The organism is Nocardia sp. CC227C (assembly GCF_030767025.1).
Lineage (GTDB): Bacteria > Actinomycetota > Actinomycetes > Mycobacteriales > Mycobacteriaceae > Nocardia.
The window spans coordinates 1-57671 of sequence record NZ_JASITE010000007.1 but is presented as its reverse complement, the minus strand read 5'-3'; the positions used below and the strand labels follow the sequence as shown (position 1 = coordinate 57671).

The following is a 57671-nucleotide window of genomic DNA, read 5'->3' as shown; positions in this document are numbered from 1 at the left end:
TCACCGGCCTGCACCACATCGGCCTCGTCGTCCACGATCTGGGCGACGCGATCGACACGTTCCGCCGAATCGGGTTTCACATCCCCCCACCGGCCTATCCGGCCTTGCCACCGGCCCCCGGCGCGGCACCGGAGCCGGTCGGTGCGGGCAATACCCACGCCGACTTCCCCCGGAACTTCGTCGAATTGCTCACCGTTACGACCGCGGGCCGAACTCGACTTCCCGCCGATGCCACGCTCGTGCCCCTGCGCATTCCGGCGGATCGGCTCGACGCGACCAGGGCGGCGATCAGCCACACCGTCAGCGGTCTCGCCGAACGGGTGGAGCGCTTCGAGGGTGCCCACATCCTGATCTTCGCCACCGACGACGCCGAGAAGACCGCCGCCAGGATGGCGGCACACGGGGTGCGGCACGGGGGTGTCGTGGCGGCTCAGCGGCCGATCAGCACCGCCGAGGGCACCAGTCCACATCCGATCCAGTACCTCGAAATCCACGACACCGCAACGGATGCCGCCCTACTTCCCGAGGGCAGGTTGGGCGTCGCCGCGGACCTCCCGGCCGCGCTCCTCGACGCCCAGACCGGGCTCGACCATCCCAATGGCGCGGTCGGTCTCGCCGAATGCGTTCTCTGCGTCGAGGATGACGACCTCGAAGCCACCGCCACGCGCTACGAGCACTACCTCGGATTCGCCGCCGACCGCGATAGCTCCGCGCACGCCTTCCTTCTCGGCTCGCATCGCCTGACCATCACCACACCGCGTGGATTCACGGCGCGCCTCCCGGGCGAACAGCCGCGAACGCCGGCGCTGTGCGCCTACACCATCGAGGTGGCCGACCTCCTCGCCGCGGAACGGCTGCTGCGTGCCCGCGGCATTCCGCTGCGCACCGCCGCCACCGGTGAACTCTTCATTCCGGCCGCGGCCGCCTGCGGTGCCGCCATCCTGCTGCGCGAAGCCAAGACGGCCGTCTGATCGAGCACGGGCATCGAACGGATATGCCTGCTCGATCACTTGAACATATGTTCTATCGAACGTATGTTCACTGACATGTCCACTCCATGGCAGGGGTCCCTGCTCGACGGCTTCGACAATGAGGTGTCCCCGGGCTCGTTGTCGGGTCTGCGCCGCACCGTGCTGTCCGACGGGGCGTGGGTCGATGTGCTGCCCGGTTGGCTCACCGGCGCGGACGCGCTGTTCGAGCGGCTGGCCGGCGAGGTGCCGTGGCGTGCGGACCGGCGGCCGATGTACGACCGGGTGGTGGACGTGCCCCGGCTGCAATGCTTCTACGAGGAGGATCGCGCCCTGCCGGATCCGGTACTGGACCAGGCCCGCGACGCCTTGACCGCGTACTACCGCCGGGAACTCGGGGAGCCGTTCCGCACCGCGGGCCTGTGCTACTACCGGCACGGCGGCGACAGTGTCGCCTGGCACGGCGACACCATCGGGCGCGGGGCCGCTCACGACACCATGGTCGCCATCGTGTCGGTCGGCGCGGCGCGGCCCCTGCTGCTGCGGCCGCGCGGCGGTGGCGCGAGCATTCGCTACCCACTCGGGCACGGCGATCTGATCGTCATGGGCGGCTCGTGCCAGCGCACCTGGGAACACGCCGTGCCGAAGACCCGCCGCCCGGTCGGCCCCCGCATCAGCATCCAATTCCGCCCGCGCGGGGTGCGCTGAGCACGCGGCCTCGCACTGGAGCACCCTCCAGCTCTGACGTTCGTCGCAAGAACAGCCGCCCGCCCACCACCGTCGCCACCGCTCGCTTCGAGCGCGCCGCACCTCCCTGTCCGCCGTCCACGGTCACGCGGGGGAACAGGTCCGTGCGTGCGGTTTCGCCGACCGCGATGAGAAGGCCGAGGACGGGCGGGAATGCACCGCCACAGGGCGGGGTTCCACCCCGACGTAACCGCACCATGCGGATGTGGTGGATTACGCGGCCGCACAAGGGATCGCGTTCATTCCGTTCTTCCCGGTCGCCATGGGCGCGCATGCCGCGCCGGATGGCCCGGTGGCGGCCGTGGCCGCGGAGATCGGGGCGACTCCGGCCCAGACTGCGCTGGCCTGGCTGCTGCGCCGCTCCCCCACCATCCTGCCGATTCCGGGCACCACCTCGCCGGCGCATCTCGAGGAGAATATCGCCGCGGCGGGCGTGACGCTGAACGACGAGCAGTTCGAGCGGCTGTCGGCCGTCGCACGTCCCGCGGTAGCGGCGTAATCAGCGGGGCCGCCCGACTTTTCAGGGTCGCCTGGCGAATTCCGGGGCGTGCTCGGGTAATACGCCCCGGCCGACCAGGAAGGGCGGGATGCCGCGGACGATCGGAATGCGGCGGAAGATGCGCAGGGCCAGCGGTACCCGGTCGGCGTTCGACAGATTCACCCGGCCGCGCACGGCCGGTTCGATGACATTGGCGTGGGCGAAGCGCTGCATGGCCTGGGTGACCGCGGTCGGCACGATGCGTCTGCGCTGCACCCGGCGCAGATCCGCGGTCGTCACGCCGCGGGTGCGCAGTCTCGGCGTCAGGATGCGCGCCGCCGCAACCGCATCCTGTACGGCGAGGTTGATCCCGACACCGCCGACCGGGGACATGGCGTGCGCGGCGTCGCCGATGCAGAGCAGGCCGTCGGTGTACCACCGGTCCAGGCGGTCGAGCTGCACATCGAGCAGTTTCACCTCGTCCCAGTCGGTGAGGGCGTCGCGGCGGTCGGCCAGCCAGGGCACCACGTCGGCCATGCTGTTCGTGATCTCGCCGACCGGACCCGCGCGCAGGGCGGGATCGGTGCCCTTGCCGATCAGCGTCGCCGTCTGCCAGTAGTCGCCGCGATCGAGCATGACGGCCACCCGGTCGGCGGCGAGCACCGGCACCGCGCCCGCCGGATCGGTGTCGTTGCGCGGCAACCGGAACCACCACACGTCGAACGGCGTGGCCCAGCGTCGCGACCCGAGACCGACCGACCGCCGCAGCGTCGAGTCGCGGCCGTCGCAGGCGATCGTGAGATCGGCCCGGATCTCGCCTTCCGCACCGTCTTTCGTGCGGTAGCGCACTCCCGCCACCCGGCCGTCCGCGCGCAGCACATCGATCGCCTCGGTGCGCATACGCAACCGGAAGGTGGGTTCGGCGTCCCCCGCGCGCGCCAGCAGATCCAGAAGATCCCACTGCGGCACCATGGCGATGTACTGGTATCGCCCCGGAATGCGGTCGAATGTGGCGACGGTCCGCATCGTCCCGCCGATCGGCAGCTGCACCGAATGCAGCCGCCGCTGCGGCAATTTCGCGAACTCGTCCATGAGCCCGAGTTCGTCGAGCAGTTCCAGGGTGGTGGGATGCACGGTGTCCCCGCGGAAGTCGCGCAGGAAGTCACCGTGTTTCTCCAGCACCGTGACCTCGACCCCGCCACGAGCCAGCAACAGCCCCAACACCATTCCCGCCGGGCCACCGCCGACGACGAGACAGGTCGTGTGTTCCATCGGGTACCCCTCCCGAGTCGGAAATTCCACCGTCCCCGCCGATGGTAGTGACGCTATCGGGTGCGCGAGTCCCGGAACAGCAGGAAGAAGTACGGCTGCGCCGGTCCGCGCATATCCATGACCCCGAGCAGCGTGTCGGCGTCGACGCGCCGGAAGATATCGATGATCGGCAGGTGATCGTAGATCATCGCGGCGCTGGACTTTCCACGGAATTCCAGGTCACGCAGGCGGGCGCGCGGCGTACCGACACGCAGCAGCGGCCGCAGCACACCGAGCGACCGCCGCACCGGCCGCAGTGACACGGCCGGCACCTTCCCCGCCAGGAACAACGGCACCCGCCGCGGATCCACCGGGAACAGCTCCCCGCCAGGGGTGCTGAACACCAGCGGCTGCACCGCGTCCGCGCTGTCGAACCGCTTGCCGTACCACCCGGATTCGACCAGCACGCCCCGCCACGGATGCCCGGTATCCAGCTCGTCCCCACGCCACAGCCCGTCGGTGATCTCCTCCACCCGCACGGTGGGCAAGGTGTCGAACAGCTGCCACGCCTGCTCCGGCGTACACCCACCCCGCAGCTCCCGCAGCCGCTCCGCTCCATCGACTCCCGATCGCCGAATCACCATCAGCCTCCACACCGAGTGAATGAAACAATTCAACACACAATATCTCAGCGACGCCAGACCCCCACCCCATACGCCGACCGCCGACGGAGCGCGCTCTGCTCGAGCAGCGGTTCCGGGGTGATCTCGGGGCGCTGCTCGAGCGTCGACGGGGCGGGTCGGTGTGAGGATCGACTCAGGCGGATGCGTTGACCTCGAGTGCGGTTGAGGAAGTTGACTCGGGTGCATGAACGGGACGGAGAGCGCGATCGCGCCGGTTGTCGAGGATGCCGGTGTGGATCACGACGGGGATCGGGCGGCTATCGAGGCGATCATCAAGCGGGTGGAAACCGCGTACAACACCAATGACGCCGAACTGATGGTGGCCGACCTGGCGCGCAATGCGGTGGTGGGCAATGCCGTCGGGGTGTTGCAGTACGGGCGGGACGACGTGCTGGCGGCGAGCCGGGCCGGGCTGGCCGGATTCCTGAAGGACCAGTACGTGCGCTACGACGTGCTCGACGTCCGCTTCCCGCGCCCGGATGTCGCCATCGCGCACAAGGGGGCGCGGGCGACCGATGCGAGCGGCGCGCTCATCGACGTCGATCACGCCATGGTCGCGATCTACGTACTGGTCAAGGAGAGTGGCCGCTGGTGGGTGGTGGCGCGGCAGAACACCCTGATCCCCCGGGCCGAGTAGCACGGCTCCGGTGAGCCCCGGCCGGTCCTCGTACACCCCCGGCCGGGGCTCAATTTTGTCCAAGCGACGAAAACTTGACCGATCCGCTGGCGGACTTCGTTTTAGTCATCTAGCCTAAAACACATGGCGGCGGTGCGAGTCGCATTCTCGAAAGGACAGTGATCATCATGGGTTACGGCCACTGGGACGACAGCGCGTACGCCGCCGCCCGCACCTTCCGCGCCGCGCGCGGACTCGACGACTTCGGCTACACCGCGGCCATGCGGTCCACGCCCTGGGACCAGTGGACGGCGCACCCGGACCTGGACCCCGTGGGCGTCACGGTCCGGGAATCGCGCGACTCCGAGGAGCACGGGCGGTCGCTGCCCATCGCGGTGCTGTTCGATGTCACCGGGTCGATGCGCGTGGTACCGCGCATCATGCAGGAGAAGCTCGGCAGGCTGCACGGCCTGTTGCAGCGCAAGGGATATGCCGAGGACCCGCAGATCCTGTTCGGCGCGATCGGCGACGCCGACTGCGACCGCGTGCCCCTCCAGGTGGGGCAGTTCGAATCCGACAATCGGATGGACGAGCAGTTGCGCCTCATCCTGCTGGAGGGTGGCGGTGGCGGGCAGAAGTCCGAAAGCTATGAACTGGCCGCGTATTTCATCGCCCGCCACACCGCCACCGACGCCTGGGAGAAGCGCGGCGAGAAGGGCTATCTGTTCATCGTCGGTGACGAGCTGAACAAGCCTCGCCTGGCCGCGCGGCACATTCGCGCTGTCATCGGCGACGATGTGCGGCAGGACATTTCGGTGCAGTCGGTGTATCGGGAGCTGGCCGACCGCTGGCATGTGTACTACATCCTGCCGAATCGGTCCAGCTACTACCGTGACCCGGAGATCGCCGAACACTGGCGGGGTGTGCTGGGTGAACGGTTCCTGCGCCTCGACGATCCCGCGGCGGTGTGCGAACTCATCGCGCTGACCATCGGCATCGGCGAGGACCGCGTGGAGCTGGGCGCGGGGCTGGCGGATCTGCGCGATATCGGCTCCGGCACCGAGGCCGCCGCCGTCCGGAAGGCGCTCGCCCCCATGGGCACACACCCGCGTGGACGCGGCGCCGGAGCCCGGCCCGCCGGCACCGAAGACGACGTCCCGTTCGGAAGCTGAAGGGCGACAGCATGTTCGGTGACAGTCACCTCATCGTGGTCGATCTCGGCTTCGGTGACGCCGGGAAGGGCGCCACCGTGGACTGGCTGTGCGCACCCGAGACGGGATTGGACGTGGCGGCCGTGGTGCGTTTCAACGGTGGTGCGCAGGCCGCGCACACCGTGGTCGCGGGCGGCCGCCGGCACACCTTCCGGCAGTTCGGGTCCGGGACGTTGTCCGGCGTCCCGACCCTGCTGTCGCGGCACATGCTGGTGGAGCCGATCGCCCTCGCCACCGAGGCCCGCGCGCTGGCGGCGCTCGGCGTCGCCGATCCGCTGTCGCTGCTGTCCGTGGACGGGCGGGCGCTGCTGACCACACCCGTCCACGGTGCCGCCAACCGCTGCCGGGAGGATGCGAGGGGTGCCGCCCGGCACGGTTCCTGCGGTATCGGCATCGGGGAGACGGCGCACTACGCACTCACCCACGACGCGCCGCGCGTTGCCGACTGCCTGCGACCGGATGTGTTGCGCCGCAAGCTCGTCGCGCTGGCCGAGCACTACCGTCCGCTGCTGGACGGTGGGGCGCACCGCCACGAACCGGTGGACGCGCTGGTCGAGGTCTACACCGAATTCGCCCGCAGCGTCGCCATCGTGCCGGATGCTCGGCTCGCCGATGCGGCGGCCGCGGGTCGTCTGGTCTTCGAGGGTGCGCAGGGCGTGCTGCTGGACGAATGGCGTGGCCTGCACCCGTACACCACGTGGTCGACGGTGGAGCCGCGCCATGCCCGCGCCATGCTCGCCCGCCTCGGCGCGCCCGGCTATGTGCTCGGCGTGACCCGCGCCTATCAGACCCGCCACGGTGCGGGACCGTTCCCCACCGAGGATCCGGCGCTGACGTTGCCCGAGCCGCACAACGGGTTCGGGCGGTATCAGGGCGCGTTCCGGCGCGGGCATCTCGACCCGATCCTGCTGCGCTACGCCGTGGACGCGTGCGGCGGGATCGACGGGCTCGCCGTGAACCATCTCGACACCGTGGGCGATATCCGCACGGCCACCGGATATCTCACCGCCGACGGCTTCGTCGACCGCATCGAATGTGGCCCCTGGCGGGATCTCGACCATCAGCGGCGGCTCACCGACGCGCTCACCGCCGCCGTGCCGGTGCTGGCGGAGCTGCCCGGATCGATCCCCGACCACCTCGAACACCGCCTCGGCGTGCCCGTGGTGCTCACCGCCGACGGGCCCGACCGCACCGCGCGCACGATCCGGTCGCGGACTGCGGCATGATGGATCGCCGTGGAGCAGCAATCGGCCGTATCACTCGACGTCGTCGCGCTGCGCTACGGGCGCGACGACAGCACCGTCACGATCGGCATCGCGGCCCGGCAATGGGATCCGTTCGCCGGTGCGCTCGCGCTGCCCGGGGTGCTGCTGCACCGCGGTGAACGACTGGCCACCGCCGCCCGCCGCGCCGTCCACACCAAACTCGGTGTCCCCGAGGCCGCCATCGCCGCGGTCGGCCAACTCGCCACCTTCGACGAACCCAACCGCGACCCGCGCGGACCGACCCTGTCCATCGCCATGTGGGCGGTGGTCACCGAGCGCGGCGACCCCGGCACCGAATGGGTGCCGTTCGACCGGGTGCCACCGCTGGCCTTCGACCACAACCGCATCGTCGACACCGCCCGCACCCTCCTCGCCGCCCTGCTCTGGAAGGACCTCACCTTCACCAGGGCACTGGTGGGCGATCACTTCCCGGCCACCCGCGCCGTCGACCTCACCACCGCCCTCGACGGCACCCGCCCCGACCCCGGCAACCTCAACCGCACCCTGGCGGCCCTCCCCGGCCTGACCCGCACCGGAGAACGCGTGCGGGTCAAAGCGACCGGCCGCCCGGCCGCGGTCTGGGCGTTCGAGCCGTCGACGTAGCGTCGTCACCCCGCCTGTACGGCACGCTCCTACGGCGCGCGATTCACGGCTCACGCAGCACGGCCGTGACCATGTCACGCACGGCCGCGCGCAGCCGATCGGTCTCGCCTCCGCGGGCCATCGCACGGGCCACGTCGCTGCCCACCGCGCTGAACAGCAGGCGGGCAACGGAATCCGCGTCGATATCGGGCCGCACCTCGCGCAGCAGTGCGGTGATGTGGCGATCCCAGGTGCCGTGGAACTCCGCCACGCGCGGGTGCGGGGGCATGCTCGCGGAGGCCGCGGTCAGTTCGACATTCTCGGCCATGATGACGGTCATGGCGTCGAAGAAGGCGAGCAGGCGCGCACCGGCGGGCGCGCCGGGGCGGGCCTTCGGCGATGGCGACCAGCGGAACTCAGCCGGTGATCTCCCACTCGTAGACGGTGAGTTCCGAAGCACCGGTGGTGTGGATTGGGTCGGTGTGGACGAGTTCGCGTGCGGCGTCCAGGTTTTCGGCGGTGATCACGTATGCGCCGCCGGAGCCGTCGGTGAACGCGCCGGTCTCGACGAGCTGTCCACGCGAGCGAACCGCATCGAGCCAGGCTCGATGCGGTTCGACGACGGACCGGTCGAAGCGCGGGGTGCGCATGGCCAGTACGAGATACTTGCGCACTTACGCCTCGTCGGGCGGGTCGGCGGGGGCGCTGGCACGGGTGGCCGCGGCGGCGGCGCGCACCTGCGGGGCCACCTCCACCACGCGGCCGAGCACGCCGTTGACGAAGGACGGGGAATCGTCGGTGGACAGCTCCTTGGCCAGTTCCACCGCCTCGTCCACCGCCACCACCGGCGGAACGTCGTTGGCGTGGAACAACTCCCACACCGCCACCCGCAGGATGGCGCGGTCCACGGCGGGCAGCCGCGACAGCGCCCAGTCCTGCAGATAGGACTCGATGGTGGCGTCCACCCGGTCCAGATCGTCGGCCACGCCTTCGACCAGCACCCGGGTGTAGGGGTTCACGGGCGCGACCGCGTCATCGCGCAGGGCCAGCGCCACTCGCTCGGCGGTCAGTTCCGCCGGATCGATATCGCGAGCCTCGGCCTCGAACAGCAGGTCCACCGCGCGGCGGCGCGCCTTGTGCCGCGCACCCAGCTTCTTGTAGTTCGACTTCTTGTCCACGGGCTGATCGGCCACGGTCACCATTATCCGCGCGTCAGGAGTTGACGCGGCTGATGTAGCTGCCGTCGCGGGTGTCGACCTTGAGCTTGTCGCCGACATTGATGAACAGCGGCACCTGCACCTCGGCCCCGGTCTCGATGGTGGCGGGCTTGGTGCCCGCGCTGGAGCGGTCGCCCTGCAGGCCCGGTTCGGTGTGGGTGACCTCGACCTCGATGGAGACCGGGAGCTCGATGAACAGCGCCTCACCCTCGTACATGGCGATCTGCACGCCCATGTTCTCCAGCAGGAAGCCACCCGCCTTGCCGACGATGTTCTCGCCCAGGTGGATCTGGTCGAAGGTCTCGCCGTCCATGAAGATGTAGTCCGAGCCGTCGTGGTAGAGGTAGGTCATATCGCGACGGTCGACGGTCGCGGTCTCGACCTTGACGCCCGCGTTGAAGGTCTTGTCGACGACCTTGCCGGAGATGACGTTCTTCAGCTTGGTGCGCACGAAGGCGGGACCCTTACCCGGCTTGACGTGCTGAAACTCGACGATCTGCTGGAGCTGATTGTCGATCTTCAGCACGAGGCCGTTCTTGAAGTCGCTGGTGTCCGCCACTGTCTTCGGATCTCCTCATAGTCGGGCAACCGCGTCAGTCGACGACGGTCAGGTCCTTGCTGGTGTGGGTGAGCAGTTCGGGGCCCCCCTTGCGAACCACGAGCGTATCCTCGATCCGGACACCGCCGCGGCCGGGGAAATACACACCTGGCTCGACGGTCACCGCCACGCCATCCAGCAGTGTACCTGTGCCCGTTTTGGCGATTCCGGGTGCTTCATGGATCTGGAGGCCGACGCCGTGTCCGAGGCCGTGCACGAACAGATCGCCATGGCCCGCGGCCTCGATGACCGCGCGGGAGGCGGCATCCACCGCCTTGGTCGCCACCCCGGGTGCGAGTGCTTCACGGCCCGCCCGCTGGGCGCGCAGCACCAGGTCGTAGATCTCGCGCTGCCAGTCCGAGGCCCGGCCGAGGACGAAGGTCCGGGTCATGTCGGAGTGGTAGCCGCCGACCACGGCCCCGAAATCGATCTTCACGAAGTCGCCGGTGGCCAATTCCGCCCCGGTCGGCCGGTGATGCGGGACAGCCGAGTTCGCACCGGTGGCCACGATGGTCTCGAAGGCGACGGCCTCCGCGCCGTGTTCGAACATGAGCCATTCCAGTTCACGGGCCACCTGGCGTTCGGTGCGGCCGGGGCGCAGGCCGCCGCGTTCCAGCAGGGCGGCCAGCGCGGTGTCGGCGGCGGTGCAGGCGGCCGCCAGCCGCTGCACCTCGAAGGCGTCCTTGACCATGCGCAGCTGCTCGACCAGGCCCGAGACCGGGACCAGATCCAGGCCGGTGGCCTGTGCCAGGAAGGCGCGGTGCTGTTCGACGGTGACGATATGGCTCTCGAAGCCGACCCTGCCGGTCTGCCACTCCCCCGCGAGCTCGACGACGCGGCGCGCACTGGCCCGGTTGATCTCCGCCCGCAGGTCCGGCGACTGCTCGGCCACCTGGGTGCGGTAGCGGCCGTCGGTGCAGATGACGGTGCGGTCCTCGGTGGTATCCCAGGCGTACACCAGCAGCGCGGCATTGGATCCGGTGAATCCGGTCAGGTAGCGGATATTGATCAGGTCGGTCACCAGCAGCGCGTCGACCCGGTTCTCCACCAGCAGGTCCCGCAGCGCGGACCGCCGCAGTGCGTAGTCGGGACGCGGGCCCGGATCGTGATCAGCCATGCGTCCAAGTTACAGCCGACGCGCGGCGACACCGACCCGCAACACGTGGATTCGCCAGGTCGCAGCAGGGGTTGTTCACATCTGAACTGGTTATCCACATTTCGCGTTCGCGCCGCCCACACCGGGCCACGGCGCGGGATGCTCGGGGGCATGGACACGATCCCGCTGCTCGGACTGCTCCTCTGGTGCGCTGCGCTCAGTGCCGCCGACCTGCGCCACCGACGGCTTCCGAACGCGTTGACGCTGCCGGGCGCGGCACTGGTGCTCGGCTACGCGTGGCTCGACGGGCGATGGCCGATCGCGCTGGCGGGTGCACTGCTACTCGCACTTCCCTACGCGCTCGTTCATCTCGCGATGCCGACCGCGCTCGGGGCCGGTGACGTGAAACTCGCGCTCGGCCTGGGCGCTGCGTGCGCACTCGCGGGGGCATCGGCGTGGACGTGGGCGGCGGTGGGCGCACCACTGCTCACGGCCCTGGCGGGCACGGGAGCGCTGCTCGCCCGGCGACCGCTGTCCCGCGGTCCACACACTCACGAACCACGTCCCCACGCTCACGAACGACTGGGCCCCGCCGGGCGGGTGGTTTCGGTAGGCCACACCGGGCGGGCGGGACCGGACCGCCTCGCGCGCAGGAGCCGACCGAGCGGCACCCGTGCGGGCGACGCGGCCCCGCTCGCGCCCCTCGCGCACGGTGCCGCCATGTGCGCGGCGAGTGTGGCGGCGATCATGCTGACACGCTGACGTCGCCGTATGCCGGACCGCGTGTCGGGGCAGCGGCATTCTCATGGAAAGATGGTGCCCGTGTTGCGCTGGATAACTGCCGGAGAATCCCATGGCCCTGCTCTCGTCACAATCCTCGAGGGGATGGTGGCCGGTGTCGAGGTGACCTCCGCCGATGTAGCCGCGCAGCTGGCCCGGCGCCGCCTCGGCTACGGCCGCGGTGCACGCATGAAATTCGAGGCCGACGCGGTCACCATGGTCGGCGGTGTGCGCCACGGCAAGACCATGGGCGGCCCGGTCGCCATCGAGGTGGCCAACTCCGAGTGGCCCAAGTGGACCCAGGTCATGTCCGCCGACCCGGTGGACGAGGCCGAACTGGCCGAGCTGGCACGCAACGCCCCGCTCACCCGGCCGCGGCCCGGGCACGCCGACTACTCGGGCATGCTCAAGTACGGCTTCGACGACGCCCGCAATGTGCTCGAGCGCGCCAGCGCCCGCGAGACCGCCGCGCGCGTCGCCGCGGGCACCGTGGCCAAGAACTTCCTGCGCCAGGCCCTCGGGGTCGAGGTGATCTCGCATGTGGTCTCCATCGGCACCGCGGCCGACACCACCGGCGTGGTGCCGACCGCCGCCGATCTCGACGCCATCGACGCCAGCCCGGTGCGCGCGTTCGACGCCGACGCCGAGGCCGCCATGATCGCCGAGATCGAGGCCGCCAAGAAGGACGGCGACACCCTCGGCGGTGTGGTGGAGGTCGTGGTCGAGGGCCTGCCCATCGGCCTGGGTTCGTTCATCAGCGGCCAGGACCGTCTCGACGCGCGACTCGCGGCCGCCCTCATGGGTATTCAGGCCATCAAGGGTGTCGAGGTGGGTGACGGTTTCGAGACCGCGCGCCGCCGCGGCAGCCAGGCGCACGACGAGATGAAGCCCGGCCCCGACGGCGTGCTGCGCTCCTCCAACCGCGCGGGCGGACTCGAGGGCGGGATGACCAATGGCGAGGCGCTGCGGGTGCGCGCGGCCATGAAGCCCATCTCCACGGTGCCGCGGGCGCTGTCCACCGTCGATATGTCCACCGGCGGCGAGGCGGTGGCCATTCACCAGCGCTCCGATGTGTGCGCCGTGCCCGCCGCGGGTGTGGTGGCCGAGGCCATGGTGGCCCTGGTGGTCGCGCAGGCCGCGCTGGAGAAGTTCGGGGGCGACTCGCTGGCCGAGACCGTCGACAACCTCAACAGCTACCTGAAGCGCATCAACGCCCGGCCGCATATTCCGGGCAATACACCGCAGTGACCGATGCGACCGATCCGTCGGAGGCCGCCGCGGCGGCCCCGACGGAGACGGAATCGACGACCGGGAATGCGGCGCACGCGCTCTCGGTGGTGCTGGTCGGTCCGCCCGGTGCCGGCAAGTCGACCATCGGCCGCAAGCTGGCCCGCGAACTGGGCCTGGAGCTCTACGACACCGATGCCGGTATCGAGGAGCGCACCGGGCGCACCATCCCGGAGATCTTCGCCGCCGACGGTGAACCCGAGTTTCGTCGGATCGAGGAAGAGGTGGTCCGCGACGCCGTGCTCGCCCGGCACGGGGTCATCTCCCTCGGCGGTGGGTCGGTGCTGTCCGCCGCCACCCGCGAGGTGCTGCGCGGCCGCACCGTCATCTACCTGGAAATCAGTGTGGGCGAAGGGCTCCGGCGCACCGGGGCCAGCACCAACCGCCCCCTGCTCACCGGCGACGATCCGGCCGCGAAGTACCGCGAACTCATGAAGATCCGCCGCCCCCTCTACCGCGAGGTGGCGACCATCCGCGTCCGCACCGACGGCCGCAGCCCCGGCCGCGTCGTCCGGATGATCCTGGCCAAGCTAGGCATCGAACCCACCGAGAAGCCGGCCCCCACCGAACCCACCGGCCCCGCCCCGAGCGGCCGCTCCCGAGCCCGCCGCCGACGCCGACGCGGCCGCCGCCGCGGCGACGCGCAGACCACCGCGGCGGCCGCCGACGCCGCCACCTCGTCCCCGGCCACCGCTGATCCGGCCGACTCCGGCCCGGCCACATCGACCTCGGCCACGTCGGACTCGTCCAGCGCAGCTGCGCCCACCGCCGCACTCGGCACGACTCCACCTGCCGCCGTAGCGGATTCGGATTCCGCCCGCTCATCCGCCCGGGCCGCCCACCACAGCGATCAAGCGTCCGGCCCGAGCACCGAAGGCGCCCCCGACGCCGCTCCGAAGCGCAAACGCCGCAACCGCCGCTCACGTCGCCGCCGCAACCACGAGGCAACCACGAGCGGCAGCGCCGCGACCACGAGCGGCAGCGCCGGGGCCACGAGCGGCAGCGCCGGGGCCACGACCGCAGCGCCCACCGCGACATCCGCGCCCGGCACGATCACCGCCACGGCCTCCACAACTGCCACGCCAGTCCCGACCGACGCACCAACCGCGGCCGACGCACCCACCGCCGCCGACGCGCGAACCACCTCCAATGCACCGACCGACACGAGCGCGGGCGGCTCCGGCGACGGCATAACGAATCCCGCCCGTCCCACCGGCCGCCGCCGATCGCGACGCGCGACGCGCCCCACCGGCCCGGCCGCCACCGTCGCACCGGCCGAGACAACGTCGGCGGAAACCGGAATACCCGCCGCCGCAACGACATCCGGATCAGCCACAGGATCACGGGTTCATTCGGCACACCAAGACACCGCGACGCGGACACAGCCGACACCGACCGAGCCACGGCAGGCACCGTCGGAAGAGTTCGGCACCCCCGGCCGGGCCACCGCCACCGCGCCCGGCGGCAACGATGAATCAGCCCACGGCCGTGAACATCACCGTGACAGCACGACGCGAGCCGACCACGCATCCGATTCCCCCCAGGCCCACGCCCACACACCCGGCGATTCCCGCCGGGCCACCGTGAATACACCCGGCGGCGACCGGGATTCGGCCGACCGCCGACGGTCGGACAGTGCGGGCGGACCGATAGTCGCGCACACGGCGGCGGGCTTCCCGGCAGACACCGCCGGTGCCACCGTTGGGCCGCGTGGCCCGCATGACGCAGACACACCGAGCGGCACCGCTACCCCGAACATCGCTGAAACGCCGGGTGCGCCCAGCGGGCCGGGTACGCCCGACGGACACGGTGCGGCCGACGGACACGGTACGCCCGACGCACCCGGTACGCCCAACGCACCCGGTACGCCCGACGGACACGGTGCGGCCGACGGACCCGGTGCGCCCAACGCACCCGGTACGCCCAACGCACCCGGTACGCCCAACGCACCCGGTACGCCCAACGCACCCGGCGGGGCCGATGGGCCGGGTGCGGCCGACTCCCCTCCGCCGAGCCGTTCCCGGCGGGCGCGGGCTCGACGGGCGCGGGCGCGGCGGGCCCGGGAGACGCGGGCCGAGCAGCGGGACCCGGGTGAGAGCCCAGCACAATTCGCACGAGAAGAATCGGAGCACTGATGAGCGAGCCGACCCGTATCGACGTCCGCACGGCCGACCCGTATCCGGTGATCATCGGGCGCGGACTGCTGGGCGATCTGGTCGAGCAGGTGACCGGGAGGTCCGGCGTGCGGACCGTGGCCATCTTCTATCAGCCGCCGCTGGCCGAGACCGCCGAGGTGGTGCGGCAGGCCCTGGCCGACAAGGGGGTCGACGCGCACCGGGTCGAGATTCCGGACGCCGAGGCCGGTAAGGATCTGGCGGTGGCCGGGTTCTGCTGGGAGGTGCTGGGCCGGATCGGGTTGACCCGCAAGGACGTCGTGATCAGCCTGGGCGGCGGCGCGGCCACCGATCTGGCCGGTTTCGTGGCCGCCACCTGGATGCGCGGCGTGAGCATCGTCCACGTTCCCACCACCCTGTTGGCCATGGTGGACGCGGCGGTCGGCGGCAAGACCGGCATCAACACCGAGGCGGGCAAGAATCTGGTCGGCTCCTTCCACGAGCCGTCGGCCGTCATGGTCGACCTGGCCACGCTGGAAACCGTGCCGCGCAACGAGATCATCGCGGGCATGGCCGAGATCATCAAGGCCGGATTCATCGCCGATCCGGTCATTCTCGACCTGGTGGAGCGTGATCCGCAGGCCGCGCTCGACCCGACCGGCGAGGTGCTGCCCGAACTGATCCGCCGCGCCATCCAGGTCAAGGCCGATGTGGTGGCCGCCGACCTGAAGGAATCCGATCTCCGCGAAATCCTGAACTACGGCCACACGCTGGGCCACGCCATCGAGCGCCGGGAGCGCTACCGCTGGCGGCACGGTGCGGCGGTCTCCGTCGGCCTGGTGTTCGCCGCCGAACTGGGCCGGCTGGCGGGCCGCCTCGACGATGCCACCGCCGACCGCCACGCGGCCATCCTGTCCAGCATCGGCCTGCCGATCAGCTACGACGCCGAAGCGCTGCCGGAACTGCTGAAGTCCATGCAGACCGATAAGAAGACCCGTTCCGGCGTCATCCGCTTCGTGATCCTGGACGGCCTCGCCAAGCCGGGCCGCCTGGAGGGCCCGGACCCCTCGCTCATGGCCGCCGCCTACTCCGCGGTCGCCCGCAACGAGAACCCCGCCGGCGGAGCGATTCTGCTCTGAGAAGGTTCCGCGGCCCCTTCCACGTCCGCGGAACCGCCGATGGCCGAACACCGCAAACGACACGGCCGCCCGCGCGCGAGCGTGGGGCGGCCGGCAAGCGTTCGTCGCTCAGGCGTTGGCGGAGTCCTTGGTCAGTGCGATGGTGTCGGCCTCGGAACCGGTGTCGGCGTCCGAACCGCCGCCGTTCTCCTTGCGGCGCACCAGGTAGCGGCCGAGGGCCACGCCGAGCACACCGGGGATGAAGATCAGCAGGATGATGAACGACGCCCCGAAGGTGAGCTCGAACAGCAGCCCTTGATCGCCGAGGTCGAACTCGGGCAGGAAGTCGAGCAGCCAGGCCACCGCGCCACCGCCGATGCCGCCCGCCAGCCCCGCCTTCAGCCAGCGCATGGTGAGGTCGTCGCCGGTCCCGGAGGTGGCGTCGGCGCGGCCGTCGAGGTAGCCCCAGGCGATGACGGCGGCGATGAGGACGAGCAGGCCCAGGGGGCGCATCCAGGAGCCGTTGGTCGGCCAATACACCATGGCGAAGCCGAGCACGGTACGCAGCACCACGGTCAGCGCTCCGAGACCCACGGCGCGCAACACCCACGCATTCATGTCGATCACCCTAGCCTGTCCGGCCCCGGCACTGAACTGGAACCCGTTACAGAATTTCGCTCATTCGCGCAGCGCGGCGACGGTGAGGACGGCGCTCACGATTCCAGCGCGGCCGCCATCGCCGCCCGCGGAGCCGGCTTCCCGGTGAACTGCTCCACCTGGCCGTATGCCTGGTTCAGCAGCATCTCCAGTCCGCTCACCACGGTGTGCCCGGCGTGCGCCACGGCCTCGGCGAGCGGGGTGGGCCACGGGTCGTAGATGGCGTCGAGCACCACCGGCGCCTGCGCCACCGCGTCCGCCACGGTCGCCGCCGCGGCCGCGGGCACCGTGCTGACCACGGCATCGACGTCGGAGCACACGAAACCCAGTGCCTCCGGGTCGAAGCCGATGACCTCGGCCGACATGCCGAGCCGCGCCGCCAGATCCAGGGTGTCGGCCGCCCGCCCCCGGTCCCGGGCGACAATGGTGACGGTGTGCGCGCCCAGGTCGGCCAGCGCCAGCAAGGCGGGTCGCGCGGTGCCGCCCGCGCCGAGCACCACCGCCCGCGCCACCTCCGCGACACCGCCGCCCTCGAGCGCCCCGCGCACCCCGTCCACATCGGTGCAGTCCGCGCGCCACCCGGTGTCGGTGCGCACCAGGGTGTTGGCGGAGCCGACGAGTTCGGCCCGGTCGGTGCGCTCGGTGGCGTAGTCGAGGGCCGCGACCTTGCCGGGCATGGTCACCGACAGGCCCACCCATTCGGGTCCGAGCCCGTCGACGAATCCGGGCAGCTGCTCCGCGGTGCACTCGACGCGCTCATAGGTCCAGTCCAGACCGAGCGCACGGTATGCCGCCAGGTGCAGCTGCGGCGAGCGGGAATGCGATATCGGGCTGCCCAGCACGGCCGCCCGGCGAACCTCACCGTCCACTGTCGAGAATTCCACTTTCTTGGGCCTTGGTGATATTGCGCAGGTGCTCACCGTAGCTCTCGGTGAACAGGGTGGTCCCCTGCTTGTCGATGGTCACGAAGTACAGCCACGGCCCCGGTTCGGGGTTCTCCATGGCGCGCAACGCATCCAGCGACGGCGCGGAGATCGGCGTGGCGGGCAGGCCGGACATGGCGTAGGTGTTCCACGGTGTCTCGCGGGCCCGGTCGGCGTCGGTGGTGGCGACCTCGGTCTTGTCGAGGGTGTAGTTGACCGTGGAGTCGAATTGCAGCGGCTGCCCCACCTCCAGGCGGTTCACGATGACCCGCGCCACCTTCGACATATCGTTCGGCAGGGCTTCGCGCTCCACCAGCGAGGCGGCGACCAGGGTCTCGTACGGGGTGAGTCCGTTGGCGTCACCGGATTGCAGCAGGCCGGTCTCCTCGTAGCGCGCGGCGCTCTCCGACACCAGCTGCTTCAGGATCTGTTCCGGGGTGCCGCTGGGATCGAAGTCCAGGGTGCCCGCGGCGATCAGGCCCTCCAGCTGACGGGTGCGGTCGGGTACGGTGCGCACCCGTTCCAGCGCCCATTCCGGCACCCCGAGCGCGACCGGATCGCCCGCGCCCGCCGCCTCCAGCTGCTCATAGCTGACGCACTTGTCCGATATGCAGCTGGCGTCGGCGATCTTGCGGTAGATGCCGTCCTTGCGCGCGCCGGTGTGCACATCGGTGGAGTCGTGCAGTTGTCGTCCCTCGGACAGCACCACATTGCCGACCCGCGAGGAGTTGCCGACCAGGGCCGCCACCGCGTCGGCGGCCGGGCTGTGGGTCGGGATGGCGTAGAAGCCGGGTTGCAGCGAGTTCATGCCGTCGCTCTTGACCGCGGCCTCGTAGAAGGCGGCCGTACTGGCGACGATGCCCTTGTCGTACATGGTTTCGGCGATATCGCTTGCGGTTTCGCCGGGATGCACGCGGACCACCGCGGCCGGACCGGTCGGTCCGGCGAAATCCTCCGGCGGGGTGTACCGGTTCATCACCTTCAGCAGCGCGAATCCGGCAGCGCCGGCGAACAGTACGGCGAAGACGAAGCTGAAGATCCAGATATTGCGCCGCCGCCGCTTGCGCTCGGCCGCCTTGCGCGAGGCCACCCGTGAGGAGCGGCGGCCGCGCTGCGCCCCCGAGCGGGAGCCGGGGCGTCCGCCCGCGGCACCGCCACGCGCACCCGCGCGCCGTCCGGACGCACCTGTCTCCGAGCCGGATTCGGCACGCCGGGACCGGTCCCCGGCGCGCCGCATGGTGTTCGGGCGCGGCGGCTCGTCGGCGTCCGTGTAGCGCGGGATGACGGTGGTGTCGTCCTCGTAGTCGTCGGCCACGTCGTCCCAGTCGAGATCGTCGCGACGGTATCGACGCTCGGCGTCCTGCCGGTAGCGTTCCTCGGCTCGAGTCCAGCGGTCCGTCATGCATCATCCCCGCGGTCGACCGACTTCACAAGCGCACTCCGTTCGTCCAACCAGCCTTGCAGGATCGATACGGCGGCCGCCTGATCGATGACCCGCCGCTGCCCACGCGCGCGAACTCCACTGTCCCGCAACGCGCGTGCAGCTGACACCGTAGTCAAACGTTCGTCGGAAAGCCGCACCGGCACGGGAGCTATCAGTCGCCGCAAACGCTCAGCGAATACGGTGGCGAGCTTGGCCGACGATCCGTTCTCGCCGCGCAGCGTGCGCGGCAGACCGACGATCACCTCGACGGCCTCGTACTCCCGCACAATATCCGCAATGCGGATGAGTTCGGGGGCAATCGCACCCTTGGGTATCTGTTTCGCCCTGTGCACGGTTTCCACGGGCGTGGCGAGGATGCCGTCGGGATCCGAGGCCGCGACGCCGATGCGCACGGTGCCGACATCGATGCCGATCCGCCGCCCTCGGCCCGGATCCCGGGCGAGGTCGGGACGTGACGGTGCTGTCGCCGACGCCGATCCGGCGGCCGGTTCACGACGCGGCGCGTCCGGTGTGTCCCGGCCCGGAGCCGCGCCGGATTCGGCCCGCGGCGCATGCGCGCCCGGTGCGGGTCGGGCGTCGCCGTGGACGCCCGGCCGGGGTGAATCGGATTCGGCCATCAGCCCGCGAGCTCGGCCACCCGCGCGCGCACCGCGGCCAGCCCGGCCGCGATTCCCGACGGGTCGGAGCCCGCGCCCTGCGCCATCTCCGGCTTGCCGCCACCGCGTCCGGCGATGCTGGGTCCGAAGGAGCCGACCAGGTCACCGGCCTTGATACCGAGTTCCTGGGCGGCCTTGGTCACCGCGACCACGAACGGCACCTTGCCGTCGGCATTACCGAGCAGCACCACCACGGCGGGCTGGGTGCCGAAACGGCCCTTGATATCGGAGACCAGAGTGCGCAGATCACCCGCGCCCACGCCCTCGGGCGCGGCCTCGGCGACCAGCAGCACCTCACCGATACGCTGCGCGGCGTCCACGAACGTCCCCGCCGAGGACAGCACCGCGGCCATCTTGGTGCGCTCGAGTTCCTTCTCGGCGACCTTGAGCCGCTCCACCAACTGCTCCACCCGCGCGGGCACCTCTTCCGAGGGCACCTTCAACGAAGAGGCGACACCGGCCAGCAGCGCCCGCTCCTTGGCCAGATACTGGTACGAGTCGAGCCCGACGAAGGCTTCCACGCGGCGGATACCGGACCCGACCGAGGACTCACCGAGCACGGTGATCGGACCGATCTGCGAGGAATGCGCCACGTGCGTACCACCGCACAACTCCATGGAGAACGGCCCGCCGATCTCCACCACGCGCACCTCGTCGCCGTAGTTCTCCCCGAACAGCGCCAGCGCGCCCATCTGCTTGGCCTTGGGCAGATCGGTGACAAAGGTGTTCACCGCGTAATCCGCGCCCACCGCGTCATTGGACACGGCCTCGATATCGGCTTTCTGCTGCTCGGACAGCTGGCCCTGCCAGTTGAAGTCGAACCGCAGGTAGCCGGGCTTGTTGAGCGAACCGGCCTGCACCGCGTTGGGGCCGAGCACCTGCCGCAGCGCGGCGTGCACCATATGCGTGCCCGAATGGCCCTGGGTCGCGCCGCGCCGCCACGCCGGATCGGCCTGGGCCAGCACGGTATCGCCCTCGGTGAGCTGCCCGGCCTCGACGGTGGCCTTGTGCACCCACAGCTTCTTGGCGATCTTCTGCACATCATTGACACGCACCTTCACCCCGTGCGAGGAGGTGATGGTGCCGCGATCGGCGATCTGACCACCGGCCTCGGCATACAGCGGGCTGCGGTCCAGGATCACCTCGACCTCGGACCCGGCCTCGGCCACCGGCACCCGCACCCCATCGGCGATCAACGCCAACACCGTGGCCTCCGAGGTCAACTCGTCGAACCCGGTGAACTCGGTCGCGCCCCGATCGACCAGTTCCTTGTAGATCGACAGATCCGCGTGCGCGTGCTTGCGCGCGGCCGCGTCCTCCTTGGCGCGCTGACGCTGCTCGGCCATCAGCGAGCGGAAACCCGCCTCGTCCACCTCGAGCCCGGCCTCCGACGCCATCTCCAGGGTCAGATCGATCGGGAAACCATAGGTGTCGTGCAATGTGAAGGCGTCCGAACCGGCGATCTTCCTGCCGCCCTTGGCCTTCACCTGCTCGACGGTCTCGTCGAACAGCTTGGAGCCGGTGTTCAGCGTCTTGAGGAAGGCGGTCTCCTCGCCGACGGCCACCGTCTCGATGCGCTTGTAGTCGGTGGACAGCTCCGGATACGACGGCGCCATGAGATCGCTGACGACCTTCATGAATTCGGCCATCACCGGCTTCTCCGCGCCGAGCAGGCGGGCCGAGCGCACGATGCGGCGCAGCAGGCGGCGCAGCACGTAGCCGCGGCCGTCGTTGCCCGGGTTCACGCCGTCGGCAATGAGCATGGCGGAGCTGCGCACATGGTCGGCGATCACGCGGAAACGCACGTCGTCGGCGTGTTCCACGCCGTAGGAGCGGCCGGTCAGCTCTTCGGCCTTGTCGATGATGGGGCGCAGCAGATCGGTCTCGTAGACGTTCTCCACGCCCTGCAACAGCATGGCGACGCGCTCGACGCCCATACCGGTGTCGATGTTCTTCTTGGGCAGCGATCCGACCGGCTTGAACCCCTGCTTGGGGCTCTGCTCACCGCGGATGTCCTGCATGAACACCAGATTCCAGATCTCGAGGTAGCGGTCCTCGTCGGCGACCGGGCCGCCCTCCTCGCCGTATTCCGGACCGCGGTCGTAGTAGATCTCCGAGCAGGGGCCGCCGGGACCGGGCACACCCATATCCCAGTAGTTGTCCTTGCCGTCGCGGAACTGGATGCGCTCGGTCGGAATGCCGGCGACGCGGTGCCAGATCTCGGCCGCCTCCGGATCGGATTCGTAGGCGGTGACCCAGATGCGCTCGGGATCGAAGCCGAAGCCGCCCTCCTCCTGGGACTTGGTGATCAGCTCCCAGGCGAGGGTGATGGCCCCCTCCTTGAAGTAGTCGCCGAAGGAGAAGTTGCCCGCCATCTGGAAGAACGTGTTGTGCCGGGTGGTGACGCCCACCTCTTCGATATCACCGGTGCGCACGCACTTCTGCACGCTGGTCGCCCGGGTGTACGGCGGTGCCTCCTGGCCCAGGAAATACGGCTTGAACTGGACCATGCCCGCGTTGACGAACAGCAGGTTGGGGTCGGGCAGGACCAGCGAGGCACTGGGTACCTCGGTGTGTCCGGCACGAACGAAATGCTCCAGGAAGCGCCGTCGAATCTCGTGGGTCTGCACAACTATCCAGCCTACCGTTGCCGGTCCAGCGGGTTTTCGGCGACCACCGCCGGATGGCTACCATCGCCCGGTGACTGTGATTCCGGACCCATCAACGCCCTTCCCGCTGCCACACACCGACCGGACCGTCTTCCTGAAGCCGCATGTCGAGTCCGACAAGATCGAGGTCGGCGACTACACCTACTTCGACGATCCGGACGCGGCCACCGACTTCGAGAACCGCAATGTGCTCTACGCCTTCGGCCCGGAGAAACTGGTGATCGGCAAATTCTGCGCGATCGCCACCGGCACCCGTTTCATCATGGCCGGGGCCAACCACCCCACCCTGGGCGTGTCCACCTTCCCCTTCACCATCTTCGGCGGCACCTGGGCCGAGGAGACCATGGACATCCTCACGTCCATCCCCAGCAAGGGCGACACCGTCGTCGGCAATGACGTCTGGTTCGGCTACAACACCCTGATCATGCCCGGCGTCCGCATCGGCGACGGTGCCATCATCGCCACCGGCGCGGTCGTCACCGCCGACGTCCCGCCCTACACCGTCGTCGGCGGCAACCCGGCCCAGCCGGTCAAACAGCGCTACCCCGACGAGGACGTCGCCCGGCTGCTCCGCGCGGCCTGGTGGAACTGGCCGGTCGAACTCATCACCGCGCACGTGCGCGACATCATGGCGGGCACCCCGCGGGACATCGAGAAGATCGCACTCGGGAACGGGCTCGTTGGCGCGTAGTCCGCGCGGGGCCGAACCGGCGGACGGCCAGGACGTGCACTCGACGCGGCTCCGCGTCAGCCGCCGCGGACGATGCGGCGCAGTTTGGTGACACGGGAACCGATCTCGCGTTCGTAGCCGTGGTCGGTGGGCTCGTAGTAGTCGACGCCGATCAGTTCGTCGGGTGGGTACTGCTGGGTGAGGACGCCGTCGGGGTGGTCGTGGGGGTACTTGTAGCCCTGGGCGTTTCCCAGGACCTTGGCTCCGGAGTAGTGGCCGTCGCGCAGATGCGGGGGCACCGCGCCCGCCTTGCCCGCGGAGATATCGGACATGGCCTTGCCGATGGCCTTGACCACGCCGCCGGATTTGGGGGCGGTGGCGATGTGGATGGTGGCCTGGGTGAGCGCGAGTTGCGCCTCGGGCATGCCGACGAGCTGGACGACCTGTGCCGCGGCCACGGCGGTCTGCAGCGCGGTGGGGTCGGCCATGCCGACCTCCTCACTGGCCTGGATCATCAAGCGGCGGGCGATGAATCGCGGATCCTCGCCCGCGGTGATCATGCGGGCCAGGTAGTGCAGGGCGGCGTCCACATCAGAGCCGCGCAGGGATTTGATGAAGGCGCTGATGACGTCGTAATGCTGGTCACCGGCGCGGTCGTAGCGGACGGCGGCCTTGTCGACGCTGGCCTCCACCAGATCCACGTCGACCGTGCCGTCCAGCGAGGATTCGGCGGAGGCCTCCAGGGCGGTGAGCGCGCGCCGGGCGTCGCCGCCCGCGATGCGGACGATGTGGTCGAGCGCCGCGTCGGTGACGGTGTACTCCCCCGCCAGACCGCGCGGATCCGCGGCCGCCCGGCGCAGCACCTCGCGCACCTCGTCGGCGGTGAGCGATTGCAGTTGCAGCACCAGCGAACGCGACAGCAACGGCGACACCACGGAGAACGACGGATTCTCGGTGGTCGCGCCCACCAGCAGCACGATGCGGTTCTCGACGGCGGCGAGCAGGGCGTCCTGCTGGGTCTTGGAGAACCGGTGCACCTCGTCGATGAACAGCACGGTCTGCTCGCCGTGCAGCAGCCGCCGCCGCGCCACGTCGATGACCGCGCGCACCTCCTTCACCCCCGCCGACAATGCGGACAGCGCCTCGAAGCGCCGCCCGGTGGCCTGCGAGATGAGCGAGGCGAGGGTGGTCTTGCCGGTGCCGGGCGGGCCGAACAGCAGCACCGAGGCCGCGCCGGAGCCCTCGATGAGCCGGCGCAGCGGCGATCCCGCGCCGAGCAGGTGCCGCTGCCCGACGACTTCGTCCAGACTCCGCGGCCGCATGCGCACGGCCAGGGGTGCGAAGCGATCGGCGGTGGGCGAGGACGAGGTGAACTCGTCGGACACCGGCTCGGCCCCTGGTGCGTCGAACAGCCCTTCACTCACAGGCGAAACCCTACCGAGGCGCCCCGACACATCCGGACGCGCAGGTCCGCACCCCGTCACCAATAATTCACGCGTCCAAGTTTGCCTCCGGCATACCGATCGGGTGAGATCGTTGCCGTGCCTCTCCCCGAGATCAACTCCGCCCGGCTCGACCGACGCACCGTACTCAAGGGCAGCACCGCGGCCGTCGCGGCCACCCTGCTCACCACGGCCCCCGCCCACGCCGCGCATCCGGTGTTCCAGCACGGTCTGGCCTCCGGCGATCCGCTGCCGGACGGGGTGATCCTGTGGACCCGCGTCACCCCGTCGGCCGAGGCCACCCCCGGCTCCGGCCTGGGCGACCCGGTGCGGGTCCGCTGGGAGGTGGCCGACGATGAGGGGTTCGGCACGATCGTCGCCTCCGGCACCCACACGGCCACCGCCGATTCCGATCACACCGTGAAGGTGGACGTCTCGGGCCTGGCCGCGGGCCGCGACTACCACTACCGCTTCACCGCCCTGGACCAGAGTTCGCCGGTCGGCCGCACCCGCACCGCCCCCGACCCCGGTCACACCCCCGACCGGTTGCGCTTCGGCGTCGCCTCCTGCGCCAACTGGGAGGCCGGATTCTTCAGCGCCTACCGGCACCTGGCCACCCGCACCGATCTCGACGCCGTCATCCATCTAGGGGACTACCTCTACGAGTACGCGGCGGGCGAATACGGCGGCCGACTCGGCTCCGCGCGGCTGCACCAGCCCGCGAACGAGATCGTCTCGCTGGCCGACTACCGCATTCGCCACGCCCAGTACAAGACCGACCCCGATCTGGCGAGCCTGCACGCCGCCTTGCCGTTCATCTGCATCTGGGACGACCACGAGACCGCCAACGACGCGTGGGCGGGCGGTGCGGAGAACCACACGCCGGGCGCGGAGGGCGATTGGCAGGAGCGCCGGGCGGCGGCACTGCGGGCGTACCTGGAGTGGATGCCGGTGCGCTCGGGCGGCGACGGCCGCCTCTACCGGCGACTGCGGTTCGGCACCCTGGCGGAGTTGTCCATGCTGGATCTGCGCAGCTACCGCAGCGAGCAGGTGCAGGCCGGGCCCGGCTGGCGTCAGGTGGACGCTCCCGATCGCAGCATCACCGGTCCGGCCCAAATGGACTGGGTCACCAATGGTTTGGTGTCCGCACCGGTGACCTGGAAGCTGGTCGGCAATCCGGTCATGATCGCGCCGCTGGTCTTCCCGCCGCTGGATCCCGCCACCACCGCCGCGCTCACCCAGCTCATCGGCCTTCCGGAGGGCGGCATTCCCGCCAACCTGGATCAGTGGGACGGCTACACCGCCGACCGCGCGCGCCTGCTCACCGCGATCACCGACAATCAGGTCGGCGATGTGGTGTTCCTGACCGGCGATATCCATTCCTCCTGGGCCGCCGACCTGCCGCTGGACGCCGCCACCTACCCGGCGAGCCCCACGGCGGGCGCGGAGTTCATCGTGCCGTCGGTGACCTCGCAGAGTGTCGGCGACATCATGCGTACCCCGCCGCGCACCGTCTCGGTGGCCGCCGAGGGCGCACTCCAGTCGGTGAACCGCCACCTGCGCTACGTCGAAGTGGATTCACACGGTTACGGCGTGCTGCACGTGGACGCCGAGCAGGCACAGATGGACTGGTTCTACGTCGGCGATGTGGCCGACCCGAATACCGGTGTGCGCCACGGCGCTTCCTTCGCCGTGCGCCGGGGCGGGCGGATCGAGCCGCGCACCGCGCCGCTGCTCGACTGACGCGGATACGCGCCGCACGGTCACCCGCCGGCCAGCACCGCGCCGGGCACGCTATTCCTCCCAGTGCTCCTCGAGGGTCGCCGAGACATGCTCGGCGAAATCGCCGAGGGCGTCGTCGCCGATGCAGCGGGCGTCCTCGGCCAGGGCGGCCCAGCGGTTGATGAGGGCGGCGGAGCGCGGCACCGAGAGTCCGTGTTCGCGCGCGGCCGCGATGCGGGTGTGGTCGGCGGGCAGGAACCAGTAGGTCGACAGCCACACCCAGATGAGCCGGGCCTCGAGAATCCGCTCGGCCAGCACCTCGTCGTCGGCGAGCGACGGCCAGACCGCCACCACTTCGGAGCGCCACGCCTCCACCATCTGCCGCGCGCGTTCGCGGGACAGCTCGACATCGCAGAGGCAGCCGGGGAAGGAGACCAGGGCGTAGGCGATATCGAGGGTGGCGTCGCGGAATCCGCCCCACTCGTAGTCGAGGAACCGTGCGCCCTCCTCGTTGAGGATCACATTGTCCGGGCACAGGTCGGAGGGGCTGAACGCGCGATAGCGGCCCGCGGAGAACAGCCGGTTACCGCGCACGATGCGTTCGGCGATCTCGCCCGGTACGTCGATGCCGAGTTCACGCTGCAACATGAGCGGCACCTCGGCGACGGCGGACTCGGCCTGCTGGGCGATGCCGTCCACACGGTGCACCACGTCGACGCGGCGCAGCAGGGCGACGAAATCGGCCTCGCGGCCCACGGTCGCGGCGTGCATGCGGCCCAGTGCCTGCGCGAATGCCATGAGGGCATTGCGCCCGGCGGGCTCCTGCCCGGCCTGGAGCACCGCGGTGAGCGGCGAGTTCTCCCCGAGGTCGCTCAGGATGAGCAATCGGTCGGGCAGGCTGTAGCCGAGTAGGTACGCCCCGGGTCGGTGGTCCCGTCCGAGTGCGGTGGTGAACTGGTACGACACCGCCTCCCGGAGGAATGCCGAGTCGATACTGGCGACGCCGGGGGCCATGCCTCCGGTGCGTCGCTCCTGCGCGGCACCACGAACCTGCTTGATGATCAGGGTTCGCGGAAGTGAAAATGCGTTCTCCGCAACACGCACGCGTAGGACTGTCGTCCTACCACTGCCGCTGAGTTCCATAGGATCACTCAGCTTTACCGGAGCACCCATTCGCTTTGTGAGCAACTGTTGTGCCGCGGACACGACTTCGGCGGCGCGTTCGGCCAATAGTGCGGTCATCGCGTCCCAAGTTACTCGCTCCAGGTCACTTTCAGCGAGCGGTTGCGCAACCTTTCGCGCGTCGTTCGGCGTGTCCGTGTCAAGGGTTTGCCCACACGGCGCTGGTTGCTTGACACAACCATTACGGTCCGGTTGTCTCATCTTCAACTGCTGTGCGCCACACCGTAAACCGGTAAATGTGAAAGGTCCGTGACGATGACCGGCACACCGCCCGACACTCCGAAAGAATCGGACGAAACACCCTCACAGAAGGGCGATGAGCGGCAACCCGCCCGTTCCGGCCACCATCAAAACCCCGAGCCGAGACCGTATTCGGCGAGCGAGGGGCACGGCCCCGAGCACGGCCGACACGAAATGCCGGGACCGCGCGGCTACCCCCAGTTCGAGGGTCCGGGCGCGGCGCAGTACGGCAGCGAGCCCGTGGAGCCGCCGCCACCCATGCCGTCCCAGGGCACCCCGGGTGGCCCCGGCATGCCGCCGCCTCCGGGCTACGGCCAACCCCCGCAGTCGGGCGCGTCGCAGGGACAGCCACCGCAGCCGGGTACCGGACAGACCTACGGCACGCCGCCGACCCCCGGTACGGGACAACCGTACGGCGCGGGGCAGCAGTACGGCGCGGGGCAGCAGTACGGCGCGGGGCAGGCTCCGGGGCAGCAGTACGGGGCGGGCCAGGCTCCGGGCCAGCAGTACGGGGCGGGCCAACCGTACGGTGCCCCGACTCAACCGGGCGGCATGCCGGGGCAGCCGGGCGCGATGCCGCCCGGCGCGCCCCCGTCGGGTCCGCCGGGCGCACCGGGCACCGTCGGCTCCGCCCAGCCGGGCGGACCGCACCACGCCTCCGGCGAGAAGCTCGACGTCGGCCGCGCCATCGCCTACGGCTGGGACCGCTTCCGCCGCAATCCCGTTCCGTGGCTCGGCATCGTCATGGTCGGCCTGATCGCCTACCTGGTGGTGGTGCTGCTGGTGAACATCGCCGACGTGCAATCGCTGTCGGTGGTGCTGCTGGTCTTCGCCATCGTCTCCCTCATGGTCTGGCTGCTCCAGGCCGCCATGATCCGCGGCGCCCTCTACGAGACCGACGGCACCCCAACCGATTTCCCTTCCTTCTTCGGCTTCGTCAACGCGGGCAACGTCCTGCTCACCGCCCTGATCGTCTTCGTCGGCTGCTTCATCGCCTCCCTGGCCTGCGTCTTCCCGGCCGTCATCGTCGGCGTGCTGTGCATGTTCGCCCTGAACTTCGTCATCGACCAGGACATGAGCCCCATCGAGGCCATCAAGTCCAGCGCCCAACTCGTCATCCGCAACCCGGTCCCCACCATCCTGCTGGCCCTGGTCATCGCGGTCATGACCACCCTCGGCGCCCTGCTCTGCGGCCTGGGCCTACTGGTGGCCGGTCCGGTGTCGGCCATCGCCGTCACCTACGCCTACCGCACCCTGACCGGCGGCCTGGTCGCCCCGCTGTAAGAGCCGAACACACGGATAAGCGGAAACGCGCGGCGGGTGTGGACACCCGCCGCGCGTTTCATGCTCAGAGGAGCGGCTACTTCTTGCCCTCGACGATCGGCACGCCGTTCTCGTCGACCTTCACGTCCAGGCCCGCTTCCTTGCGCTGCTGCGGGGTGATCGGGGTGGGGGCGTCGGTGAGGGGGTCGACGCCGCCGCCGGACTTGGGGAAGGCGATGACCTCGCGGATGGAGTCGACACCGGCCAGCAGGGCGGTGATGCGGTCCCAGCCGAAGGCGATGCCGCCGTGCGGCGGGGCGCCGTACTGGAAGGCGTCGAGCAGGAAGCCGAACTTCTCCTGCGCCTCCTCGTGGCTGATGCCCATCACCTTGAACACCCGCTCCTGCACGTCGCCGCGGTGGATGCGGATGGAGCCGCCGCCGATCTCGTTGCCGTTGCAGACGATGTCGTAGGCGTAGGCCAGCGCCGCACCCGGATCGGTGTCGAAGGTGTCCAGGAATTCCGGCTTGGGCGAGGTGAACGCGTGATGCACCGCGGTCCAGGCCGAATGGCCCAACGCCACATCGCCGCTGGCGGTGGCGTCGGCGGCGGGCTCGAACATGGGCGCGTCCACCACCCAGACGAAGGCCCACTCGTTCTCGTCGATGAGACCGCACTTGCGGGCGATCTCCCCGCGCGCCGCACCCAGCAGGGCACGGCTGGACTTGGCCTCACCGGCGGCGAAGAACACGCAGTCGCCCGGGTTCGCGCCCACGAACTTGGCCAGGCCCTCACGCTCGGCCTCGCTCAGGTTCTTGGCGACCGGACCGCTGAGCTCGCCGTCCTCACCGATGAGCACGTAGGCCAGCCCCTTCGCGCCGCGCTGCTTGGCCCACTCCTGCCAGGCGTCGAGCTGGCGGCGCGGCTGGCTCGCCCCGCCGGGCATGACCACCGCGCCGACGTACGGCGACTGGAACACCCGGAACGGCGTGTCCTTGAAGTACTCCGCCATCTCGGTGATCTCGACGCCGAAGCGCAGGTCCGGCTTGTCGGTGCCGAAGCGGCGCATGGCCTCGGCGTAGGTCATGTGCGGGATCGGCGTCTCGATCTCGTGGCCGATGAGCTTCCACAGCGCCACCAGGATGTCCTCGGCCAGCAGGATCACATCCTCCTGGGTGACGAAGCTCATCTCGATGTCGAGCTGGGTGAACTCCGGCTGACGGTCGGCGCGGAAGTCCTCGTCGCGGTAGCAGCGCGCGATCTGGTAGTACCGCTCGACACCGGCGACCATCAGCAGCTGCTTGAACAGCTGCGGGCTCTGTGGCAGCGCGTAGAACTTGCCCGGCTGCAAGCGCGCGGGCACCAGGAAGTCGCGCGCGCCCTCCGGGGTGGACCGGGTCATGGTCGGCGTCTCGACCTCGACGAAGGCATGCTTGGCCAGCACGTCGCGGGCGGCGGCATTGACCTTGGACCGCAGCCGGATGGCATGTCCGGGCCCCTCGCGGCGCAGATCCAGGTAGCGGTATTTGAGCCGGGCCTCCTCGCCGGGGGTCTCGTCCAGCTGGAACGGCAGCGGCGCGGCCTCGTTGAGCACCTCGAGCTCGCAGACGTTCACCTCGATCTGACCGGTCGGCAGGTTCGGGTTGCCGCTGCCCTCGGGCCGGTCCTCGACCACGCCGGTGATCCGCACGCAGTACTCGTTGCGCAGCCTGTGCGCCTGCTCGGCGGGCTCGCCCTCCCGGAACACCGCCTGCGAGACACCCGACGCGTCGCGCAGATCGATGAAGATCACGCCACCGTGGTCTCGCCGCCGGGCCACCCAACCGGTGAGGGTGACGGTCTGACCGGCGTGCTCGCTTCGCAGCGAACCAGCCAAGTGGGTGCGCAGCACGGGAGTCCTTTCGACGGATTCGAGGCGCCGGAGAGTGACAGGCGCCGGGTCCATCGTAGAGAGACACGTCGCCCGAGTGGAAACCGATATCCACCTCCCCGTGCCAAGCTGTAAGACGGCGGATTTCCGATCCGTCCAATCCTCATGTCCTGCCGCAGTATCGAGGCGACCCGCAGACGGGAGCTAGCACGATGACCTTCAACGAAGGTATGCAGATCGATCCGGATCGGGTCTCCTCCGGCGGCGGGCCCGGCATGGGCGGCGGGCTGGTGCTCGGCGGCGGTGCGCTGGGTCTCATCGCGCTGGTGGTGTCGCTGCTGCTCGGCGGTGATCCGGGTTCGGTGCTCGGCCAGTTCACCGGCGCGGAGAACGGGCAGACCGAGCAGGGCGTGGCTGGGACGCCCGAGCACTGCCGGACCGGCGCGGACGCCAACAAGTACGTCGACTGCCGGGTGGTGCTGACCGTGCAGAGCCTGGACGCGGTGTGGGGCGACGAACTGGGCCAGCAGACCGGCCGCCGCTACACCGAACCGGCGGTGCGGCTGTTCTCCGGCGTGGTGAGCACCGGTTGCGGGCAGGCGTCCTCCGCGGTCGGCCCGTTCTACTGCCCCGCCGACCGGACCGCCTACTTCGACACCGCGTTCTTCCAGGAACTCAGCACCCGCTTCGGCGCGAGCACCGGCCCGCTCGCCCAGGAGTACGTGGTCGCCCACGAGTTCGGCCACCACATCCAGAATCTGCTCGGCGATCTCGGCCGCGCCCAGCGCGACCCCCGCGGCCCCGAGTCGGGCGCCGTGCGCACCGAACTCCAGGCCGACTGCTACGCCGGTGTCTGGGCCTACTACGCCGACAAGCAGAACGCGCCCGGCAGCACCCAACCGTTCCTGAAACCGCTGACCGACCAGGACATCGACGACGCCCTCTCCGCCGCGGCCGCCGTCGGCGACGACCGCATCCAGGAACAGACGACCGGCCGCGTGAATCCCGAGGCATGGACACACGGTTCGGCCGAGGAACGCCAGAAGTGGTTCCTCGCCGGATACAAGACCGGCCAGGTCGCGGCCTGCGACACCTACTCCGCTCGCGACCTGCGCAACCCACCCGCCCTGCGCTGACACATCGGCGGCCGCCAGGCTGATGGAACCCGATCACTCGTCGGGCGTGCGCAGGCGTGTCGGCGGCCCCGATCCCGGAACCGGAGTATCCCGTCCGGGAGGGGAATTCGTGCCGGAGTTCACGGCGATGACACCGCGCTCCAGGTCGAGCATGAACGGCGAGCCGTCGGCGCTGTGCGTGAGTCGTGTCGTCCGCAGCCGGTGCCGCTCCTCGACCATATGCCGGATCGATGGCGTAATCAGCTCTTGCGCCGCATTGAACAATCCGGCCCCGCCGCCTCCGCCCCTGTGACGCCAGTGAATCCAGCCGCGCTGCTCGGCCCACACAGCCACCTGATCGAGCACGACGAGAAAGGCGACGATCCCGACCGTACCCGCGAGAATGCCCATGGCACCTTCCTACACGCGCACCCACCCATGCGGCCATCGTGGTGAGGACGACTTGCGCCCACTTGCTGTCAACAGGCAGTGGCCAGGCGCGATTCGTGATCAGGCTGGCGGCGATTCGTCCTCATCGGCCACCCATCCGAGCACGATCCACCCGCTGCCCATCAGATCTCACTGTCCCGCACCGAGATCGGCTCGATATCGACAACGTCGATGGATGTCGCGGCGATTGCCGAGCGCGAATCGGCGTGCAGTTCCGCGTACTCGTCGAGACTGACCGGCCAGCCATCCGGGCCGACCATCGACCAGGTGCCGTCCGTGTGCTGGAGATAGCACGGCCCATCGACATCCGATGCCAGCCGCAGCTTCCGAGCGTCTTCGTCGCACACTGTGTGGAGTTCCATCACCCGCCCCTTCCCGCCGTCCGGTTGGAACGCACCCGCCGCCCGAGGACCAAGGGCACCGTGTCCACCCGGCGGCGGGGCTGGCAAAAGCGTGTCAGCACCTGAGCCGCTCGCTGTCCCGGAGCGGGACAGCGCACGTAGAGTGACGGTGTCAATGCCAATCGAGGGAGCGGCCATGACCGACGAGCACGACACCGACCGGTACATCGGCCAGCGAGTTCGCGCAATCCGGGCCCGACGCGGCATCACGCAACAGGTTCTCGCCGACCGCACCGGAATACTCAGCCGGGGAGCCATCGCGAAGTACGAGAACGGTGAACGCCCCGTGGATTCACGCCGTACCCTGCTGGCCCTGGCGCAAGCGCTCGGCGTGACCACGGGTGATCTGACCGGGCATGAACAAGACAAACTGGACCCGGCCACCGCCGGATTCCACGCTGTCGTACCTGATCTGGAGACGGTGCTGTGGGCGCGGGGCAACGTCACCGACACCCGTCCGCCGCGCACTCTGGACCAATTGGCCGCCGACACACAGCGGGCCACCACGCTGCGCAACGACTGTGATTACGCGACGCTCGGGCCGATGCTTGTCCCGATGCTGACCGACGCCTATCGGCACGTCCACGAGGCCGACGCCGAACACACCCAGCGCGCCTGGGACGTACTGGGCAGCGTGGCCTACGGCGTCGCGTCGGCGCTGCGGGCGCGCGGCTATTACGCGCTTGCCTGGACGGCGGCGGCCGAGGCCGAGCGGGCGGCGAACCATGTGGGTTCGGCCGCGCCGAACGCCGCAGCCGCATTCAGCCGGGCACAGATCATGTTGTCCCGTCCCGGCGCGCTGCCCGCAGCCCTGGCCACCACGATGCAGACCGCCGAGTAGATCGCGGCCGAGGTGCGCACGGTCGGCGAGATCGAGACGTACGGGATGCTTCACCTGCAAGCTTCCATGGTCGCGGCCACCCGGGGCAGCGACCCGGAACCGCACTTGGCCGAGGCGGCGGAGACGGCGACCCGACTGGCCGACGCCCCGCCAAACACCTCTGTCGCACGCAACGAATCGTTCGGCCCGGCGAATGTCGCCCTGTGGCGAATGTCGGCCGCGATGGAACGGCGCGAGCCGGGCCGGGTGCTCGCGCTCGCGCCAACGCTGCGGCCCGCCGACCTGCCCAACGAAGGGCGACGCGCGCAGTACTTCGTCGAAGTGGGCAGAGCGCACGCCATGCGCAAGAACTATCGGGAATCGCTGTACGCCCTGCTGCGTGCCGAACACGCCGCACCCCAACACGTCCGCACCATGCCACCCGTGCGCGAACTGGTCGGCCACATGATGCGCACGGCGAGACGGGATCTCACCACGGGAGACCTGGGCAGGCTCGCGCAGCGAATCGGTGTCGTGCCCGTCTGATCGGATCGGATGGGCACACCCGCTGTGGAATCGGCCCCGAAGTGCACTCCCCGTGATCACTGGCCCGCAAATGCACTCCCCGCGATCACTGGCCCCGCAAATGCGCTCCGTGATCGCTGGTGACCGTCACCGCGCTCATTGTGCGCGATGGAGTGTCGATACGGCATTGCGCACGCGGTTCGATCGCCCGTGCCGGTTGGCGTCACCGGACAGCGCCGATACTCGCCGCTCACCCATGCCAGGTCACGCCTAGCGAGCTTGGGCGCGTCATACGCGGGTCCGCGGCTGACACCATGGGAGCCATGAACGACAACGGCGCGCCTGTCCTGTACGCGATCGTCACCGGATCTCCCGCAGCACGGGATATCGGCAAGCTGGTAGATCTGGCCCAGGCCGACGGGTGGGACGTGTGCGTTATCGCGTCCCCCGATGGCCGACGCTTCATCGACACCGAGGCACTGACGGCCAAGACCGGACATGTGGTGCGCAGTCAGTACAAGGAACCGGACGCACCCGACGTGCTACCGCCAGCGGACGCGATGATCGTCGCGCCGACGACCTGCAACTCCCTGGCCAAGTGGGCAGCAGGCATCTCCGACACGCTCCCGCTCGGACTGCTGGTCGAAGCGGTCGGCAAGGGCCTGCCCGTGGTGGCCGTGCCGTTCTCCAACCGGGCTCAACTCGGCTTTCCCGCCATCCAGGACGCGATGCGCGATCTCTCGGAATGGGGTGTCACCGTGCTCGTCGGAGACGACGTCTACGAACAGCACGAACCGGGAACCGGTGCGAACCACATCCACCGGTTCCCCTGGGCGCTGGCTTGGCGCTCCCTGCTCGACCACCCGCGACTGGCGCGACCGGAGTAGCCCCTGGAACTCTCTCACCACCTCCAATCGCGCGCTGCTGCACGTCTGTCCGTGCTCAGGCAGTTCGGGCGAGTCAGACGTGCCCGGGTCGCGCGATACCGCCGCTACAGTGGACAATCAGCGTCGGCGGGCGGGAGGTTCGCCGGTACGGAGGGATGGTTCATGCGAACACGCGGTGGTACAAGACTTTTCGGGCGGCGGGGCGTATTGCGGTCCGGGGCGGCGGCGCTGGTGACCGCTACCGCGCTCGCGTTGAGCGGTGGGGTCGGCGGTGCGCAGGAACCGGCGCCGGCCTCGCCCGTGGCTCCGGCGGCCCCCGCGCCCGTCACCGGCCCGATGCTGTTCACGCTCACGTCCATCCCGAACGGGTGGCTCATCGGGCGGACCGATCTGCGCCCGCTGCTCGAGGTGCAGGCCGACGGGCGGGCCATTCGGCGTCCGGATGCCGCCGACCCGAACCGCAGTGCGAACACCCCGCCACGGGAGATCACCGGCACCATCCCGCAGGAGGTGGTCACCGCCGCGATCACCGAGACGCGGGCGCTGACCACCCTGGACATGGGCAATGCGGCCGTCTCCGATCAGGGCAGCATGATTCTCGACTACACCCCGCAGCAGCCCGATCAGGACGCGCACGTCATCGTCTACGCCCCGAACATCACCGAAGGTCTCAGCGAGGAGCAGCGGGCGAACCGCGCCCGGTTCGCTACGCTGTCGGAGAAACTCCTCGACGCTTTCGTCGCCGACCGCTGAAAAACTATCCGACGGTCCAGGTTTCGCGGCCGGTCAGCAGACCCTGCAAGGCGTCGTCGTGCACCGGTTTGCGTTCCCGGGCCGTCTCGGCCTGGGCGCGCACGCCGTCGTCGTAGGTGGGGCGGGAGACGCTGCGGAAGATACCGGTGACCACGTGCGAGAGGTCCTGGTCGGACAGCCGGGAAAGGGCGTAGGCGTACTCGGGGCTGTCGCTGTAGGCGTCGTGGACGACGATATCGGCCTCGGCGACACTGTCGGCACGGGCGACGCGCAGCCCGAAACCGTTGCGCACCACCGCCATCTCACCGTCGGCGCCGAAACGGATCGGTTCGCCGTGGCGCAGCGGAACGAGGTGGGCGGCGGCGTTCTCCTTGCGGAGATCGTCGAAGGAGCCGTCGTTGAAGATCGGGCAGTCCTGGAGGATCTCCACGAAGGAGGTCCCCCGGTGCTCGGCCGCCGCGCGCAGCACCTCGGTGAGTCCGGCGCGGTCGGAGTCCAGCGCCCGGGCGGCGAAGGTGGCCTCGGCCCCCAGCGCCACCGACAGCGTGTTGAAGGGGTGGTCCACCGAACCCATGGGGGTGGACTTGGTGACCTTGCCGGTTTCCGAGGTCGGTGAGTACTGCCCCTTGGTGAGCCCGTAGATCCGGTTGTTGAACAGCAGGATCGTCATGTTCACATTGCGCCGCAGGGCGTGGATGAGATGGTTGCCGCCGATGGAGAGCGCGTCGCCGTCACCGGTCACCACCCAGACCGACAGGTCGGGCCGGGTCACCGCCAGCCCGGTGGCGATGGCCGGGGCGCGGCCGTGGATCGAGTGCAGCCCATAGGCTTCCAGGTAGTAGGGGAAGCGACTGGAGCAGCCGATCCCCGAGACGAACATGAGATTCTCGCGCCGCAGCCCGAGTTCGGCCAGGAAGCCGCGCACGGTCGCCAGGATCACGTAGTCACCGCAGCCGGGGCACCAGCGCACCTCCTGATCGGAGGTGAATTCCTTGACCTTCTGCGGTCGGTCGGCGGCGGGGACGCCGGACAGGCCGGTGAGCCCCAGATCGGTTCCGACAAACGGATTCTCGACAATGGTCATCACTTACCCCCTGGGGTGCGGTAGGTGGCCCGCGCCCGTGCGGCGAAAGCCTTGTCCTGTTCCATATCCGCGATGGATCCGTCCAGCGCCGCGTCGATCACACCGACCAGCTCCTGCGCCGAGAACGCGGTTCCGGCGATCTTGGTCCAGGGCTGCACGTCCACCAGGTATTTCGCCCGCAGCAGCAGGGCCAGCTGACCACCGTTCATCTCCGGCGCGACCACCGTGCGGTACCGGCGCAGTACCGCGCCGAGATTGGCGGGGAACGGATTCAGATACCGCAGATGCGCCTGCGCCACCGGCACTCCGCGCCGCCGGGCCCGACGGCACGCCTCGCCGATCGGCCCGTAGGAACTGCCCCACCCGATCAGCAGCAGTTCGGCGCGCCCGTCCGGATCGTCGACCTCGAGATCGGGCACCGCGATGCCGTCGATCTTGGCCTGCCGCAACCGGACCATGAGCTCGTGATTGGCCGGATCGTAGGAGATGTTGCCGCTGCCGTCGGCCTTCTCCAGACCGCCGATGCGGTGCGCCCGGCCACTGGTGCCGGGGACGGCGAACGGGCGCGCGAGGGTTTCGGGATCGCGGGCGTAGGGCTGGAAGTCACCCTCGTCCTCGGCGGCGGGTTCGAAACCGGGATCGATGCGGGGCAGCTCCGACACCCGTGGGATCGCCCACGGCTCCGACCCGTTGGCGATGGCCCCGTCGGACAGCAGCAGCACCGGGGTGCGATAGGTCAGCGCGATGCGCGCCGCCTGCACGGCGATGTCGAAACAGTCGGCGGGCGAGCGCGGGGCGAGCACCGCCACCGGCGATTCACCGTTGCGCCCGTAGAGCGCCTGGAGCAGATCGGCCTGTTCGGTCTTGGTCGGCAGGCCGGTCGACGGTCCGCCGCGCTGCACGTCCACGATGAGCAGCGGCACCTCGGTCATGACGGCCAATCCGACGGTTTCGCTCTTGAGCGCCAAGCCGGGGCCGGAGGTGCTGGTCACCCCGAGCGCGCCGCCGATCGAAGCGCCCAGCGCCGCACCGATTCCGGCGATCTCGTCCTCGGCCTGGAAGGTGGTGACGCCGAAGTTCTTGTGTTTGCTCAGCTCGTGCAGGATGTCCGAGGCCGGGGTGATGGGGTACGTGCCCAGGAAGACCGGTAAACCGGCCAGTTGCCCCGCCGCCACGATGCCGTAGGCCAGGGCGGTGTTGCCGGTGATCTGGCGGTAGGTGCCGGGCGGCAGCGTCGCCGGGGCAACCTCGTAGGTGCTCGCGAATGCCTCGGTGGTTTCGCCGTAATTCCAGCCCGCCCGAATTGCGAGGATATTTGCTTCCGCCACCTCGGGTTTGGCGGCGAATTTCTCCCGGACGAACTGTTCGGTCCCACTGATCGGCCGTCCGTACATCCAGGACAGCAAACCGAGCGCGAACATATTCTTCGCGCGCTGTCCGTCCTTTTTGCCCACGCCGGTCGGTTCGGTGGCCGCGAGGGTCAACGAGGTCATGGGCACCCGGTGCACCACGAAATCCGACAGCGTGTCATCGGCGAGCGGATCACCGCTATAGCCGACCTTGGCCAGATTCCGCTTGGTGAACTCGTCGGTATTGACGATGACGGTGGCTCCGCGCGCCAACTCCTCCAGATTCGCCTTCAGTGCCGCGGGATTCATCGCCACCAGCACGTCGGGCTGGTCACCGGCGGTGAGGATGTCGTAGTCGGCGATCTGGATCTGGAAGGACGAGACACCCGGCAGCGTGCCCTGCGGCGCTCGGATCTCGGCGGGAAAGTTGGGCTGGGTCGCGAGATCGTTGCCGAAGGCGGCGGCCTCGTGGGTGAATCGATCACCGGTCAACTGCATGCCGTCACCGGAGTCACCCGCGAAGCGAATTACCACCCTTTCCAATTTCTCGGTGACGCCGCCGTTTCCGGACGCGGACACCGGAGATCCGGGGTGTGCCAGGGGTTCATCGTCGTGCTGCGAAACCATGCGCCTGCATCACTTCCTCGTCGCTGTGAGGTATCAACGCCAAACTACTCCGCTGTATTCGCGACACACCCGCGAAATCGAGCGGTTGTTCTGGTGAATCTCAGCCGGATCAGGCGAACAGCGCCAGTTGCCGGTCGGGCGCCCGCTCCGCGGCGGGCCGCGATGCGGATTCGGCGACGGCCCGTAGCTCGGGCTCGGCCGGACGTGCACGGTTCAAGCGGTGTTTCTCCAGCAGCGGCTCGATACGGCCGCGCAGCCAAGCAGAATACTCGGGTGTCACCGAACTCCCGCGACCGTACAGCTGTCGGTAGCGTCGGATGAGCGCGGGATGTTCGGCGGCCAGCCATTCCAGGAACCAGTCGCGAGTGGAGCCGCGCAGGTGCATGGGGAAGGCGGTGACCCCGGCCGCCCCCGCGTCGGCGATGGCCTCGAACAGCGCGTCCAGATGCGCTTTGCCGTCGGTGAGGCACGGAATCACCGGTGCCACCATGACATTCACGGCGAATCCGGAGTCGGCGAGCGCGCGGATGAGATCGAGCCGGGCACGGGGGGCGGGCGTGCCGGGTTCCAGGCTGCGATGCAGATCCTCGTCGAGGATGGCGAGCGAGACCGCCAGATCGATCGGAACCTGCTGCGCCGCCTGGGTGAGCAGCGGCAGGTCCCGCCGCATCAGCGTGCCCTTGGTGAGAATCGAGAAGGGCGTGCCCGATTCGGTGAGCGCGGAGATGATGCCGGGCATCAGCCGGTAGCGCCCCTCGGCACGCTGGTAGGGATCCGTATTCGAGCCCAGCGCAACGGTTTCCCGCCGCCAGGAGCGTTTGCGCACCTCCCGGCGCAGGACGGGCACCACATTCGTCTTGACGACGATCTGGCTGTCGAAATCCCGCCCCGCATCCAGGTCCAGGTACTCGTGCGAGCCGCGGGCGAAGCAGTAGCGGCATGCGTGCGAACAGCCGCGCATCGGATTGATGGTCCAGTTGAACGGCATGCTGCCGCCCTCCGGGAGCTTGTTCAGCGCGCTCTTGCAGAGCACCTCGTGGAAAGTAATGCCCTCGAACTCGGGAGTCTGTACGCTGCGCACGAGACCAGCCCGCTCGAGTCCCGGCAGCGCGCCGTCATCGGCGTCCAGGGTCTGGTTCTGCCACCGCACGCCCCCAGTCGAACATGTGTTCTAGGTACTGTCAAGCGATCTGCCGCGTGTCGACCTTGCCGAGTTCGTTGCCGGCGAAGGCGATGAGGTCGCGCACCGTCTCCTCGGTCGGGCGCGGCTGGTAGCCGAGTTCGGTCCGGGCCTTGGACCCGTCCACGACGGGCGCGGAGATGAGTGCGCCCATGGCGGCCTTGGACAGGATGTCGCTGCCGAAGAGTTTGCCCATGGGTTCCAGCACCGGCATGACGGCCGAGACGGCCTGCGCCGGAATCAGGAGGCGCGGCCCCTTCTTCCCGTTGATGGACGCGGCCAGGCGGGTGACGTCCCACATGGTCTGCATATGACCGGTGATCAGGTAGTTCTCCCCGGTCCGGCCGCGTTCTCCGGCCAGCACCAGACCGAGGGCCACATCGCGCACGTCGACCAGGTCGAAGCTGCCGCCGATCATGACCGGGATCCGCCCCTTGGAGGCGTCGAGCAGGGTGCCGTTGATGCGCGAGCGGGTGTAGTCGACCGGGCCGTACACGCCGGTCGGATTGCACAGCACGCCGTCGAGCCCCTTGTCGACGACCTTGCGCAACTCGACCTCACCCTGCCATTTGGACCGGTCGTAGACCGGCAGATCCGGGCTGACGGACCGCGCGGTGCGCTCGTCGATGCGGCCACCGCACTGATACTGGTTGAACGCGTGGATGGAGCTGGCGTGCACGAACCGGCGCGCGCCGACCGCGAGGGCCGCCTCGGCGACCACGCGCACACCCTCGGTGTTGATGCGCCAGGCGAGATCGTTCTTCTGCGCCAGGGTGATGACCGCGACCAGGTGGTAGACCACCTCGGCCCCCTCGAGCGCGGTGCGCATGGAGGCGGGGTCGAGCACGTCACCGGTCACCCAGGTGACACCCGGTTCCGCGACGCCGGTGGGCCGAACACGATCGATGGCGGTCACCTCGTGTCCGCGATCGGTAAGCAGGCGAAGCAAATTGGTGCCAAGGAACCCGGCGGCGCCGGTGACTGCGACCTTCATGAACAATGAATATAGAACCTGTTCTAAATTGCAACAAGTTCTAGTCACAGTGCCTGTGGATGGGCCACGCGCGCTCGTCGGCTCGGTCGGATATATTCAGTACCGCTATTTGTCCACGACGATCGGGGGGCGAGTCATGACCGAACTCTCGGTGGACCCGGAAGCGGTCCGCGCCTTCGCCGCGACCCAGCACGGTGTCGCGGCCGATATCGCTGCTGCGGGCAACCTGGACACTGTAGCCAATGTCGCCGCCATGACGCCCGCCTTCGGACTCATCGGGGCGGACTATCTGGCCCTGTTCGCGGTGGCGGAACTGCTGCACGGCAAGGACGTCAACGCGCTCTCCGCGCGATACGCGCACCTGGGGCAGGTGGCCGCCGGGACCGCGACCGCCATCCAGACCACCGACGGCGAGTTCGCGGGTGGCCTGGACCGGATGGACACGGCGATCGGGGGGCAGGGATGAGCCCCGTCGATCCGGCGGGCGTGATCGGCCCCGACCCGACCGCCGGGGCGGCGGTGGCGACGATGCCCACCGCCGGAGCCGACCCGCGCGGGCCGCTTCCCGATGTGCCGCTGTTCCAGCTGCCCGCCGATGTCGCGCCATTCGAACCGCCCGCATATCTGGTGTCGCGCAAGGAGTTCGAGCAGGGCGCGGCACCGGTTCCGGGCGGGGTTCCGGCCGGGATGTCGGACACGGCCGCCGCTGATTCGACAGCGGCGCCCGGCGGGAACCCCGGCCCCGACGCCGCCTCCGGGATCCTCGGCGGGGATATCGGACTCGACACCGCTCAGGGTATGTTCGGCGACCGGTCCGCGTTGGATTCCGCGCAGGGCGTGCTGGACGGTGGACGATCCGCACTCGACGCCGCGCAGGGCGTGCTGGACGGCGGACGATCCGCACTGGATTCCGCCCACGGAGTGCTCGACGGCGCGCGCGGCGCGCTCGACGGTGCCCGGTCGGCCCCGCACACCGGACCCGGCACCCTGCCCGACGCGCAAGCCGCGCTCGCGCCGGGCGCGCTGCCGCCGCTGCCCGCCGACCCGGTCCAAGCGCTGCTGAGCGGGATGGCACTGCCCGCGATTCCCGGTCTCGACGCGCTCTTCAAACCGTTTATCGACCTGCTGAACGGCTTCGGCACCGGGGTGCTGGGCGCGGTGAACCCGACCACGCTGCTGAGCCGGTCCGCCGAGTTCATCGAGGGGGCCGTGCAGATCGGCACCGGCGCGCTGAAGACGGTCGAGACGCTGTGGCAGGGCAAGTCCGCCACCGCCGCCCAGGCCGCCGGACAGGAGGCGCGGGGCCACGGCGAGGAGACCGCCCGGCGCGGTTTCGATATCTCCGCGCTCACCGAGCAGGCCGCAGCGGTGGTCCAGCGCGGCAATCTGCAACTCACCGCCATCGCGCAATCCTTCGCCGCCCAGGCGACCGCCATGGCTCCGGTGGCGCTCACCCCGCCCGGTCAGGCCGCGCTGATCGCCTCGGCCACCGAACATCTCGGCGCGGCGGTGGCCGTCGTCAATGCCACCCGCGGCGAATTGGGTTCCTACACCGCCCAATTGGGCGGTGTACTGGGACCGCTACTCGGCCAGGGTGGCGGCCCCAACCCCGCCGAGGTGGCACAGTCGCTGGCGCAGAATGTCGGCCAGCCGATCCTCTCGCAGGCCCAGGAACTGCTGAAGTCCGGCATCGACCAGACCACCCGCCCCGCCGGCGCCGGCCCGGTCCCGATCAACCCGGGCGATCTCGACACCAAGGCCGCCGGTCTCGGTGGCGGGGGCGCCGGTGCCGGAGCTGGCGGGGGCGCGGGCGGTATCGGTGGCGTCGGCGGACTCGCCGCCAAGCCCGGCGGCCCCGGTTCCTCCATCCCGGGCGGCAACCTCGCACCCGCCGGGGGCTCCCCCTTCGGCTCCGGTTCCTCCGGCGCGCCCGGCGTGGGCGGCCTGCCCCCGGGCGGTTACATGGGCGCGCCCTACGGTGGCGGGGCGGGCCAGCGCGGCGCCGACGAGGGTCACACCCGCACCGTCCAACCCCACCACAACCATTCCGGCGAAACCGAACTCACCGGCAACCTCGGCCCGGCCAGCCCCGAAGTCATCGGCGACACCGCCATCGACGATCCCCCCGGCGACCGCGACGCCAAGTCCTGACGCCGACCACGACGCCGGTCCCGACGCGCCGACGGCGATCCCACCGCACCGACGGCGACTCGCGGGACGGTACTCGCGGCGGAGGCTCCCCCTCAGACGGCTTCGGGCCTGGTCTGGGCGTCGGTGCCGCCGTCGATGACGAACTGTGCGCCGTGGATGAATCCGGCCCGGGGGCTCAGCAGGTAGGCGATCAGGTCGGCGATCTCCTCGGGTCGTCCGCGACGGCCGATCGGGGAGGTGAAGTCGCGGATGGCCGCGCCGTAGCGGGGGTCGTCCAAACCCGCTTGCAGCAGCGGGGTTTCGACGCTGCCGGGAGCCACGGCATTGAGCCGCACGCCCGCCGTGCCCCACTCGGCGGCGCGGCGGCGCACCGCGACGGTGACGGCGTTCTTGGAGGCGGCGTAGGCGTAGCTGCCCGCGTAGTCCCCGGCGGAGGCGAACGCCTCGGCCTCGGTTCCGGTGGCGACGGGGTTCTGCGCCCAGGCCAGATGGGTCGACGCCACCGACGAAACGACCACGGCCGCGGGTGAATCCCCCTTGCGCAATGCGGGCAGCAGGGCGTCGAGCAGGTCGACGGTGCTGCGGTAGTTGATCTCGAGGATGCGCATCGGGTCGGGGACCTGCGGCCCGACGCCCGCGCACAGCACCAGCCCGTCCAGCGCTCCCCCGCCGCGCTCCAGCACCCGGTCGACGATGCCCGCGCGCACGTCCGCATCGGTGAGGTCGCCGGTGAGGTCGGCGTCGGTCAGGTCGATCCCGATGATGTCGTGCCCGGCGGTCCGCAGCGCGGCGGCGGTGGCCGCGCCGATGCCGGAGGCGGAGCCGGTGATGGCGATGGTCATGGCTGCGATTAGAACAGGATGCAGATTCCCGGGCAATGCACGACGGCTCCGATCTCGGACACCGGGACCGCGGTCGCCGCGCGCCGCCGGCACGCACTACGACTGACTGTGCACCCCCGGGCCTGTGCGTCGTCCGGATTCGGATCGCCGGTTCGGTCGCGGTCCACCGCGGTGCGGGACTAGCATCAGCGCAAGAACTAGAATCTGTTCTAGTTTTCGCCCGCCCACTGTCGAGAGGACGACCCGATGCGCTTCACCTATGCGGAGGCGATGACCAATCCGGACTACTACGTCCCGCTGGCCCAGGCCGCGGAGGCCGCCGGATTCCACAGCATGACCGTCGCCGACAGCATCGCCTACCCCGCGGAGTCGGACTCGAAGTACCCCTACACCAAGGACGGCAATCGGGAATTCCTCGACGGCAAACCGTTCATCGAGACCTTCGTACTGTCGGCGGCCATCGCGGCGGCCACCACCACACTGCGGCTGACGCCGTTCGTGCTGAAGCTGCCCATCCGCCCGCCGGTGCTGGTGGCCAAGCAGGCGAGCTCCCTCGCCCGCCTGAGCAACAACCGCTTCGCCCTGGGGGTGGGCATCAGCCCGTGGCCGGAGGATTTCCAGATCATGGGCGTGCCGTTCGAGAAGCGCGGCAAGCGGCTCGACGAGTGCATCGAGATCGTGCGCGGCCTCTCGACCGGCGAGTACTTCGAATACCACGGCGAGTTCTACGACATTCCGCGGATCAAGCTCACCCCCGCTCCCACCGAGCCGCTGCCCATTCTGATCGGCGGCCACTCCGACGCGGCGCTCAAGCGCGCGGTGCGCCTGTCCGACGGCTGGATGCATGCGGGCGGCAGCGCGGAGGATCTGGACAAGTACCTGGCGCGCATCGGGGAACTGCGGGCCGAGCGCGAGCTGACCACTCCGTTCGAGATCCACGCCGTCTCCCGCGACGGCTACACCCCCGACGGGGTGAAGCGTCTGGAGGAGAAGGGCATCACCGATCTGATCGTCGGCTTCCGCAACTCCTACGCCATGGAGCACGACACCGAGTCGCTGGCGGACAAGATCACCAAGCTGAAGTGGTACGGCGACAATGTGATCGCCAAGCTGAGCTGACCGGTCGCACCCGGCTCAGGACCGCTTGGCGAAACCGAGCTCGATGACGGCGTCCCGCTCGCTCGCGAGCTCGGCCACACTGAGATCGATACGCGCCCGGGAGAATTCGTCGATCGCGAGATCGCCGACGATGGTGTGCGAACCGTCCGCGCAGGTCACCGGGAACGAGCTGATCAGCCCTTCCGGCACCCCGTAGGAGCCGTCCGAGGGCACCGCCATGGACACCCAGTCCCCGGCCGCGCTGCCCAGCACCCAGTCGTGGACGTGGTCGATGGCGGCGCTGGCCGCGCTCGCCGCCGAGGACGCGCCGCGCGCCTGGATGATGGCCGTACCCCGTTGCTGCACCGTGGGAATGAAGTCCCGCTCGATCCAGGCGCGGTCGTCGATCATCTCCAGTGCGGGCCGTCCGGCCACGGTGGCGTGGCTGATATCCGGGTACTGGGTGGCGGAGTGGTTGCCCCACACCGCGATGCGGTGGATATCGGCGGCGGGCACACCGGTCTTCTTCGCGATCTGGGCGATGGCGCGATTGTGGTCCAGCCGGGTCAGCGCGGTGAACCGCTCGGCGGGCACGTCGGGTGCATTGCTCGCGGCGATGAAGGCGTTGGTATTGGCCGGGTTTCCGATCACCAGCACCTTGACGTCGTCGGCCGCACTGGCATTGATGGCCGCGCCCTGATCGGTGAAGATCGGGCCGTTGGCGGCGAGCAGGTCACCGCGCTCCATTCCGGCGGTGCGGGGACGCGCGCCGACGAGCAGCGCGATATTCGCCCCGTCGAAGCCGATCCACGGGTCGTCGGAGATGTCGATCGACGACAGCAGTGGGAACGCGCCGTCCTCGAGTTCCATGGCGACACCCTCGAGCGAGCCCACCGCGGCCGGGATTTCGAGCAGCCGCAGCCGCACCGGAGTGTCCGGTCCGAGCATGGCCCCGGAGGCGATCCGGAACAGCAGGCCGTAGGCGATCTGTCCGGCGGCACCGGTCACGGTGACGGTCACGGGACGGGCGGCACTGCTCACGACGAACTCCTAGCGCTGGTCGGACACTCCGCTGTTCACCCTAGCCACGCTCACCGTGCCGGGTCCCGGTTCGTGAGCCGGACGTGAGCGAGTAGACAGTGGCGGCGTCGGCCAGTTCGGCGAGCATCGAACCAAGATCGGCGACGGCCGCGTGCCGGGGTTCGCCGTGCGCGTCGAGGTACAGGTCGCGACGGATCTCGATCATGACGGCGGCGACCCGGAGGTCGCGCCGATAGTGGACCAGCGGGACATAGCAACCCGCGTACGGGGTGTCGAAGTCGACCGGGCCCGCCGTCGCGAACACGCGCCGTGCGGCGGCCGCGAGCCAAGGCGGGGTGTGGGTCGCGTCGGTGCCGACGCAGATCGCCGGGCGCGGCCGGGCGGCGTCCTCGAATGCCGATGGGCGCGCGGGATAGGAGTGCACGTCGATCACCACCGCCGCGCCGGTGGCCGCCAGTCGCTCCCGCACCAGGGCGGCGACGGCGGCGGCGTACGGATGGAAGTACCGCGCCAGCAGCTCGTCGGCCGTCGGCCCCGCGCCCGTGCGCAAAGGCGCACCGCCGCAAGTGCGTTCGTATACCGCGCCGCGCCCGTACCGCAGCATCGGTTCGCTCGCGTCGGGGAAGCGTTCCGGATCCACCACCATCCGCGAGTACCGGTGCACCGCCCGCCACGGCCGCCGCGCCGTCCGCTCGGCGGCCGTCGCGGCGATCGAATCGGTTGCCGTATCGGTGGATTCGGCGAGTTCGGCCGCGAGAGCCCGCTCGGACAGCGCGATTCCGGCGCGCACCTCGGGCGGTATCTCGCGTCCCGCGTGCGGCACGTGCAACACCACCGGACTGCTCGAATCTCCCGGATGGATCACACACGGCTGCGACATCGGTGGTCTCCCTTCGCTATCCGAACGACCCGTTGATGATACGTCCATACCATCGTCGTGATATGTTCGTACCATCAAGATGGTTAGGGGAGATCATGGCCAAGCTCGGACGGTTCACCAGCGAGGCCGCGCGGGACACCTACCTGCGCGCCTACGATGCCGCGGCGGCCGCTTGGCCGATTCCGTCGACCGATATCGACGTCGAAACATCCTTCGGCACAACGCGAGTCCGCAAATCGGGCGCCGGGGCCGGGACGCCGCTGTTCCTGCTCCCCGGCATGCAGGGCAACGGGCTGTTCTGGTCCCAGTGCATCGAGGAGCTGGCGCGCGACCGCACCGTGTACGCGGTCGATGTCATGGGCTGGGCCGGGCGCTGCGAGCAGACCGCCCCGCTGCGCGACGAGGCCGCCATCGCGGACTGGGCGGCCGAGACGATCGCCGGGCTCGGGGTTGATCGCGTCCACGTGGCGGGATACTCCCTGGGCGCGTGGGTGGCGGCGGTGACGGCGGCGTACCGCGGTGATCGGGTGGCGAGTCTGAGCCTGCTGGAACCGGCTCCGGCCACTTTCGCCCGGCCGAGCCGGCGGCTGCTGTGGCGGTTCATCGTCGCGGGCTTCCGGCCCACCCGGGCGAAGATGGAGAAGTTCAACGCGTGGATCGCCCCGCGTACCCGGCTCACCGAAGCGGACTGGGCCATGGTGCTGGCGAGTTTCGCCTTCCGGCCGGGCATGCCGATGGCCCGCCCGCTGCCCGATGAGCGGCTGGCCGCGATATCCGCGCCGCTGCTGGTCCTTTTCGGCGGCGACACCGTCGTGCACGATCCCGCGCGGGCGGCCGACCAGGTCCGTCGACTGCTGCCGGACGCCGATATCGAGACCTACCCCGGCGTCGGACACGACATGCTCTGGGCGATCCCCGACCGGGTGCTCCCCCGCCTCCTGGAATTCGCGCGCACCCACGAGCCGGCCCGAGCGTGACGCCCGAAATTCATCCGACGTCACCACGGATTCTGGTAGGCATGGAGGATGACGAGCCTCGGCGTGGTGTTCCGTCCCCGGCAACCGCCCGAGCGACTGCGGGATGTCGTTCGGGCAGCGGATGATTCGGGTCTCGAGGAATTGTGGCTGTGGGAGGACTGCTTCCTCGAGGGCGGTATCTCGACCGCCGCGGCGGCGCTGGCCTGGTCCGAGCGGGTGCGGGTCGGCGTCGGGGTGCTGCCGGTGCCGCTGCGCAATGTCGCCGTGACGGCCATGGAGATCGCCACGCTGGAACGGCTGTTCCCCGGGCGCGGGATCTGGGGTGTCGGGCACGGGGTGCAGGACTGGATGGGGCAGGTGGGCGCGCGGGCCGCCTCCCCGGTGACCTTGTTGCGCGAATACCTCGACGCCCTGCGCGGACTGCTGCGCGGTGACCGGCTGACGGTCAAGGGCCGCTACGTCACGCTCGACGATGTCGGTCTGGACTGGCCGCCCCGCGCGACACCGCCGGTGCTGGCCGCCGCCACCGGCCCCCGCACCCTCCGGCTGGTCGGTGAGGCGGCCGACGGTGTCATCCTCACCAGCTCCACTCCCGCCGACGGTATTCGCGAGGCCGCCCGGATCGTCACCGCCGCTCGTCCCGAAGCCGTTACCGGCCAACCGTTCCCGATCGTCGTATACCTCCTGGCCGCGACCGGCCCGGACGCGGCCGACCGGGTGGCCGCCGAACTCCGCGCCGACCGGCGCGACGCCATCGCGGGCATCGGCGTGGCCGGGGACGCCCACGCCGTGGCCGACGCCGTTGCCCGCTGGTCCGAGGCCGGTGCCACCAGCGTCATCCTCGAACCCACCGCCGACGAACCCGATCCGGAGGGTTTCATCCGCTTCGTCGCCGACCGGGTCCGGCCGTTGGTCCCCCGAGGGTAGTGCGGCGGCCAGGCCGCGCCGATCGGATGCCGGTACGGCCGATCCGTCCGGAACGCAGCGATGCTAGCGCTCGCCCAGCCCTAGCGAGTGGGCCAGTTGCTTTGTCCACCAGTCGAGCTGGACGTCAGCAGAATCGGCCGCCCGCCCGGTGAGACCGGCGCTGCGACGGAAAGCCGATCCGTAGAGCGGTTCGGTGGCGAGCGCCTGATGCAGTGCCGCGACGGCCAGCCGGGTGTCGTCGACCGGAATGTCGGCGGCACCGGGCCGCAGGGCGTGCAGGGCGTCGACGACGGGGGTGAGCATGCCCGATTCGGTATCGCGCCAGCCCGCGGCGTGCAGGGCGACGGCCAGTTCCCCGTAACCCTGCCGGTAGAAGCCCGCCAGGGCCTCGACCAGTTCACCGAGGTCTGCGTCGCGGTCGAGCCACGAGTCCAGCACCTGCCGCAGTCCGGCCCGGATCTTGCGGCCGCCGTGGCGCAGCAGCGCCTCCAGCAGCCGGTCCCGATTGCCGAAGTGGTGGTTGACCCCCGCATCGGTCATGCCGACCGTGGTCGCGACGGCACGAACCTGGACCGCCGCCACCCCGCCTTCGGCGAGCAGCCGTTCGGCGGCGTCCAGGATCAGCCGACGTGCTTCGTCGGGGGCGCGGCGGATACGCGATGCGGTCACACCCGCCACCTTACCTTGACGCACCAAGGCACCCCGCCTACGGTTCTACCTTGACACCACAAGGTAGGAGGACCGGCCATGACCGACCCAGCCACTTCTCGACCCAGACACCTCACCCGCCCCGACGCGGTGGTCCTGCGCGGCGAGGAGATCGGTACCGGACCGTCCGTCCTGCTGCTGCACGCCGGTGGTGAACAGCGGCAGGTCTGGGCTCCGGTCATGAGCCTGCTCTCGGCCGCCGGGTTCCGGTGCGTGGCCTACGACCAGCGCGGCCATGGCGAATCCGGCGGCGAGCGCACGACCTTCGCGCCCTGCGCGGCCGATGCCGGCGCGATGGTGCTCGCCGAACCGCCGGGCTGCCTGGTGGTCGGCGCTTCCCTGGGCGGGCTCGCCGCCCTCGCCGCCCTGGCGGATCCGGCGGTGCGCGACCGGGTGGCGCGGCTGGTCCTGGTGGATGTCGTTGCCGATGTCGACCCCGCCCGCGCTCGGCGCTTCCTCGCCGACGCCGGTGTGCTCGACGGCTACACCGAACTCGTCGACGACATCCTCGCCCAGCTGCCGCGCCTGCGGCAGCTCACCGCCGCCCTGGACCTCCCCATCCGATTGGTCCGCGCCGGCACCGACACACCGCTGTCCGACGACGACGTCACCCGCTTCCGCGACACGGCCCCGCACGCCGCGGTGACCGAGGTCCCCCAGGCCGGGCATCTGGTGGCCCGAGACCAACCCGCGGCCTTGGCCGCCGCCATCGCCGCGGAATGCCGCCACCTCAGGCGCGAGCGCGAACTGGGTGAACGGGTCGCCGCGCGGAGCCGGGTCGGCGGGTCGTGATCGCTCCGTTCGGCGCAGGCGTGGCTACAGGCCCATGCCGCGGGCCAGCACGGGCCAGGAGTCGATGAAATCGTCGTGCCAGTAGCCCCAGGAGTGGGTGCCGGAGGGACGGAAATTGTAGGTGGCGGGGATGTTCAGGGCGTCCAAGCGGGCCTTCAGGTTACGGGTGCAGTAGTTGGTGGCCCCTTCGATGACCCCGCCGACGAGGAGCTGGTTGGCGAGGACGCGGGGGCCGCTGCCGGCGGAGTACTTGCTGTCCAGCACATCGTGGACGCCGGGGAGACCGTTGCCGGTGGACAGGTACAGGTCGAGGCCGCGGAGCCCGTCGGCATGGACGACGGGGTCGTTCTCGGTCCAGGCGGGGGCGCCGACGGGGCCGTACATGTTCTCGACGTCGCCGCCGCCCCACACCTCCACGGCCAGCTTGATGAACTCGCGGCCGACGGGGTCGGCGGACTGGGCGCAGCCGGAGTAGGCGGCGACCGCGCGGTACAGGCCGGGCTTGTGGATGGGCAGGTTGAGCACGGCGGTGCCAGAAGTCGACAGTCCGGCAACGGCATTGACGCCGCTGGTGCCCAACGCGGCATCGATGAGCGGAGGTAGCTCCTCGGTGAAGAAGGTGCGCCACTTGATCTTTCCGCGCTCCGGGTCGGGCGCGATCCAATCGGTGTAGTAGGTGAACGCGCCGCCGATCGGCTGCACCACGTTCACATTCTTGTCGGCGAGGAAACCGGCGACGATATCGGTTTTGGACCGCCAATTCGCCGTGCCCTCACCGCCGTCCGCGCCATTGAGCAGATACAGGGTCGGCCGCGGCACCGACGCGTCGGCCGGGCGCTGCACATCGACCGGGAAGTACTGTTCCATCGCCGCCGAGTACACGAACAGCCGCAGCGTGCGGTCGTCGGTGAAGGTCACCTTCATGATCCGGGAACCGTCCGGCGCGACCGGATCGGCCAGCAGCTGTCGCGAATCCATGACCGGATCGCCCGCCGCGGCGGTGGGGGCCGCGAATCCGATTCCGGCGAGAGCGACGAGCGCGGCGATCAGTGCGGCGGCCCGCCTGCCGGGCGGGAGGTTTCGACGAATCACCCCGGTACCGTAACCGCCCGGTCAACCGCGCGGCCCGGCATCGACGCCCTAGGCACGCAGGTACCGTCCGAGCTCCCCGGCCGCCTCGAGCATGGCGACGCCGCGCGCGGTGAGCTGCCGCTGCCACCCGTCCAGCGCCGCGGCCAGTCGATCCGTGCCACCCGCCGCGCGAACCTGCTGGACCACCGTCGCGATGTACCCCAGCGGATACCCGCCGCGCCGGAGCAGGTGTGCGAGTTCGGCATCGCGGACATCGGCCGGGCGGTACAGCCGGTAGTCGGTCACCGGTTCGCGGTCCGGAACCAGAATGCCCGCCTCCTCCCACTTGCGCAGGGTCGCCGGGGTGAGCCCGAGCAGCCGCGCCAGCTCGCCGATGGTGCGGGTACCGGCCCGCCCGGTGACCGCACGCGACCGCGCGGTCAGCTGCTCGACCGCCGCCCGCACCGAGACCAGGGTCTCCCGGTCGCGCTGCAACTGCCCGTGCCCGCGGTCGACGACCGCCAGCGCGTCCTCGAGCGCACCCTCGTGCACGGCGTTCATGATCCGGCCGCCGGCCGCGTGCCCGAATGCCGGGATCAGCGCGAGGTAGGCGCGCAGGGCCGCCGCGTGCGCCTCGGTGTAGACCCGGTAGCCGCTGGGGGTGCGCCGCGCGGGCGGCAGGAAGCCGTCCCGCTCGTAATTGCGGACGGCCTGGGTCGAGATGCCGTGCTCGCGCGCGAGATCGGCGGGGCGCAGGGTGACCATCGATTTGAGACTTTACTCGGCGAACACGCGGTAACCGGCCGACAGGTTTCAACCGAGGTTTCAACGATACGATCGAAACACATGAGCCAGGACATTCGCGCTTTCGTACCCCCGTCATGTGACCTCGTGGGTCTGGGTGAACCCACGCATTTCGAACCCGCCTTCGCACGGCTGCGCAACGATCTGTTCGCCCGCCTGGTGGACAGCGGCTTCCGCTCCTTCGCGCTGGAATCCGATCGGGTCGCCGGTTTCGTCGTGGACGATTTCGTCCAGGAGGGCGTCGGCGATCTCGATACGGCGCTGCGCGAGGGCATCTCGCACGACTTCGGCGAGCTGGAGGCCAATCGCGACCTGGTCGCCTGGCTGCGCGAGTACAACGAGGGCCGACCGCCCGAGCAGCGGGTGGCCTGCCACGGCATCGACGCCCCGCTGGAGACCATGAGCGCCCCCGGCCCCCGCCGCTACCTCGAATTCGCCCGGGACTACCTGGAACTCGACCTCGACCTGACCGACCTGCTCGGCGCGGACGAGCGCTGGAGTCGCACGGAGGCGGTCCTGGACCCGGCGATGTCACCCGGCGCGACCGCCGAGGCCGAGAAGCTGGCGACGATCGGTGACGACCTGCTCAGCCAGTTGTACGGGCGCGCCCCCGCACTGATCGCGAAAACCTCACGCGCCCAATGGCTGCGCGCCCGCGCCAATCTCACCGCCGCGTTGGGGCTGCTCCGCTACCACCGCCAGGCCGCCCGCCGACTCGAGCCCGAGGCCCGGATCTCCCTGCTGAGCGGCACCCGGGATGTGCTCATGGCACAGAATCTGCTCGAGATCCGCGATATCGAGGCCGACCGCGGCCCCACCCTGGTCTTCGCCCACAACAGTCACCTACAGCGCACGGTGACGCATATGCCCATGGGCGAACTCGACATCACCTGGTCCCCCACCGGAGCCATCGCGGCCCAGTTCCTCGGTGACCGCTACACCTTCATCGCGGGCAGCCTGGGCCACAGCGAGGCCATCGACCTGGGCGAACCCGCCCCCGACACCTTCGAAGGCTTCCTCCAGCACCGCTTCCCCACCTGGGGCCTGCTGCCCGTCGCCGACCTCCCCACCGCCCGCGTCCGCACCGACGTCACCCAGCCACAGGGCTACTTCCCACTGGACCCGACCATCCTGGCGGGCATGGACGCGGTGCTGCACATCGCCTAACCGCCCAGGCTCGACAGGCGATTGCGGCGTACGACCTCCTCGTGCAGGGTCGCCACCCGGGGTGGGAGTGCGCCGGGATCGCGCAGGGTGGGGCGGGGCATGGGGTCGACGTCGGCGTCGATCATGGTCAGTCGGATCACCGCGCCCGGCCGGTCCAGGGCCCAGGAATGCGTGTGTCCGGGGCGCGGATAGGTCTTCGCCTCCGAGCCGTAGACGAAGCGGGAATCGTCGGCGACCAGTTTGAACCGGCTGGCCATCCCCTGGGATTCGGCCTCGCTGCGATTGCCGGGATTGGGCAGGGAGAGCGCGTCCTGCACCGCGCGCAGCAGTTTGTCGCGGTCGGGTGTCTGCATGGCGGGTATGCGGGGCGGGTGCTCGGTGCCGGAACCGGTGATCCGCTCCGACTGGTCCTCGAAGCGCTGCGGGAAGGGCAGGGTGAAGCACACGTCGATGTGCACCGGCGCGTCGATGGGCTGCCAGCGGATGCCCGCCTGGAGCAGCGCATCCGCGGCGATGGTGTCGCGCCAGACGTACATGTCCTTGTCGGCGGCCCGGAGCCGGCCGGGTCCGATCGCGACCATGGAGCCCTGAGTCTTCGGAATACCGTGGGAGACGATCCAGATCGTGCGGTCCGGCACCCCGGCCATACCGCCCAGGCCGTACTCGGTGACCTCGCCGTCCCCGACGGCGGCGTCGAACCGGGCCGCCCGCGTGCGGGACACCGTGGCGCGCGTGCGGGATACCCGGCTGGCGGGCGTCGTCGGCTGCGCGCGTGCTGTCGGTTGGGCAGGCGGCATCGGGTCCGCGTGTGCTGTCGGTTGGGCGGGCGTCGTCGGCCGGGCCGGTGCCGTCGGCTGGGTAGCGGCCGTATGCCCGCAGCGCGGGCAGCGGGGCGTATCCGTCCCGACCAGAAAGCCGCATCCTTCGCAGATGCGGCGCCGGCCGGAATCGATGAGCGCCTGCGCGTCGAACACCGCCACCGTCGCCTACGCCTCCGGCTCGCGGGTGCGGCGGGCGGGACTCGGCGGGCGGCTGCGCACGGGCGATCCTTTCGACGGGCGGTGGTGTGCCGATTCTCCCCCACCCCGCCGACACGTTCGGCCAACCCGGCGGCGGAGTGTCACATGGCGACCCGCGCGGTCTCCGCCAGATACAGCCGATCCGACGGCCGCACCTCGAACGCGGTGTAGAACTCCGGCATATTGCGCACCACCTGGTTCACCCGGAATTCGGCGGGTGCGTGCGAATCGAGCGCGAGCATGGTGGCCGTGTACTCCGGGCTCGCCGCGTGCCGCCAGATGCGGGCGTAGGCGAGGAAGACCGGACGGTAGTCGGGGGTCGAGTTGCCGCGCCGCCGCTCCGCCAGCCGGAAGGCGGCCAGCGCCGTGGCGAGACCGCGCAGATCGGCCAGATTCTCGATGACGGTGAGCGCCCCGTCGACATGCTGCTCCGGGGCCAGCCCCGCCGGAACCAGCGGGTCGTACTGCTCGATCACCAGCCGGGTCTTGGCCTCGAAGGCGGCCTTGTCCGCCGCGGTCCACCAGTCGCGCAGGCTGCCGCCGGCATCGAATTTCGAACCGCCGCTGTCGAACCCGTGCCCCATCTCGTGGGCGATCACCATACCGATGCCGCCGTGGTTCACCGCCGCGTCGGCATCCGGATCGAAGAACGGGGGCTGGAGGATGGCCGCCGGGAGGCAGATGTGATTGAGTTCCCAGCTGTAGCTGGCGTTCACGTCGGCGGAGGTCAGCATGGTCCATTCCGAGCGGTCCACCGGTCGGCCGAGTTTCGCCAGCTGCCAGCGGAATTCGAAGGTGTCCGCGGCGCGCAGGGCGGCGATCAGCGTGCCGTCGGGGAATTCGAGCCCGTCGTAGTCGCGCCACCGTTCGGGGTGACCGACCAGGGGCACCACCCCGTCCACCTTGGCGAGCGCCTCCCGGCGGGTGGCTTCGGACATCCACTCGGTCTCGGACAGGGCGGTGCGGTAGGCGCTGAGCAGGTCGGTGACCAATTCCTCGACGCGGGCGCGGGATTCGGCCGGGAAGTGCCGTTCGGCGTACCGGCGGCCGAGGGCGTCGCCGAGGCGTTCCCGCACCACCGTGAGCGCGGTGCGCCACCGCGGCGGCGGCTGCCGGGTGCCCTGTAGCGTGCGGTCGAAGAATTCGAAGTGCGCCTCGGTGAACGGGGCCGACAGCGTGGGCGCGTAGCGGGTGACGACCAGCAGCCGCAGGTAGTCGCGCAGGGTGGCGATATCGGTGGCCGCCCACAGCCGTGCCGTCGCGGTGAGGTGGCCGGGCTGGTCGGCCACGACGGTGTCGAAGGCCCCCGGTGCGTCGGTCACGCCGGCCAGCCAGGCGTCCCAGTCGAATCCCGGTGCCAGTTCCGGCAGTTGCCGCCACGGGTACGGCTGGTACGAGGACAGGGAGGCGATGAGAGCCGTCAGATCCACATGGCCGCGGGCGATCTCGGTCTCCAGCGCGAGTGTGCGGGTGGCGAGTTCGGCCGGGGCCGCCATGCCCGCCGCGGCGGCGATGCGTTCGAGGTAGGTGCGGTACGCACCGCGCTGGGCGTCGTATTCCGCGTCGAGATAGAAGGAACGGTCGGGCATGCCGAGTCCGGACTGCACCAGATACGCCCGGTGCCGACTCGGATCCTTGCGATCGGGCTGGATGCGGACACCGATCGGCCCGGCTACGCCGAGGGTGGTGAGCTTGCCCATGAGGCGAGCGAGTTCGGGCTTGTCCGTTGCCTTCTCCAGCTCCGCCAGCAGGTCGGCGAGTGGTTCGATGCCGGCGCGGTCGCGGGCGTCGGTATCGAGGAAGCCGCGGTAGAGCCGCTGCAGCCGCTGCTCGTCGGTGCCCGGCCGCGCCACGGACAGCTCCTCCAGCAGTTCCCGCAGCCGGTCCTCGGTGCGTTCGATGAGTTCCTCGAAGGCGCCGTGGGCGGGCTTGTCGGCGGGCAGTTCGACGTCGCGCAGCCACGCGCCGTTCACATGCCGGTACAGGTCGTCCTGTGGTCGGACGGCCGCGTCCAGCCCGGTCAGATCCGGGCCGGTGGCGCGGCGCGGCGCGGCCGACGTGCACGCGGCCAGAGCCACCAGCAGCGGTACCGACGCGGTCGTGGCGAGGAACCGACGCCGGTCCAACCGGCAGGGTCTGTGCGGATGCTCTCCCGAAACTCTGTCGCGCCCAGTCATATTCACGACAATAAGGGCACGTGGCGGCGGTGTGATCGGGCTGCCGGATGATCTCACCCTGACCGGACCCTGACCCGCACCCCGACCCGCGGCCGATCCCGGCTACCCGCGGGCGACTATTTCACGAGTTCGGCGATATCGCGATCGCTGAGCACCACCGGTTGCACCGCGTCGCGGTCACGGACCATGCGGGCGGCCCGGTAGAGGGGGCGCTCCTCGGCCACGGCGTCGCGGGCCTCGGCGCGCAACTGGTGCACCAGCACGCCCGATACGGCCAGCGCGGCGGCCAGGGGGCAGGCGGCGAGGGCGTCGGCCAGGCGGCGCAGGCCCAGCAGATGGAGTTCGCGGCCGCCCCCGGCGTCGGTGTACATGGCCAGCGGGACGATGCGGGTGTCGGCCGCGGCGGTGACGCGCAGGACCACGCGGCTGAGGCGGCCGGAGTAGACCAGCACCTCCACTCCGGTGGCGGCGGCGATATCGAGCGTATGCTCCCCGCGCCAGGTCCGGGCGTGGATCACGGTGCCCGACAGCGACATTCGGCGACGCTGCGCGGCGAGGGCGTACAGGGCGGTCGGCAGCCCGAGCGCCAGCGCCACCGCCAGCGCGATCGGCCAGCCGACGAAGACGGCCGTGAGCAGGCCGACGCCAATCCCCACGCCCAGCGCGGCCAGCGCCAAACGCCGCAGCGCGGGGGCGTACATTTCGGGAGCGATGAGGTCCAACCCCACCGCCGGGGTGGGCCCGAGTTTCGGTTGTTCAGTCACGGGTGCGCATTCATCCAGTTCACGGTGGGTGTACGACCTAGCGGACGCGGCGGCCCGCACACCGACGGGGACGCTACCAGCATCCCCGCCGAATCTGCCCGCCTTCGCTCACGGACTCGACCGAACCCCCTCTTCCGCAGCACCGCTCGGCACCGCGACCCGCGCGGTGCCACGCCCCGCTCGGGGCCGCGGCTCACGCAGTGGCACGCCGCGGGCAGAGGCGCGGTTCACGAGGTGGCACACCCCCGCTCAGAGGCGCGACTCACGAGTGGCACACCCCGCTCGGAAGCGCGACTCACGAGTGGCACACCCCGCTCGG

The 57671-nt window shown here is 70.1% G+C and carries 54 protein-coding genes and 2 pseudogenes (1 of these 56 running past the window's edge); 26 read left to right on the top strand and 30 right to left on the bottom strand.

Annotation, left to right across the window (positions count from 1 at the left end; genetic code table 11):
• The 3 genes and pseudogenes from QMO76_RS15725 to QMO76_RS15715 all read left to right on the top strand — a co-directional run.
• Positions 1-971 carry the 3' portion of a VOC family protein gene (locus QMO76_RS15725; RefSeq protein WP_306362041.1) on the top strand. 16 nt of this gene lie to the left of the window's left edge, so only the last 971 of its 987 coding nucleotides appear in the window; its start codon lies beyond the left edge, outside the window; the stop codon is at positions 969-971.
• Positions 972-1046: 75 nt separating this feature from the next.
• Positions 1047-1676: an alpha-ketoglutarate-dependent dioxygenase AlkB gene (locus QMO76_RS15720; protein WP_306362040.1), complete on the top strand. Its 630-nt coding sequence runs from the start codon at positions 1047-1049 to the stop codon at positions 1674-1676.
• A 244-nt stretch (positions 1677-1920) separates the two neighbouring features.
• Positions 1921-2214, top strand: a pseudogene (locus tag QMO76_RS15715) (aldo/keto reductase); the annotation flags it as partial.
• Positions 2215-2235: 21 nt separating this feature from the next.
• Here QMO76_RS15715 and QMO76_RS15710 read toward each other — a convergent pair.
• Positions 2236-3465 carry an FAD-dependent oxidoreductase gene (locus QMO76_RS15710; protein WP_306362039.1) on the bottom strand — a complete coding sequence of 410 codons (1230 nt, stop codon included), beginning with the start codon at positions 3463-3465 and terminating at the stop codon, positions 2236-2238.
• 53 nt (positions 3466-3518) lie between these two features.
• Positions 3519-4088, bottom strand: coding sequence for a DUF4334 domain-containing protein (locus QMO76_RS15705; RefSeq protein WP_306362038.1), 570 nt, complete (start codon positions 4086-4088; stop codon positions 3519-3521).
• 223 nt (positions 4089-4311) lie between these two features.
• On the opposite strand from QMO76_RS15705, the gene QMO76_RS15700 reads away from it, so the two are divergent.
• The 4 genes from QMO76_RS15700 (at position 4312) to QMO76_RS15685 (ending at position 7822) form a co-directional block, all read left to right on the top strand.
• Complete coding sequence (locus QMO76_RS15700; protein WP_306362037.1) at positions 4312-4764, top strand: SgcJ/EcaC family oxidoreductase; 453 nt, start codon at positions 4312-4314, stop codon at positions 4762-4764.
• Between the two features lie 167 nt (positions 4765-4931).
• The gene (locus QMO76_RS15695; RefSeq protein ID WP_306362036.1) at positions 4932-5915 is read left to right on the top strand and encodes a hypothetical protein; all 984 of its coding nucleotides are present in this window, start codon (positions 4932-4934) and stop codon (positions 5913-5915) included.
• A gap of 11 nt (positions 5916-5926) precedes the next feature.
• A complete protein-coding gene (locus tag QMO76_RS15690) occupies positions 5927-7180 on the top strand; it encodes an adenylosuccinate synthetase (protein WP_306362035.1) in 1254 nt (417 codons plus the stop codon).
• Positions 7181-7189: 9 nt separating this feature from the next.
• Positions 7190-7822 carry an NUDIX domain-containing protein gene (locus QMO76_RS15685; protein WP_306362034.1) on the top strand — a complete coding sequence of 211 codons (633 nt, stop codon included), beginning with the start codon at positions 7190-7192 and terminating at the stop codon, positions 7820-7822.
• A 43-nt stretch (positions 7823-7865) separates the two neighbouring features.
• Here QMO76_RS15685 and QMO76_RS15680 read toward each other — a convergent pair whose 3' ends face one another.
• The 5 genes from QMO76_RS15680 to QMO76_RS15660 all read right to left on the bottom strand — a co-directional run bounded on the left by QMO76_RS15680 (position 7866) and on the right by QMO76_RS15660 (position 10733).
• Positions 7866-8141, bottom strand: coding sequence for a hypothetical protein (locus QMO76_RS15680; protein WP_306362033.1), 276 nt, complete (start codon positions 8139-8141; stop codon positions 7866-7868).
• 76 nt (positions 8142-8217) lie between these two features.
• On the bottom strand, positions 8218-8475 hold the full coding sequence (locus tag QMO76_RS15675) for a YciI family protein (RefSeq protein WP_306362032.1): 258 nt from the start codon (positions 8473-8475) through the stop codon (positions 8218-8220).
• Positions 8476-8994, bottom strand: coding sequence for a transcription antitermination factor NusB (nusB, locus tag QMO76_RS15670; protein ID WP_306362031.1), 519 nt, complete (start codon positions 8992-8994; stop codon positions 8476-8478).
• Positions 8995-9013: 19 nt separating this feature from the next.
• Positions 9014-9577: an elongation factor P gene (efp, locus tag QMO76_RS15665; protein WP_306362030.1), complete on the bottom strand. Its 564-nt coding sequence runs from the start codon at positions 9575-9577 to the stop codon at positions 9014-9016.
• A gap of 34 nt (positions 9578-9611) precedes the next feature.
• Positions 9612-10733, bottom strand: coding sequence for a Xaa-Pro peptidase family protein (locus QMO76_RS15660; protein ID WP_306362029.1), 1122 nt, complete (start codon positions 10731-10733; stop codon positions 9612-9614).
• A 150-nt stretch (positions 10734-10883) separates the two neighbouring features.
• Between QMO76_RS15660 and QMO76_RS15655 the strand changes: the two genes are divergently transcribed.
• The 4 genes and pseudogenes from QMO76_RS15655 to aroB all read left to right on the top strand — a co-directional run bounded on the left by QMO76_RS15655 (position 10884) and on the right by aroB (position 16032).
• Entirely contained in the window at positions 10884-11474 is a 591-nt protein-coding gene (locus tag QMO76_RS15655) for an A24 family peptidase (protein WP_306362028.1), read from the top strand.
• A 60-nt stretch (positions 11475-11534) separates the two neighbouring features.
• Positions 11535-12740: a chorismate synthase gene (gene aroC, locus QMO76_RS15650; RefSeq protein ID WP_306362360.1), complete on the top strand. Its 1206-nt coding sequence runs from the start codon at positions 11535-11537 to the stop codon at positions 12738-12740.
• An 86-nt stretch (positions 12741-12826) separates the two neighbouring features.
• Positions 12827-13312 (top strand): annotated as a pseudogene (locus tag QMO76_RS15645) (shikimate kinase); the annotation flags it as partial.
• 1601 nt (positions 13313-14913) lie between these two features.
• The gene (gene aroB / locus QMO76_RS15640; protein WP_306362027.1) at positions 14914-16032 is read left to right on the top strand and encodes a 3-dehydroquinate synthase; all 1119 of its coding nucleotides are present in this window, start codon (positions 14914-14916) and stop codon (positions 16030-16032) included.
• A 108-nt stretch (positions 16033-16140) separates the two neighbouring features.
• On the opposite strand, the gene QMO76_RS15635 is transcribed toward aroB, so the two are convergent.
• From QMO76_RS15635 to alaS, 5 genes are all read right to left on the bottom strand, one after another.
• Positions 16141-16629: a B-4DMT family transporter gene (locus QMO76_RS15635; RefSeq protein WP_306362026.1), complete on the bottom strand. Its 489-nt coding sequence runs from the start codon at positions 16627-16629 to the stop codon at positions 16141-16143.
• A 95-nt stretch (positions 16630-16724) separates the two neighbouring features.
• Positions 16725-17552: a shikimate dehydrogenase gene (locus QMO76_RS15630; RefSeq protein ID WP_372341983.1), complete on the bottom strand. Its 828-nt coding sequence runs from the start codon at positions 17550-17552 to the stop codon at positions 16725-16727.
• On the bottom strand, positions 17527-18993 hold the full coding sequence (mltG, locus tag QMO76_RS15625; RefSeq protein ID WP_306362025.1) for an endolytic transglycosylase MltG: 1467 nt from the start codon (positions 18991-18993) through the stop codon (positions 17527-17529). The genes QMO76_RS15630 and mltG overlap by 26 nt, the downstream gene beginning before the upstream one ends.
• A complete protein-coding gene (gene ruvX, locus QMO76_RS15620; protein WP_306362358.1) occupies positions 18990-19448 on the bottom strand; it encodes a Holliday junction resolvase RuvX in 459 nt (152 codons plus the stop codon). Before ruvX ends, mltG begins: the two co-directional genes overlap by 4 nt.
• Before the next feature lie 203 nt (positions 19449-19651).
• Positions 19652-22321: an alanine--tRNA ligase gene (gene alaS / locus QMO76_RS15615; RefSeq protein WP_306362024.1), complete on the bottom strand. Its 2670-nt coding sequence runs from the start codon at positions 22319-22321 to the stop codon at positions 19652-19654.
• 70 nt (positions 22322-22391) lie between these two features.
• Between alaS and QMO76_RS15610 the strand changes: the two genes are divergently transcribed.
• Entirely contained in the window at positions 22392-23051 is a 660-nt protein-coding gene (locus tag QMO76_RS15610) for a CatB-related O-acetyltransferase (protein WP_306362023.1), read from the top strand.
• 56 nt (positions 23052-23107) lie between these two features.
• On the opposite strand, the gene QMO76_RS15605 is transcribed toward QMO76_RS15610, so the two are convergent.
• Positions 23108-24454, bottom strand: a complete 1347-nt coding sequence (locus QMO76_RS15605) for a replication-associated recombination protein A (protein WP_372341982.1) — start codon at positions 24452-24454, stop codon at positions 23108-23110.
• Between the two features lie 117 nt (positions 24455-24571).
• On the opposite strand from QMO76_RS15605, the gene QMO76_RS15600 reads away from it, so the two are divergent.
• Positions 24572-26215: an alkaline phosphatase gene (locus QMO76_RS15600; RefSeq protein WP_306362022.1), complete on the top strand. Its 1644-nt coding sequence runs from the start codon at positions 24572-24574 to the stop codon at positions 26213-26215.
• A gap of 51 nt (positions 26216-26266) precedes the next feature.
• Here the strand turns inward: QMO76_RS15600 and QMO76_RS15595 are convergent, their stop codons facing one another.
• Positions 26267-27436 carry a phosphotransferase family protein gene (locus tag QMO76_RS15595; protein WP_306362021.1) on the bottom strand — a complete coding sequence of 390 codons (1170 nt, stop codon included), beginning with the start codon at positions 27434-27436 and terminating at the stop codon, positions 26267-26269.
• Positions 27437-27631: 195 nt separating this feature from the next.
• Here QMO76_RS15595 and QMO76_RS15590 point away from each other — a divergent pair, with 195 nt between their 5' ends.
• The gene (locus QMO76_RS15590) at positions 27632-28900 is read left to right on the top strand and encodes a hypothetical protein (protein ID WP_306362020.1); all 1269 of its coding nucleotides are present in this window, start codon (positions 27632-27634) and stop codon (positions 28898-28900) included.
• A gap of 76 nt (positions 28901-28976) precedes the next feature.
• Here the strand turns inward: QMO76_RS15590 and aspS are convergent, their stop codons facing one another.
• Entirely contained in the window at positions 28977-30770 is a 1794-nt protein-coding gene (aspS, locus tag QMO76_RS15585) for an aspartate--tRNA ligase (protein WP_306362019.1), read from the bottom strand.
• 191 nt (positions 30771-30961) lie between these two features.
• On the opposite strand from aspS, the gene QMO76_RS15580 reads away from it, so the two are divergent.
• Positions 30962-31885 (top strand): neutral zinc metallopeptidase, encoded by a 924-nt coding sequence (locus QMO76_RS15580; protein WP_306362018.1) that lies wholly within the window; start codon positions 30962-30964, stop codon positions 31883-31885.
• A gap of 33 nt (positions 31886-31918) precedes the next feature.
• Here the strand turns inward: QMO76_RS15580 and QMO76_RS15575 are convergent, their stop codons facing one another.
• Both QMO76_RS15575 and QMO76_RS15570 read right to left on the bottom strand, forming a co-directional pair.
• Positions 31919-32275 carry a hypothetical protein gene (locus tag QMO76_RS15575; RefSeq protein WP_306362017.1) on the bottom strand — a complete coding sequence of 119 codons (357 nt, stop codon included), beginning with the start codon at positions 32273-32275 and terminating at the stop codon, positions 31919-31921.
• A gap of 161 nt (positions 32276-32436) precedes the next feature.
• Positions 32437-32676 (bottom strand): hypothetical protein, encoded by a 240-nt coding sequence (locus QMO76_RS15570; protein WP_306362016.1) that lies wholly within the window; start codon positions 32674-32676, stop codon positions 32437-32439.
• 154 nt (positions 32677-32830) lie between these two features.
• Between QMO76_RS15570 and QMO76_RS15565 the strand changes: the two genes are divergently transcribed.
• The 4 genes from QMO76_RS15565 (at position 32831) to QMO76_RS15550 (ending at position 35700) form a co-directional block, all read left to right on the top strand.
• The gene (locus QMO76_RS15565) at positions 32831-33556 is read left to right on the top strand and encodes a helix-turn-helix domain-containing protein (protein ID WP_306362015.1); all 726 of its coding nucleotides are present in this window, start codon (positions 32831-32833) and stop codon (positions 33554-33556) included.
• Between the two features lie 12 nt (positions 33557-33568).
• Positions 33569-34081 (top strand): hypothetical protein, encoded by a 513-nt coding sequence (locus QMO76_RS15560; protein ID WP_306362014.1) that lies wholly within the window; start codon positions 33569-33571, stop codon positions 34079-34081.
• A 302-nt stretch (positions 34082-34383) separates the two neighbouring features.
• The gene (locus QMO76_RS15555; protein WP_306362013.1) at positions 34384-34947 is read left to right on the top strand and encodes a flavoprotein; all 564 of its coding nucleotides are present in this window, start codon (positions 34384-34386) and stop codon (positions 34945-34947) included.
• A gap of 162 nt (positions 34948-35109) precedes the next feature.
• Positions 35110-35700 (top strand): hypothetical protein, encoded by a 591-nt coding sequence (locus QMO76_RS15550; RefSeq protein WP_306362012.1) that lies wholly within the window; start codon positions 35110-35112, stop codon positions 35698-35700.
• A gap of 4 nt (positions 35701-35704) precedes the next feature.
• On the opposite strand, the gene QMO76_RS15545 is transcribed toward QMO76_RS15550, so the two are convergent.
• From QMO76_RS15545 to QMO76_RS15530, 4 genes are all read right to left on the bottom strand, one after another.
• Positions 35705-36784: a 2-oxoacid:ferredoxin oxidoreductase subunit beta gene (locus QMO76_RS15545; RefSeq protein WP_306362011.1), complete on the bottom strand. Its 1080-nt coding sequence runs from the start codon at positions 36782-36784 to the stop codon at positions 35705-35707.
• Positions 36784-38760: a 2-oxoacid:acceptor oxidoreductase subunit alpha gene (locus QMO76_RS15540; protein ID WP_306362009.1), complete on the bottom strand. Its 1977-nt coding sequence runs from the start codon at positions 38758-38760 to the stop codon at positions 36784-36786. The genes QMO76_RS15545 and QMO76_RS15540 overlap by 1 nt, the downstream gene beginning before the upstream one ends.
• 109 nt (positions 38761-38869) lie before the next feature.
• Positions 38870-39910 carry an Rv2578c family radical SAM protein gene (locus tag QMO76_RS15535; protein ID WP_306362008.1) on the bottom strand — a complete coding sequence of 347 codons (1041 nt, stop codon included), beginning with the start codon at positions 39908-39910 and terminating at the stop codon, positions 38870-38872.
• 31 nt (positions 39911-39941) lie between these two features.
• Entirely contained in the window at positions 39942-40934 is a 993-nt protein-coding gene (locus QMO76_RS15530; protein ID WP_306362007.1) for an NAD-dependent epimerase/dehydratase family protein, read from the bottom strand.
• A gap of 136 nt (positions 40935-41070) precedes the next feature.
• On the opposite strand from QMO76_RS15530, the gene QMO76_RS15525 reads away from it, so the two are divergent.
• Positions 41071-41400, top strand: a complete 330-nt coding sequence (locus tag QMO76_RS15525; protein ID WP_306362006.1) for a type VII secretion target — start codon at positions 41071-41073, stop codon at positions 41398-41400.
• Positions 41397-43085, top strand: a complete 1689-nt coding sequence (locus QMO76_RS15520) for a hypothetical protein (RefSeq protein ID WP_306362005.1) — start codon at positions 41397-41399, stop codon at positions 43083-43085. Before QMO76_RS15525 ends, QMO76_RS15520 begins: the two co-directional genes overlap by 4 nt.
• Positions 43086-43177: 92 nt before the next feature.
• Here the strand turns inward: QMO76_RS15520 and QMO76_RS15515 are convergent, their stop codons facing one another.
• Positions 43178-43927, bottom strand: a complete 750-nt coding sequence (locus QMO76_RS15515) for an SDR family oxidoreductase (RefSeq protein ID WP_306362004.1) — start codon at positions 43925-43927, stop codon at positions 43178-43180.
• 246 nt (positions 43928-44173) lie between these two features.
• On the opposite strand from QMO76_RS15515, the gene QMO76_RS15510 reads away from it, so the two are divergent.
• A complete protein-coding gene (locus QMO76_RS15510) occupies positions 44174-45046 on the top strand; it encodes a TIGR03619 family F420-dependent LLM class oxidoreductase (RefSeq protein ID WP_306362003.1) in 873 nt (290 codons plus the stop codon).
• Positions 45047-45061: 15 nt separating this feature from the next.
• On the opposite strand, the gene QMO76_RS15505 is transcribed toward QMO76_RS15510, so the two are convergent.
• A complete protein-coding gene (locus QMO76_RS15505; RefSeq protein ID WP_306362002.1) occupies positions 45062-46066 on the bottom strand; it encodes a malate dehydrogenase in 1005 nt (334 codons plus the stop codon).
• Positions 46067-46106: 40 nt separating this feature from the next.
• Positions 46107-46946 carry an N-formylglutamate amidohydrolase gene (locus QMO76_RS15500; RefSeq protein WP_306362001.1) on the bottom strand — a complete coding sequence of 280 codons (840 nt, stop codon included), beginning with the start codon at positions 46944-46946 and terminating at the stop codon, positions 46107-46109.
• Positions 46947-47041: 95 nt separating this feature from the next.
• On the opposite strand from QMO76_RS15500, the gene QMO76_RS15495 reads away from it, so the two are divergent.
• A complete protein-coding gene (locus QMO76_RS15495; RefSeq protein ID WP_306362000.1) occupies positions 47042-47923 on the top strand; it encodes an alpha/beta fold hydrolase in 882 nt (293 codons plus the stop codon).
• A gap of 48 nt (positions 47924-47971) precedes the next feature.
• On the top strand, positions 47972-48850 hold the full coding sequence (locus tag QMO76_RS15490) for an LLM class flavin-dependent oxidoreductase (protein WP_306361999.1): 879 nt from the start codon (positions 47972-47974) through the stop codon (positions 48848-48850).
• Positions 48851-48913: 63 nt separating this feature from the next.
• Here the strand turns inward: QMO76_RS15490 and QMO76_RS15485 are convergent, their stop codons facing one another.
• Complete coding sequence (locus QMO76_RS15485) at positions 48914-49519, bottom strand: TetR/AcrR family transcriptional regulator (RefSeq protein WP_306361998.1); 606 nt, start codon at positions 49517-49519, stop codon at positions 48914-48916.
• A 78-nt stretch (positions 49520-49597) separates the two neighbouring features.
• Between QMO76_RS15485 and QMO76_RS15480 the strand changes: the two genes are divergently transcribed.
• Positions 49598-50350, top strand: coding sequence for an alpha/beta fold hydrolase (locus QMO76_RS15480; RefSeq protein WP_306361997.1), 753 nt, complete (start codon positions 49598-49600; stop codon positions 50348-50350).
• A gap of 24 nt (positions 50351-50374) precedes the next feature.
• On the opposite strand, the gene QMO76_RS15475 is transcribed toward QMO76_RS15480, so the two are convergent.
• Both QMO76_RS15475 and QMO76_RS15470 read right to left on the bottom strand, forming a co-directional pair.
• On the bottom strand, positions 50375-51400 hold the full coding sequence (locus QMO76_RS15475; RefSeq protein ID WP_372341997.1) for an alpha/beta hydrolase: 1026 nt from the start codon (positions 51398-51400) through the stop codon (positions 50375-50377).
• A gap of 90 nt (positions 51401-51490) precedes the next feature.
• A complete protein-coding gene (locus QMO76_RS15470; RefSeq protein ID WP_306361996.1) occupies positions 51491-52186 on the bottom strand; it encodes a TioE family transcriptional regulator in 696 nt (231 codons plus the stop codon).
• An 81-nt stretch (positions 52187-52267) separates the two neighbouring features.
• On the opposite strand from QMO76_RS15470, the gene QMO76_RS15465 reads away from it, so the two are divergent.
• Positions 52268-53392, top strand: coding sequence for an erythromycin esterase family protein (locus QMO76_RS15465; protein WP_306361995.1), 1125 nt, complete (start codon positions 52268-52270; stop codon positions 53390-53392).
• Here the strand turns inward: QMO76_RS15465 and QMO76_RS15460 are convergent.
• From QMO76_RS15460 to QMO76_RS15450, 3 genes are all read right to left on the bottom strand, one after another.
• On the bottom strand, positions 53389-54114 hold the full coding sequence (locus QMO76_RS15460) for a hypothetical protein (protein ID WP_306361994.1): 726 nt from the start codon (positions 54112-54114) through the stop codon (positions 53389-53391). The genes QMO76_RS15465 and QMO76_RS15460 overlap by 4 nt on opposite strands.
• 398 nt (positions 54115-54512) lie before the next feature.
• Positions 54513-56537: a M13 family metallopeptidase gene (locus QMO76_RS15455; protein ID WP_306361993.1), complete on the bottom strand. Its 2025-nt coding sequence runs from the start codon at positions 56535-56537 to the stop codon at positions 54513-54515.
• A gap of 167 nt (positions 56538-56704) precedes the next feature.
• The gene (locus QMO76_RS15450) at positions 56705-57352 is read right to left on the bottom strand and encodes a hypothetical protein (RefSeq protein WP_306361992.1); all 648 of its coding nucleotides are present in this window, start codon (positions 57350-57352) and stop codon (positions 56705-56707) included.
• Positions 57353-57671 lie beyond the last annotated feature (319 nt).

Bases quoted from the DNA above. Each gene is read 5' to 3' on its own strand.
- QMO76_RS15720 (WP_306362040.1), top strand. From the start codon at position 1,047: ATGTCCACTCCATGGCAGGGGTCCCTGCTCGACGGCTTCGACAATGAG.
- QMO76_RS15710 (WP_306362039.1), bottom strand. From the start codon at position 3,465: ATGGAACACACGACCTGTCTCGTCGTCGGCGGTGGCCCGGCGGGAATG.
- QMO76_RS15705 (WP_306362038.1), bottom strand. From the start codon at position 4,088: ATGGTGATTCGGCGATCGGGAGTCGATGGAGCGGAGCGGCTGCGGGAG.
- QMO76_RS15700 (WP_306362037.1), top strand. From the start codon at position 4,312: ATGAACGGGACGGAGAGCGCGATCGCGCCGGTTGTCGAGGATGCCGGT.
- QMO76_RS15695 (WP_306362036.1), top strand. From the start codon at position 4,932: ATGGGTTACGGCCACTGGGACGACAGCGCGTACGCCGCCGCCCGCACC.
- QMO76_RS15690 (WP_306362035.1), top strand. From the start codon at position 5,927: ATGTTCGGTGACAGTCACCTCATCGTGGTCGATCTCGGCTTCGGTGAC.
- QMO76_RS15680 (WP_306362033.1), bottom strand. From the start codon at position 8,141: ATGACCGTCATCATGGCCGAGAATGTCGAACTGACCGCGGCCTCCGCG.
- QMO76_RS15660 (WP_306362029.1), bottom strand. From the start codon at position 10,733: ATGGCTGATCACGATCCGGGCCCGCGTCCCGACTACGCACTGCGGCGG.
- QMO76_RS15655 (WP_306362028.1), top strand. From the start codon at position 10,884: ATGGACACGATCCCGCTGCTCGGACTGCTCCTCTGGTGCGCTGCGCTC.
- aroB (WP_306362027.1), top strand. From the start codon at position 14,914: ATGAGCGAGCCGACCCGTATCGACGTCCGCACGGCCGACCCGTATCCG.
- QMO76_RS15635 (WP_306362026.1), bottom strand. From the start codon at position 16,629: ATGAATGCGTGGGTGTTGCGCGCCGTGGGTCTCGGAGCGCTGACCGTG.
- mltG (WP_306362025.1), bottom strand. From the start codon at position 18,993: ATGACGGACCGCTGGACTCGAGCCGAGGAACGCTACCGGCAGGACGCC.
- QMO76_RS15595 (WP_306362021.1), bottom strand. From the start codon at position 27,436: ATGACCGCACTATTGGCCGAACGCGCCGCCGAAGTCGTGTCCGCGGCA.
- QMO76_RS15590 (WP_306362020.1), top strand. From the start codon at position 27,632: ATGACCGGCACACCGCCCGACACTCCGAAAGAATCGGACGAAACACCC.
- QMO76_RS15580 (WP_306362018.1), top strand. From the start codon at position 30,962: ATGACCTTCAACGAAGGTATGCAGATCGATCCGGATCGGGTCTCCTCC.
- QMO76_RS15575 (WP_306362017.1), bottom strand. From the start codon at position 32,275: ATGGGCATTCTCGCGGGTACGGTCGGGATCGTCGCCTTTCTCGTCGTG.
- QMO76_RS15570 (WP_306362016.1), bottom strand. From the start codon at position 32,676: ATGGAACTCCACACAGTGTGCGACGAAGACGCTCGGAAGCTGCGGCTG.
- QMO76_RS15565 (WP_306362015.1), top strand. From the start codon at position 32,831: ATGCCAATCGAGGGAGCGGCCATGACCGACGAGCACGACACCGACCGG.
- QMO76_RS15555 (WP_306362013.1), top strand. From the start codon at position 34,384: ATGAACGACAACGGCGCGCCTGTCCTGTACGCGATCGTCACCGGATCT.
- QMO76_RS15550 (WP_306362012.1), top strand. From the start codon at position 35,110: ATGCGAACACGCGGTGGTACAAGACTTTTCGGGCGGCGGGGCGTATTG.
- QMO76_RS15545 (WP_306362011.1), bottom strand. From the start codon at position 36,784: ATGACCATTGTCGAGAATCCGTTTGTCGGAACCGATCTGGGGCTCACC.
- QMO76_RS15540 (WP_306362009.1), bottom strand. From the start codon at position 38,760: ATGGTTTCGCAGCACGACGATGAACCCCTGGCACACCCCGGATCTCCG.
- QMO76_RS15530 (WP_306362007.1), bottom strand. From the start codon at position 40,934: ATGAAGGTCGCAGTCACCGGCGCCGCCGGGTTCCTTGGCACCAATTTG.
- QMO76_RS15525 (WP_306362006.1), top strand. From the start codon at position 41,071: ATGACCGAACTCTCGGTGGACCCGGAAGCGGTCCGCGCCTTCGCCGCG.
- QMO76_RS15520 (WP_306362005.1), top strand. From the start codon at position 41,397: ATGAGCCCCGTCGATCCGGCGGGCGTGATCGGCCCCGACCCGACCGCC.
- QMO76_RS15515 (WP_306362004.1), bottom strand. From the start codon at position 43,927: ATGACCATCGCCATCACCGGCTCCGCCTCCGGCATCGGCGCGGCCACC.
- QMO76_RS15510 (WP_306362003.1), top strand. From the start codon at position 44,174: ATGCGCTTCACCTATGCGGAGGCGATGACCAATCCGGACTACTACGTC.
- QMO76_RS15500 (WP_306362001.1), bottom strand. From the start codon at position 46,946: ATGTCGCAGCCGTGTGTGATCCATCCGGGAGATTCGAGCAGTCCGGTG.
- QMO76_RS15495 (WP_306362000.1), top strand. From the start codon at position 47,042: ATGGCCAAGCTCGGACGGTTCACCAGCGAGGCCGCGCGGGACACCTAC.
- QMO76_RS15490 (WP_306361999.1), top strand. From the start codon at position 47,972: ATGACGAGCCTCGGCGTGGTGTTCCGTCCCCGGCAACCGCCCGAGCGA.
- QMO76_RS15480 (WP_306361997.1), top strand. From the start codon at position 49,598: ATGACCGACCCAGCCACTTCTCGACCCAGACACCTCACCCGCCCCGAC.
- QMO76_RS15470 (WP_306361996.1), bottom strand. From the start codon at position 52,186: ATGGTCACCCTGCGCCCCGCCGATCTCGCGCGCGAGCACGGCATCTCG.
- QMO76_RS15465 (WP_306361995.1), top strand. From the start codon at position 52,268: ATGAGCCAGGACATTCGCGCTTTCGTACCCCCGTCATGTGACCTCGTG.